Source organism: Nostoc sp. DedQUE04, from assembly GCF_034530995.1.
Lineage (GTDB): Bacteria > Cyanobacteriota > Cyanobacteriia > Cyanobacteriales > Nostocaceae > Nostoc.
Genome location: NZ_JAVRCA010000003.1, coordinates 82,670 through 129,385, shown reverse-complemented (window position 1 = coordinate 129,385; position 46,716 = coordinate 82,670). Strand labels below are relative to the sequence as shown.

33 protein-coding genes, 1 tRNA gene, 2 pseudogenes and 1 riboswitch are annotated in these 46,716 nt (G+C 42.1%); of the genes and pseudogenes, 23 read left to right on the top strand and 13 right to left on the bottom strand.

Features of this window, described 5'->3' with window-relative positions:
- Positions 1–86: 86 nt before the first annotated feature.
- The 5 genes and pseudogenes from RM049_RS03165 to RM049_RS39200 all read right to left on the bottom strand — a co-directional run.
- The gene (locus RM049_RS03165) at positions 87–965 is read right to left on the bottom strand and encodes an inositol monophosphatase family protein (RefSeq protein ID WP_322703129.1); all 879 of its coding nucleotides are present in this window, start codon (positions 963–965) and stop codon (positions 87–89) included.
- Positions 966–1,353: 388 nt separating this feature from the next.
- Positions 1,354–1,959: a PEP-CTERM sorting domain-containing protein gene (locus RM049_RS03160; protein WP_322703128.1), complete on the bottom strand. Its 606-nt coding sequence runs from the start codon at positions 1,957–1,959 to the stop codon at positions 1,354–1,356.
- Between the two features lie 89 nt (positions 1,960–2,048).
- Positions 2,049–2,786: a cobalt-precorrin-6A reductase gene (locus RM049_RS03155; RefSeq protein WP_322703200.1), complete on the bottom strand. Its 738-nt coding sequence runs from the start codon at positions 2,784–2,786 to the stop codon at positions 2,049–2,051.
- On the bottom strand, positions 2,786–3,205 hold the full coding sequence (locus tag RM049_RS03150; RefSeq protein WP_322703199.1) for a DUF1636 family protein: 420 nt from the start codon (positions 3,203–3,205) through the stop codon (positions 2,786–2,788). Before RM049_RS03150 ends, RM049_RS03155 begins: the two co-directional genes overlap by 1 nt.
- A gap of 21 nt (positions 3,206–3,226) precedes the next feature.
- Positions 3,227–3,389, bottom strand: a riboswitch (cobalamin riboswitch).
- A gap of 49 nt (positions 3,390–3,438) precedes the next feature.
- Positions 3,439–3,535: pseudogene (locus tag RM049_RS39200) on the bottom strand (uroporphyrin-III C-methyltransferase); the annotation flags it as partial.
- 46 nt (positions 3,536–3,581) lie between these two features.
- Here RM049_RS39200 and RM049_RS03145 point away from each other — a divergent pair.
- Positions 3,582–4,271 carry a SinI family restriction endonuclease gene (locus tag RM049_RS03145; RefSeq protein ID WP_322703127.1) on the top strand — a complete coding sequence of 230 codons (690 nt, stop codon included), beginning with the start codon at positions 3,582–3,584 and terminating at the stop codon, positions 4,269–4,271.
- A 3-nt stretch (positions 4,272–4,274) separates the two neighbouring features.
- Here RM049_RS03145 and RM049_RS03140 read toward each other — a convergent pair whose 3' ends face one another.
- The 4 genes from RM049_RS03140 to RM049_RS03125 form a co-directional block, all read right to left on the bottom strand.
- Positions 4,275–5,714, bottom strand: coding sequence for a DNA cytosine methyltransferase (locus tag RM049_RS03140; RefSeq protein WP_322703126.1), 1,440 nt, complete (start codon positions 5,712–5,714; stop codon positions 4,275–4,277).
- 150 nt (positions 5,715–5,864) lie between these two features.
- Complete coding sequence (gene cobA, locus RM049_RS03135; RefSeq protein ID WP_322703125.1) at positions 5,865–6,644, bottom strand: uroporphyrinogen-III C-methyltransferase; 780 nt, start codon at positions 6,642–6,644, stop codon at positions 5,865–5,867.
- Positions 6,641–7,387 carry a sirohydrochlorin chelatase gene (locus RM049_RS03130; protein WP_322703124.1) on the bottom strand — a complete coding sequence of 249 codons (747 nt, stop codon included), beginning with the start codon at positions 7,385–7,387 and terminating at the stop codon, positions 6,641–6,643. The genes cobA and RM049_RS03130 overlap by 4 nt, the downstream gene beginning before the upstream one ends.
- A 139-nt stretch (positions 7,388–7,526) precedes the next feature.
- A complete protein-coding gene (locus tag RM049_RS03125; protein WP_322674766.1) occupies positions 7,527–7,910 on the bottom strand; it encodes a DUF4359 domain-containing protein in 384 nt (127 codons plus the stop codon).
- 124 nt (positions 7,911–8,034) lie between these two features.
- Here RM049_RS03125 and RM049_RS03120 point away from each other — a divergent pair.
- From RM049_RS03120 to RM049_RS03110, 3 genes are all read left to right on the top strand, one after another.
- Positions 8,035–8,107, top strand: a tRNA-His gene (locus RM049_RS03120).
- Positions 8,108–8,565: 458 nt separating this feature from the next.
- A complete protein-coding gene (locus RM049_RS03115; RefSeq protein WP_322703123.1) occupies positions 8,566–13,224 on the top strand; it encodes an ATP-binding protein in 4,659 nt (1,552 codons plus the stop codon).
- 913 nt (positions 13,225–14,137) lie between these two features.
- The gene (locus RM049_RS03110) at positions 14,138–16,558 is read left to right on the top strand and encodes a sucrose synthase (RefSeq protein WP_322703122.1); all 2,421 of its coding nucleotides are present in this window, start codon (positions 14,138–14,140) and stop codon (positions 16,556–16,558) included.
- Positions 16,559–16,643: 85 nt separating this feature from the next.
- Here RM049_RS03110 and RM049_RS03105 read toward each other — a convergent pair whose 3' ends face one another.
- Complete coding sequence (locus RM049_RS03105) at positions 16,644–17,198, bottom strand: peptidoglycan-binding domain-containing protein (RefSeq protein WP_322703121.1); 555 nt, start codon at positions 17,196–17,198, stop codon at positions 16,644–16,646.
- A 955-nt stretch (positions 17,199–18,153) separates the two neighbouring features.
- Positions 18,154–18,870: an ROK family protein gene (locus tag RM049_RS03100; protein WP_322684401.1), complete on the bottom strand. Its 717-nt coding sequence runs from the start codon at positions 18,868–18,870 to the stop codon at positions 18,154–18,156.
- 530 nt (positions 18,871–19,400) lie between these two features.
- Between RM049_RS03100 and RM049_RS03095 the strand changes: the two genes are divergently transcribed.
- Entirely contained in the window at positions 19,401–19,904 is a 504-nt protein-coding gene (locus RM049_RS03095) for a 2TM domain-containing protein (protein WP_322674770.1), read from the top strand.
- A gap of 318 nt (positions 19,905–20,222) precedes the next feature.
- Here RM049_RS03095 and RM049_RS03090 read toward each other — a convergent pair whose 3' ends face one another.
- A complete protein-coding gene (locus tag RM049_RS03090) occupies positions 20,223–20,789 on the bottom strand; it encodes a phycobiliprotein lyase (RefSeq protein ID WP_322703120.1) in 567 nt (188 codons plus the stop codon).
- Between the two features lie 75 nt (positions 20,790–20,864).
- Positions 20,865–21,545, bottom strand: coding sequence for a HEAT repeat domain-containing protein (locus RM049_RS03085; protein WP_104905234.1), 681 nt, complete (start codon positions 21,543–21,545; stop codon positions 20,865–20,867).
- Between the two features lie 78 nt (positions 21,546–21,623).
- Between RM049_RS03085 and RM049_RS03080 the strand changes: the two genes are divergently transcribed.
- From RM049_RS03080 to RM049_RS02995, 18 genes and pseudogenes are all read left to right on the top strand, one after another.
- Complete coding sequence (locus RM049_RS03080) at positions 21,624–21,746, top strand: hypothetical protein (protein ID WP_322674773.1); 123 nt, start codon at positions 21,624–21,626, stop codon at positions 21,744–21,746.
- A gap of 547 nt (positions 21,747–22,293) precedes the next feature.
- The gene (locus RM049_RS03075; protein ID WP_322703119.1) at positions 22,294–22,596 is read left to right on the top strand and encodes a hypothetical protein; all 303 of its coding nucleotides are present in this window, start codon (positions 22,294–22,296) and stop codon (positions 22,594–22,596) included.
- Positions 22,597–22,869: 273 nt separating this feature from the next.
- A pseudogene (gene aroF / locus RM049_RS03070) lies at positions 22,870–23,739 on the top strand (3-deoxy-7-phosphoheptulonate synthase); the annotation flags it as partial.
- Positions 23,740–23,815: 76 nt separating this feature from the next.
- Positions 23,816–25,519 (top strand): aromatic amino acid ammonia-lyase, encoded by a 1,704-nt coding sequence (locus RM049_RS03065; RefSeq protein WP_322703118.1) that lies wholly within the window; start codon positions 23,816–23,818, stop codon positions 25,517–25,519.
- A gap of 18 nt (positions 25,520–25,537) precedes the next feature.
- Positions 25,538–26,962, top strand: coding sequence for a cytochrome P450 (locus RM049_RS03060; RefSeq protein ID WP_322703117.1), 1,425 nt, complete (start codon positions 25,538–25,540; stop codon positions 26,960–26,962).
- 184 nt (positions 26,963–27,146) lie between these two features.
- On the top strand, positions 27,147–28,670 hold the full coding sequence (locus tag RM049_RS03055) for a long-chain fatty acid--CoA ligase (RefSeq protein ID WP_322703116.1): 1,524 nt from the start codon (positions 27,147–27,149) through the stop codon (positions 28,668–28,670).
- 49 nt (positions 28,671–28,719) lie between these two features.
- Positions 28,720–30,522 carry a thiamine pyrophosphate-dependent enzyme gene (locus RM049_RS03050; protein ID WP_322703115.1) on the top strand — a complete coding sequence of 601 codons (1,803 nt, stop codon included), beginning with the start codon at positions 28,720–28,722 and terminating at the stop codon, positions 30,520–30,522.
- Positions 30,523–30,548: 26 nt separating this feature from the next.
- A complete protein-coding gene (locus RM049_RS03045) occupies positions 30,549–31,697 on the top strand; it encodes a 3-oxoacyl-ACP synthase III family protein (RefSeq protein ID WP_322703114.1) in 1,149 nt (382 codons plus the stop codon).
- A 193-nt stretch (positions 31,698–31,890) separates the two neighbouring features.
- Entirely contained in the window at positions 31,891–32,241 is a 351-nt protein-coding gene (locus tag RM049_RS03040) for a hypothetical protein (RefSeq protein ID WP_322703113.1), read from the top strand.
- 350 nt (positions 32,242–32,591) lie between these two features.
- Positions 32,592–34,340, top strand: a complete 1,749-nt coding sequence (locus tag RM049_RS03035) for a cupin domain-containing protein (RefSeq protein WP_322703112.1) — start codon at positions 32,592–32,594, stop codon at positions 34,338–34,340.
- A gap of 108 nt (positions 34,341–34,448) precedes the next feature.
- Positions 34,449–34,886: a chorismate mutase gene (aroH, locus tag RM049_RS03030; RefSeq protein WP_322703111.1), complete on the top strand. Its 438-nt coding sequence runs from the start codon at positions 34,449–34,451 to the stop codon at positions 34,884–34,886.
- A 97-nt stretch (positions 34,887–34,983) separates the two neighbouring features.
- On the top strand, positions 34,984–36,150 hold the full coding sequence (tyrA, locus tag RM049_RS03025; protein ID WP_322703110.1) for a bifunctional chorismate mutase/prephenate dehydrogenase: 1,167 nt from the start codon (positions 34,984–34,986) through the stop codon (positions 36,148–36,150).
- A 74-nt stretch (positions 36,151–36,224) separates the two neighbouring features.
- Complete coding sequence (locus RM049_RS03020) at positions 36,225–37,250, top strand: zinc-dependent alcohol dehydrogenase family protein (RefSeq protein WP_322684412.1); 1,026 nt, start codon at positions 36,225–36,227, stop codon at positions 37,248–37,250.
- Positions 37,243–39,474 carry a pentapeptide repeat-containing protein gene (locus RM049_RS03015; RefSeq protein ID WP_322703109.1) on the top strand — a complete coding sequence of 744 codons (2,232 nt, stop codon included), beginning with the start codon at positions 37,243–37,245 and terminating at the stop codon, positions 39,472–39,474. The genes RM049_RS03020 and RM049_RS03015 overlap by 8 nt, the downstream gene beginning before the upstream one ends.
- A 1,083-nt stretch (positions 39,475–40,557) precedes the next feature.
- Entirely contained in the window at positions 40,558–41,541 is a 984-nt protein-coding gene (locus RM049_RS03010) for a hypothetical protein (RefSeq protein ID WP_322703108.1), read from the top strand.
- Positions 41,542–41,904: 363 nt separating this feature from the next.
- Positions 41,905–43,269 carry a hypothetical protein gene (locus tag RM049_RS03005; protein ID WP_322703107.1) on the top strand — a complete coding sequence of 455 codons (1,365 nt, stop codon included), beginning with the start codon at positions 41,905–41,907 and terminating at the stop codon, positions 43,267–43,269.
- Between the two features lie 876 nt (positions 43,270–44,145).
- The gene (locus tag RM049_RS03000; RefSeq protein WP_322703106.1) at positions 44,146–45,492 is read left to right on the top strand and encodes a P-loop NTPase fold protein; all 1,347 of its coding nucleotides are present in this window, start codon (positions 44,146–44,148) and stop codon (positions 45,490–45,492) included.
- Positions 45,449–46,716 (top strand): tetratricopeptide repeat protein (locus RM049_RS02995; RefSeq protein ID WP_322703105.1); only part of this gene is annotated, 1,268 nt, incomplete at its 3' end. The genes RM049_RS03000 and RM049_RS02995, both read left to right, overlap by 44 nt.

The window sequence follows — 46,716 nt, the reverse complement described above, 5'->3', positions numbered from 1 at the left end:
ACTCATAACTCATAACTCATAACTCATAACTCATAACTCATAACTCATAACTCATTACTCATAACTCATTACTCATAACTCATAACTCATAACTCATTACTCCTAAAGCTTTGCATTGCTTCTAATAGGTCTTGATGAACAGATTTTGAGGCAGCTACGATCAATCCGGGCAGACTATAGTTTTTACAAGTATGCAATGGCGGTAAAGTCGAACCGTCCACAGTAGTTACAATCCAGCCAGCCTCTTTTGCAATAAAAGCAAGTGCAGCACTATCAAGAAATTTGCCCGACTTGATGATTGCTCCACTCAAGTCACCACTAAGAATACCATTAAGATTGGGAATTTGAATATCACTAGAGTAATCAGTCGCTATATCGATTACTTGATATCGATTTTTTAGTAAGGGTGCGATCGCATTCATACCCCATCCCAATAAAATAGCAGGTTTGGCGGATCTTATATCTAATGGGGCACAGGCTTCTAAGTTCATGTCTAGCGTGCCTTTAAAAGCACCTTCACCTCGAAGGGCGTAAAAATAAACGTTTTGGGCAGGAGAAATGGCAATTACTGCTTCAAAGTCATCCGCATTTAGAATACTGAGAATAATTTGGTAATTAGAATGTCCATCCATATAAAACTTCGTACCATCAATCGGGTCAAGTGTTACTAAGTAATCACCTTCTGAACCGAGTTCGATAGCGCGAAAATATTTGGTATTATTAGAACTTTCATATTCTTCACCATAAAAGCGAATATCTGGAAAAGTTCCTAGTAATACTACTTCTACTAGATTTTGAATAGCCACATCTGCATCAGTAAGTGCAGCACTAAAAAAGTTATTTGCTTCTTCTTTAGCGGGAAGTGCAGCAATTTTTGGTTGTAGAAAATGGGCATAGGCTGCTGCTACTTTGAGATGGGGGAGTAAAGTCTCTAAAATTAATCTAGTAGTTGGTGTTGTGGACATTGCAGCAAACTCCTTTTAGAAATAATCTATCGTCAACAGGGCGATAGAATTCTATATCTAGACAAAATTACGGTATCATTTGGATGCAATGATACCACCCTTGCTATATTACTTTAATCTGTATGTCTCCAAGAGCCTATAGAGCGATCGCAAGTTTTATTGCAAAATAAAGGGTTTAAAACCGAACGTCAACACTTTAGTACAGTATTTCATTAATTCATCGCGAATTAAATTTGACCATACCTTGCATTGTTAATACATCGGCTTGTATTGTTAAGGGAACTCCAAGAAAAAATTATCCAATATTGTGGGGTGGGCATCTTGCCCGCCATCTAAACGCGTAGCAAGATCCCTGTAAGGGTACAATTTTGAATTGTTATTGATGGTTTTAGGAAACTTTTTCGAGCTTCTTCTGAGTAATTTTGGATAGATTGTGGCCTTTGAGTAATGAAGGTGCGCCAACAAGAGTACCTAGAATGAGCAGGCTAAGGATAGAAGTGGGTTCAGAAACAGTGACTATAGTTGCAGAAAAACTAATAGGTAACTCACTATCTTCTAATCCTAAATTTTCAAAACCTGGTATGAGTGGCGGCGCAGAAAATACCTCTAAATAACCTGGTGTCGGCAAAAAACTCGCAAAAAATGGACTAGAATAGTTTCCTCCAGAAGTGGAATATCCAAAACCATCACCTGTTAACTGCTGAGTATTAAGACTAATTAAATTATCAACATTAAAAGGTTCGTTTCCTGGGATTGGAGTTCCAGCGGGTTGCAGACTAGTAATTGTTTCACCATTTCGCGTACCAGTAATTCCAGTAATTAAGTAAAAACCCAAATCGTTAGGGGTGTCATTAGTAGTGAAAGTACCATTCGCCTCTATGCCAGTACCAGAATAATTCCAACTCCAACTTAAAGCAGAAGCAGCTGGCATTGTCCCGAAAACTAATCCAGATGTGGTGACGAGGGCTATGGCAGATAAAGCTAGATTTTTCATGGAAGTCGTTACTGCGATCGCGGATCTTGTAGAAGGTTCCCGTGTATTATACGGAAGGAAAGATAGTATTATCAATCTTGCCTATTTACTTAGCAGCGATCTAATAACCACGCCAAAGCGGTATCAACATTATTAACCTGCTCCCCTGGCGGTATCGCTGGACGATTTACCATCACAACCTTTACGCCCAGTTCTCGCGCGGCAATAATCTTGGGCTTTGTGGCATCGCCACCGCTATTTTTGCTGACGATGGTATCAATGTTATTTTCAATCAGAATTTTTCTTTCATTATTGAGGGTAAAAGGCCCGCGATCGCACAATACCATCCCCGGCGGTACTAAAGCATCTTCGCCAGGAGGGTCAATCATCCGCATCAAAAACCAAATTTTCTCCAAATGAGCAAAAGCGGCGAGTTCTTGCCTGCCAACTGTCAAAAACACTCGCTGTGACTGATTTTGCAGGGCTATTGCTGCGGCTGCAACACTATCAACTTCAATCCAGCGATCGCCACTTTCTTTTTCCCAAGGCGGACGGATTAACATCAAACGGGGTACTCCAACTTCCGTTGCCGCATCTGCCGCATTGAAGGAAATCTGACTAGCGAAAGGATGGGTTGCATCAATTAATAAGTCGATTTGCATGACTCGCAGATAGCTAGCCAATCCAGCCACACCACCGAAGCCTCCAACCCGTAAATCGCCCAGCGGTACTGACGGTTCGCGGGTGCGGCCAGCTAGAGAGGTGATTACTTCTAACCCTTGGATAGTCGTAACTTTGGCAGCTAATTCTGCTGCATCGCCCGTCCCACCCAGAATCAAAACGCGCATCATTTAGATAAAGGTGGAATCTTTGCTAAAATGCCCTTTTTCATTGCTTCTGGACGCTCTGACCAAGGCAGCAAACCATCTGCTTTAGCATAGTATTGACTAGCACATTCCAGCACCGCAGAGGCACTCCCATCAACGGCTAAATCACCAAATAAATATGTTAATTTGCCTTTAGCACTAAAGGCGACCACGCAAGAACGATTACAAGCACTCATACATTCAACTTCTTGAATTGGGAATCGATCTCGTAACTCCCAATCTTGTGCCAGCTGCTGAAGTTGGTGTAGAAGTTTTTCACCACCACTTTCACCTAAGCGTTTTCCATTTTGCCAAACACTGGCACAGGTTTTGCAAACAAATAAAGTATGTTCAGCAACATCCAAAGGATTAGTTGGGGAAATATTTACAGTAGTAGTCATCTGTACCTCGCAGATATGTGAAACTAATAAATCGATTTCGGCGGGCATCCTGACTCACTCAACTTGAGATTTTCTTTAATCTCAAATTGGTTCACAGTTGCGGGACAGTGCCGGATTTGCACCGAACTTTCCCCGTTACCTCTGGTAGCTGACTCCCACCAGAACCGAACAACCTTATCGATCGTACACTAAAGTTATCGGAGAATACGAAACAATAAGCTTTGCGCCAACTATCAAACTGGACGACAGCCAGATAAAATACTGTGCATATTTACTACTTGTCCAATAACTGCGATCGCAGGCGCACTATAATCCAGTTTGCTCTACCTCAACTGTATTGAAATTGACCGATAGCCTTTAATAATTTCAGGAACCTATGTCGGAATTTATATTAAATTCAGCAGAAATTGCAAAGAAGGCAATGGATAGTGTTGATCCATCACTTAGCGATAAATTTACAATGGTCATACGATTTCTTTCGGATAACCCTGCTGCGGCTTCACCGCGAAAAGGTAAAAATCAGCCTATCGTCGGGACAGAAGAATATATTATTGCCAGTGCTACAAATTTCAAAACAGGTCGTGACCCAAGAACACCCTTGCCATCTAGTACAATACCAGATGAAATGGTAAGTATCATCCTGAATAAGTATTTTGAAGTTCCGTATGAGGAATTGGGAAAAGCTGAAGAATTGCACCGCCTATCAATGGGGGCAGAGAACATTGTAGGGGATTTGCTAGAAAGGTACGTTGCGACAGTTATTGAACCGCATGGATGGATATGGTGTTCTGGTTCTATAGTTAAAGCAGTTGATTTTATATATTTTGATAACAAAAATGTCTGGCAATCGCTACAAGTAAAAAATAGAGATAATACTGAAAACTCTTCTTCTGCCGCTATCCGTAAGGGAACCCCAATTAAAAAATGGTTCCGAACTTTTTCTAAAAAAAAGGGGGACAACTGGGCTAAATTCCCCTCATTGGAAGGAAAAGAAGAGCTTTCAGAAGAAGGCTTCAGATCGTATGTTGAAAAATACCTTGCTGCTTTAAGAGAGATAAAGTCCTAACTCTTATACAGTATATGCTGTTGCTGTAAAAAGCGAACTTTGGATCGGTTTTATCTCTTCTAACGACTCACTAATTTTAGCTTCCCATAAAACATCATCGTTACCTTTATAACGTGAAAATGGGAAGTTCAAAGGGGGATGTTTTATCTTGCCACTCATGTGTGCCAGGATCGCTTTGCCTATTGCTTCTCCAAACCCGACAGGTACGGCATTGCCTATCTGCCGATATTGCTCAATGAGGGAACCACATACAACCCAACTATCTGGAAATTGCTGAATACGTTTATATTCCTGAATACTTAACGGGCGCAGATGTTCTGGGTGACAGATATCCGTTGCTGGCATGGCTGGAGATGTCACTAAAGTACAGCTTGGTCTATCCCATGACAAGCGTCTAAAGAAACCAGTTTTCCCTCCACCCGAGTAATAGGATTTTCCTAATGCTTCTTTCTGCAATTCTTCAGGTAGATGTTTCCAGTATTGACCCTCTTTTAATATTCTGTAATACTTTAGCCTCCCTTCTGGGAACTCGATATACTCTGCCTCACTTTGGCTTAAATCTGCAATAGATTCACGTAGGGTTATCCACCGATCAAGACCAAAATCACCACTTTCTGAATGTGTAGGGTATAAATAAGGAACCTTTTTCTTTCCACGATGGCAGATCATGACCACTCTTTCCCTAATTTGGGGGACACCATAATTTGCCGTGTTGTATAAGTTAAAGCTGATACTGTAACCACCTTTACGAAGTTCATTCACAATATATTTCAAAGCACCACCTGGCATTTCTTCTCTGGATAAGGGAACACAGCCGCTTCCTCTTTCTGAGTGAGGGCGGTGCAGTAATGGTGCTGAAAGAAAACCTCTTACATTCTCGATGACGGCGTATTTTGGGCTTATTTCTAAGATAAGTTCAATGTATTTTAAGAATATATTGCCCCTCTCATCTTTGAAACCACGCCTTGCCCCTGCTGTGGAAAAAGCTTGGCAGGGTGGCCCGCCTAACATAATATCTACATCTTCTTTGGCTAGTTTGGCACGATCCAGGATATCCTGAGCAGTGTAAGACGCTATATTCCCCAAAAGTGCAATATCTGGCTTGTTTGCAACTATGGTCTGTCGGCAGTGCTTATCCACCTCACACGCAAGGGAAATTTCGATACCTGCTTTCTCAAAACCAAGATCCAGTCCCATAGCGCCTGAGAAAAAAGAAATGGCTTTAACTGCTTGGTGATGGTTTTCCTTGCTCGTCCTATCTACAGGATAATTTCCCTTGATCCGGTTAATGTAATCTTCAACTGCCTCCGGCTCCATAACCCACACTTTCCCTACCTGCTGTCCCTTGATATCCCCACTACGCAATAGAGTACGAACCCTTTGCTCAGAAATACCTATTTTTGAAGCTGCTTCCTTTGTGGACAAATAGGGAGAGTTTTTCATTTCGCACTCGAAACTTTTTTTATACCACTATGATCATTATCAAGCGGTTATGTCAACCGCTATTAAGTATAGAGATAAGTATTCGCACCGACCGTTTGCGAGAATGATTTTATGTGCAGGTCAAATGTTGGACAACCTTCAAACCAACCATCAAACTGGACGACAATTAGACAAAATACTGTGCATATTTACTACTTGTCCAATGACTGCGATCGCAGGCGCACCAAATCCAGTTTCCTCTACCTGTGTGACTATTGTTTCTAATGTCCCAATTAATTCTTCTTGTTCTGGGCGCGTACCCCAGCGCACCAAAGCAATCGGCGTTTCTAAATTCAACCCAGCTGTAATTAATTCTTCCACAATATAAGGCAGATTGTGAATTCCCATATAAATTACAATGGTTTCAGAACCGTGAGCGATCGCACTCCAATTTACTTGCGGTCTATACTTACCGGCGGCTTCATGACCAGTTACAAATGTCACCGATGAACTATATAGCCGATGCGTCAAAGGAATACCTGCATAAGCTGCTGCTGCAATTCCCGAAGTGATACCTGGCACAACTTCCGTTGATATTCCAGCTTTGACTAATTCTTCCATCTCTTCGCCACCGCGACCAAAGATAAAGGGATCGCCACCCTTGAGCCGCACTACAATTGCACTATCTTGCGCTTTATCAATCAGCAATTGAGTTGTTTCTGACTGCAACAACGAATGTCTCCCAGCACGTTTACCAGCATTAATTTGCTCGGCTTGGGGATTAATCATTGCCAAAATTGCCGGACTCACCAAGGCATCGTAGATGACTACATCTGCACATTCCAACAAACCTTTCGCCTTCAAGGTAATTAGTCCTGGATCTCCTGGCCCTGCACCGACTAAATAAACCTTTCCTAAATACTTGTTTCTTTGTGTCATTGTGCGGTTCATCTATCTATTAAATCCCAAATTAGCTCGGCTAATTCTGCACTTGCTCCCAGTGGCTCTGCCAATTGGAAATTCACCGCAGAAAATTGTAATTTTAGTTCCTCTATTGAGGTGGCGATCGCATCGGTTATTCCACCAGGGAATAAAAAGTATGGCAGAATTGCAATTTCCCGATAACCAGCATCCACCAATTCTTTCACCCGTGATTCTAAACTAGGAGGCCCAGCCCAATAAGCAGCCACGGCTGGCAAACTCGCCGCTATTGCTTCCACAGTTTCTTTAGAACCTGGGCGACGGCTACCATGAGCTAAGAGAATCCATGCTTCTGCTTTCATAGCAGCTATTTGTTTTGCCAGCAATTTCTCTAAATTAGGGTGAGAGCCTAAATATGGTTGCAATTCAATGATGATATCTTGACCAGCAGCCTGTTGGGCGAGTGCTACTTCGGCAGGAATATCTGTCATCACATGGACTCCCGGCAGTAGAAATAGCGGTACAATTTTGAGACGATTTTCATTTGGAGACAGTGGGCAATCGCCAAAAGCGCTTTTAGCAAATTGTTGAATCTGCTCGTGCAAAGGCTGAGGATTCATTTCTAAAGCAGCGATGCCAACTAAATGTTCGCTATTTACTGAGTTATGGTTTTTTGACAATTTGTGACACACCAGCCTAGCTAGTTGTTGCATAGCAATTTCTGGGCGCGGGTCGCGGCTTCCGTGAGATAGTAGTAGATAGGCAGATGACATCGGTAATTGAATTCTTAGTTACTATTTTTATTTAAGATTAAGCCGGGGATAATAAGTACTCTGGTAATTATTGAAACTATTATTAATTACTAAATAGAAGTATTCTTAATCACTTTTATATTCTCCCTTACTCCTTATCTTATTGTTCTTCGGCAGTGTAAGTATAAAATTGATCGAAAGCTCCTACCGTTTCAAATTTGTACGAAGGTATCCAAGAGTTTATTTTTAAATCTGTACGGTAAATGCTAAAAATCACGAAATCTTGCCTTTCTGTGGTCTTGGCAATAATTTCTTGGATTTGTGGGTTAGCCGAGTCAACTAACTTATCACAATTAAAACGAATTAAATTTTCCAGAATATTCGTAGTTTTATTACATACATCGGTTTTTAAGTATTTTGTCAGCCGTTGAACTGCATATTCTTCATATTCAACTTGACTGGGATTGGTTTTCGCCATTGTCACACCCAAGGCGGCAAGTCCTACTGCTGCTCCAGTATACGCGATGATGGTCAATGGTTTCATATTTGCCAAGTAAAATTCATTGTAATTGTTAGATTCTGGAGACTCTAAATCAACTAAGTCCGTTCCTTGAAGAAAAACTCTTGATCGCTTGCCAAATTGTTGCTATAATTCAAATTGTTGAATGGCGAGCGTAGCCAAGTGGTTAAGGCAGTGGTTTGTGGTACCACCATTCGTGGGTTCGAGTCCCATCGTTCGCCCTACATAATTTCATATTTATAGCTATACTCCTATTAAAGGTGTGTTGTATGGTGCGAACAATCATAAGCATCACTTTACCAACAATCTGTCATCTCATAAGTTTATAGACTTGCAAGGATTGCAAGTCTATCATGATTCATTAGATTATCTTATTAAAGAAGTTTATGTATATAAGCAAAATTACTTGCTAAATTAAAATTAGGTATGCAATGCCTTATATCCTTTTGGGCTGATGCGATCGAGGCAAGTAATATCACTTTTAATTATTTTATTCTTTTACTATATAGTGAGTGCCTCGATTTCATTGTAATTCTGCTTCTGCAAACCTCTGTTCTCTTAAACCCAAGCTCTGGACTGTTGAAGCTATAAATTTAGGCTTTGCAGCACCCTTTAATTGGACTGCTGTTTGTTTTAATAGCTTTTTAAGCCAAGAAGTTAATACCGCTCAAAAGAAGGGATGCTGAATTTTCAAACCTTGTTTGAATCAATACCAGGATTGTATATTGTCTACTCACTCGACTTAGTGATTGTCGCCGGAAGTGATGCTTACTTTCGGGCGACCAAGACCAAACGAGAAGAGGTCGTTGGTCGCCATTTATTCGAGGTTTTTCCCGATAATCCTGACGATCCAAATGCTACTGGAGTTCGGAATTTACGTGCCTCTTTAGAAAACGTACTCAAGTATCGCCAGCCTCAGACAATGGCAGTGCAGAAGTATGACATTCGCCGCCCGGAATCAGAAGGCGGTGGCTTTGAGGAGCGGTACTGGACACCAACCAACTCGCCAGTCTTTGATGAAAACGGTGAAATGACGCACATTATTCATCGAGCCGAAGATGTCACCGAATTTATGCGGGTGCAGCAGCAGCGAAACGAACAGCGTCAGTTGAATAAATCACTCCAGACTCGCACCGACCAAATGGAGATGGAAATTTATACTAGAGTGCAGGAGTTACGAGAGGTCAACGAACAACTGCAAGCGGCGAATGAGGCATTGTCAGAACTCGATCGCGCCAAAACCGTTTTTTTCAGCAATATCTCCCACGAGTTTCGCACGCCTTTAACACTGATGTTGAGTCCCCTCGAAGACTTGTTACTCGACACTCAAACCCCATTAGTGCCCCAACAGCGCGATCGCCTTGAACTCGTGCAGCGAAGCGGACTCCGGTTGCTGAAATTAGTCAACACGCTGCTTGATTTTTCGCGGCTGGAAGCGGGGCGAATGCAAGCATCATATCAACCGATTGACTTAGCCGCATTCACAACAGAGCTAGCTAGTATGTTTTGCTCGCTCATGAAACAGGCTGGTCTGGAGTTCGCGATCGACTGTCCGACCTTGCCAGAGGCAATCTATATCGATCGCCAAATGTGGGAGAAAATTGTATTTAATTTATTATCGAATGCCTTTAAGTTTACGTTGACGGGAACCATTACCGTTCGATTGCAGCGCGATCGCAATACTGTTAATTTAATCGTTGAAGATACTGGAAGTGGCATTCCAGAAGCTGAAATTTCGCGCCTGTTTGAACGGTTTTATCAAGTCAAAGGGTTACAGGGACGAAGTTTTGAAGGCTCTGGAATTGGCTTATCGCTCGTGCAAGAACTGGTGAAGTTGCATGGCGGTTCTATCAGCGTTACCAGCGTTGTAGGACAGGGTAGCCGATTTACAGTTTCGATTCCAACTGGGTGCGCGCATTTACCACAAGAACGGTTAAATGCTCCTGGGACTGTGGCATCAAACACACTCAGCGCCACGCCATACCTTGAAGAAGCTTCGCGCTGGCTTTTGGAAGCAGCAGGGGGGCAGAGGAGCAGGGGGGCAGGGGGGCAGGGGGGCAGAGGAGATACAGAGAAAGAAGGTAGTTTTAATAGAGTGTTTTTCCCCTCTACTGCTTCTGCCCGTATCCTCTTAGCAGATGACAACGCCGATATGCGCGATTATATGCGGCGATTGTTGAGTCAATGGTATGAGGTTGAGACAGTCGCTAATGGAATGGCGGCTTTGGCTGCAATCCAGGCACAGCACCCGGATTTGATTCTCAGTGATGTAATGATGCCGGGGCTGGATGGGTATGAGTTGCTACATCAACTGCGGGCTGACCCCCAAACCAGAGAATTGCCCGTGATTTTGCTGTCAGCGCGGGCGGGTGAAGAGGCTCGTGTAGAAGGGCTGGCAGCGGGAGCCGATGATTATTTAATCAAACCGTTTTCGGCTCGCGAACTACTGGCTCGTGTTGAGTCAACTTTAAAACTGATAGATATCCGCAAACAAGCAGCTCAGACGCTGCAAGCCAGCGAACAGCAGCTTAAACTTGCTCTGGAGACGAGCAAACTCGGCTCTTGGCAACTTGATATTAAGACCAATGTTCTGTCTACTTCTGACCAGTGCAAAGTCAACTATGGTCTGCCGATTAATGCTGATTTCTCGCACAAAGTTCTAATGGAGCGGATTCATCCAGAAGATCGGACTTGGGTGCAGGCGGCAATTCTAGATTCGATTACCAACAGCAGCAATTATGAGGTGGAGTATCGCACTGTTTGGGATGATGGCAGCACGCACTGGGTGCTGGTTCGGGGGCATATAATTGACGACGAGGCGGGAAATCCGGAACACATGATCGGGATTTCCATCGATATTAGCGATCGCAAACAAGCCGAAGCTGACTTACGGGAAACCCACGTGCAATTGGAGTCCGCTTTAGCAGCAGGAGCCATTTACACATGGCGGTGGAAGATTTCTGAGAATCTAGTAATCGTGAATGCAGCCTTTGCTCGCTTGTTTGGCGTTGACCCTGTGGAAGCAACAACAGGTTTGCCGATTGAACTGTTTGTCCAAGCAATGCACGAAGAAGACCGCCCACAAACGGTCGCTGCAATTAATCAGGCGATTGTAACCGGGGAAGAATATTTTAGTGAGTATCGCGTTTATACGGCAAGAGGCGAGGAGCGCTGGCTTGCCGCACGCGGCCGAGTTGAATATGCTGCTGATGGCAGACCGATTGCTTTTCCTGGAGCATTAGCAGACATCACCGAACGCAAACAAACCGAAGACGCTTTGCGCCAATCTGAGGAACGCTATCGAACTTTGTTTGAATCCATTGACGAAGGCTTTTGTGTAATTGAAGTGCTATTTGATCCAAACAGTAAGCCCATCGATTATCGCTTTTTGGAAATAAATCCGGCGTTTGAGAAACAAACGGGACTCAACAATGCACAAGGCAAAAGGATGCGCGAGTTAACTCCAAATCATGAAGAGTATTGGTTTGAAATTTACGGTAAAATTGCCCTAACAGGGCAACCCCATCGCTTTGAGAATCGCGCCGAAGCGCTGCACCGTTGGTTTGACGTGTATGCGTTTCCCATTGGCCAGCCACAGAGCCGAAAAGTAGCGATATTGTTTAACGATATTACCGATCGCAAACAAATCGAAGCGACTGTGAAAGCAAGCAACGAACGGCTGAAGCTGCTTTCAGAAGTTGCTAACGATCTGTTGCTCAACGAAGATCCCAAGGTATTTTTAGCCAGTTTGTTTGAAAAGGTTTCGACTTATTTGGGACTGGAAGTTTATTTTAATTACTTGTTTCAAGAAGACCAGCAACGCCTTGAACTTAATACCTATGGGGGTATCTCAAAAGACATTGCTTTATCCGCTAAATTTTTGGAGTTAGGGCAGGGTGTATGTGGTTATGCGGTGCAACATCGCCAGCCAGCTATCGTTGAAAATGCCCTCTCAACCACCGATCGACTTCCTATTCCAGTTCAGTCAAACGGCATCAGAGCTTATGCTAGTCATCCGTTAATCGTGGGCAATCGCGTCTTAGGCACCCTGGGACTGGGAACTCGTCAACGCGATCGCTTTACGCCAGACGAACTCGACCTCATGCAAACAGTAGCCAATCAACTAGCTGTTGCCTTAGAGCGATCGCGTCTAATTGCAGAGCTACAGGCACGAGCCGAAGCGTTAGATCGAAGTAATCGCATTAAAGATGAGTTCTTGGCAGTTCTTTCCCATGAACTGAGAACGCCGATGAATCCAATTCTGGGATGGTCAAAACTGTTGCAGCAAGGAAAGCTAGATGCCCAAAAAACGAATGCTGCGATCGCCACGATTGAGCGCAACGCCCAGCTTCAAGTGCAACTCATTGATGACTTGCTGGACATTTCCCGGATTTTGCGCGGCAAAATGAGCTTATCAACCTCACCCATTGACCTCAATACAGTGATTTGGGCCGCGCTGGAAACAGTTCGGTTAGCCGCTGAAGCCAAGTCAATCCAAATTCAGACTATCGTCTCGCCCGTTCTGGGCGTGGTAGTCGGGGATGCAGGGCGATTGCAACAAGTCGTATGGAATCTGCTGTCGAATGCCGTTAAGTTTACACATAATGGGGGACAAGTCACGATTGCCCTATCTCAAGCTGAAAATCGCGCCCAAATTCAAATCACCGATACTGGAAAAGGAATTAGTGGCGACTTTTTGCCCTACGTGTTTGAGCATTTCCGGCAAGAAGATAGTGCAACCACCCGCAAATTCGGCGGACTAGGGTTGGGATTGGCTATTGTGCGCCAAATTGTGGAAATGCATGGTGGAACCGTAACAGCAGAAAGTCCAGGTGTTGGGCTAGGAGCGACATTTACGGTTAAAATTCCACTTGCACCTCAGTTAACTCAAGCACCAACCTTAGAGCGATCGCCCGTTCAGGAGGGTGATTTGAACGGCATTCAGATTTTAGTCGTCGATGATGAAACGGACTCGCGAGACTTCATCGCTTTTGTTTTAGAACAAGATGGGGCGATCGTCACTGCTGCTGCATCTGGGACTGAGGCGCTGCAAGCGATCGCTCAATCCATTCCCAACATCATCATCAGTGACATTGGGATGCCAGAGATGGATGGCTATATGCTGATCCGACAAATTCGTACCCTTGGGCTTGAGCAAGGGGGACAAATTCCCGCTATTGCTTTAACAGCTTATGCCGGAGAACTCGATCGGCAGCAAGCGATCGCCGCCGGATTTCAACGTCATATCCCCAAACCCATCGATCCAGAAGCTTTGGTGGCGATCGTCGTCGAAATGCGGACTTACAATAGAATTCAGAGTTCAGAATTCAAAATTTAAAATAGTTAAAAAATCAGAAGAACATTTGATGAATAAATATACTAATTATTCTAAATTATTCTAGATTTTTTTGACAAAGAGATAATAGCGGCACAATTACTTATGCTCAAAATTAGCACAATATCGCTAATACTGAAAGTTGCAGAATAAATTATTTATACGCACTATAAAAATGAATATTAGCACTCTGAAATAATTAAAAAATATTGATTTAAAATAGGACTTACGCACTATACAAATCAACCAAAACGTGTACTACGGTATTTAGTCTTTTCAGAGGCTTCAGATAACCCTGATTTATTCCGACATTTGCGATCGCTGGATGCCAAAACATGGCTAAAATACCCAAATTGTGTTTAGTACTTATGTACGATGCGTAAGTCCTATAAAAGTCTTATAGAGCTTGATAACTAGGTCGGCGTAAATAATTATCGTTGGGATAAAGCAGAGGGCAGGGAGCAAGGAGCAAGAAGAAAAAGGGTTTGAGCCTTATTTATTTTTCTTCACACAGTTTGGTTTTATTGTGCCAACTTACTTAGTTAAATCTTTTCCTTCTAGATGTGCTGATAATCAAAATATACGCAAATAAATGATATAGTAAAGATTACATTAAGCAATTGAGGGTGCGATAATTTGTGCCCCAAATATTATTATGCAGTTATTTAGTAACCTCTATCAAAAGAAATAAAAATTGTATTCCTTTAGTGAGATCCAAAAATACTGAGTCATAGATACTTTAGGTAAAGAAGAACACGCTTTAAGTGTCTGCTAAAAAGTTGATACTTGTATGTACACAGGTAAATATAATTTATCTGTGTTGTTTAGTGTTTATATATGTCTAACAAAAGGTGGAGGCTTATTTGTCTTGCCTAGAAAGTTAACAATGCAAACATCGTCATTTAGTGGAGTTGCTATGTCTGAATTGCTTCAAGCAGTCTTAGATAGTGAAGAAAAAAGTGATTTACGTTCTTTTCTTAGTGAATTACGCCAAAAAGAAAAGAAGTACTTGCTACGGAACGACATACTGAATGTATATAGTGAGTATTGCTCCAAGTCTCAGAAACCTGAGACTTTTTACACTTCTTCTGAGTTGGGAAAACTCATTTACTATACTCAGGAAATAATTCAAGAGGACTCAAACTTCTGTTTCATCATCCGTTCTAAGATTGCCAGCCAAGAAGTTTACTGGCTGACATCAGACTTAAGCATTCAGCCGATGACGGTGCAGGATTTGTTGGATCTGCGCGATCGCTTGGTAAACAAATATCATCCCAACGAAGGCGACCTGCTAGAATTGGACTTCGGCCCGTTTTATGACTACACCCCAGTCATCCGCGACCCCAAAAATATTGGTAAAGGGGTACAATTTCTCAACCGCTATCTATCCAGCAAAATATTTCAAGACTCCAAACAATTGCTCGACAGCTTATTGAATTTCTTGCGCCTGCACCACTACAACGGTGTGCAACTGCTACTCAACGATCGCATTCAATCACAGCAGCAACTTTCCGAGCAAGTTAAGAAAGCGATCGGTTTTGTTGATAACCGCCCCGAAGATGAACCCTACGAACAATTCCGCTTCCAATTGCAGTCAATGGGTTTTGAGCCAGGTTGGGGTAACACCGCAGCGCGAGTGCGGGAAACTTTAAGTATTCTCGATGAATTGATTGATTCTGCCGATCCTCAGACTTTAGAAGCATTCATTTCTCGTGTCCCGATGATTTTTAGAATCGTCTTGGTATCAGCTCACGGTTGGTTTGGGCAAGAGGGAGTTTTAGGGCGTCCCGATACCGGCGGTCAGGTAGTTTACGTCCTTGACCAGGCAAAAAGCCTAGAGAAGCAGTTACAAGAAGATGTCCTGCTTGCGGGTTTAGAGAAATTGAATGTCGAGCCAAAGGTAATTATTCTCACCCGCTTGATTCCCAATAGTGATGGCACCCTTTGTAATCAACGGCTAGAAAAAGTTCACGGTAGCGAAAATGCCTGGATTTTGCGAGTGCCTTTACGGGAATTTAATCCTAACATGACTCAAAATTGGATTTCCCGGTTTGAGTTTTGGCCTTATCTAGAAACTTTCGCCATTGATTCCGAAAGAGAACTACGGGCAGAATTTCACGGCACACCTGACTTAATAGTTGGAAACTATACTGATGGAAATTTAGTAGCATTCTTGCTGGCGCGACGGCTGAAAGTTACTCAATGCAATGTTGCCCACGCTTTAGAAAAATCTAAATACTTGTTCAGTAACCTCTACTGGCAAGAATTAGAAGATAAATATCATTTTTCTTTGCAATTTACAGCTGACTTGATTGCCATGAATGCTGCCAATTTTGTGATTAGCAGCACCTACCAGGAAATTGTCGGAACACCGGATAGTGTGGGACAATACGAGTCTTACAAATGCTTCACTATGCCGGAGTTGTATCATGTTACCAATGGCATTGAATTATTTAGTCCCAAATTTAATGTTGTACCACCTGGAGTAAATGAAAATAATTACTTCCCTTACACGCGGATTAAAGACCGAGTAGAGAGCGATCGCCAACGCCTTGCAGAAATGCTCTTTACTCTGGAAGATTCCACGCAAATCTTTGGTAAACTAGACGATCCTAACAAGCGCCCTCTCTTCTCAATGGCGCGTCTTGACCACATCAAAAACCTCACAGGTTTGGCTGAATGTTATGGTCAAAGTCAAGAATTACAAGAGCATTGCAACTTAATTTTAGTAGCGGGTAAGTTACGCGTCGAAGAATCAGATGACAACGAAGAACGCAGCGAAATTATCAAACTCTACCAAATAATTGACCAGTATAATCTGCACGGTAAAATTCGTTGGTTGGGTGTACGCCTCTCCAAAACTGATTCCGGTGAAATTTACCGAGTCATTGCCGATCGTCAGGGAATTTTTGTTCAACCGGCTTTATTTGAAGCTTTTGGTTTAACAATTTTAGAGGCGATGGTTTCAGGATTGCCAACTCTTGCCACACAGTTTGGCGGGCCATTAGAGATTATTCAAGATAAGGTGAATGGCTTTTTGATTAACCCAACGAATTTAGAAGAGACAGCCACCAAAATTGTGGACTTCATCACTAAATGCGAACAAAATCCTAACTATTGGAGTGAAATTTCTCAGCGAGGAATTGACCGAGTTTACAGCACCTATACTTGGAAAATTCACACTAGCAAGCTGTTATCATTAGCACGGATTTATGGCTTCTGGAACTTTACCTCTATGGAAAATCGGGAAGATTTATTGCGCTATATTGAGGCTTTGTTCTATTTAATTTACAAGCCAAGAGCGCAACAGCTATTAGAACAGCATCAGTACCGATAATAAGTGAGGAGTGAAGAGTGAAGAGTGAGTAATTATGAAAATCTAAAATTCTCCTAACTCCTAACTCCTAACTCCTAATTTTTAACTAAATTGTCAACGCACTCCAAGTTCGTTGGCCAACTACTCCATCCACACCTAAATTTTGCTGGTTTTGAAAGGCTTTGACAGCAGTCTCTGTTAGTGCGCCAAAAATCCCATCTACTCTCACAGCATAACCGTTAGACACTAATAACTGTTGTAAGGCTCTGACAGCAATACCAGAACTACCGAAATAAAGAGTCGGTAGAGGCTGGCTACTAAACTTCTGAAACCGTCCTGTAGCCTTTGTACGGACTTTACCTCCAGACTGAAAAGACTTCTTAGGCTTACCTAAATTAGAAGAAATTAGTCCCAGATTCTTTTTGCTAATTTTCTGAAGTATGTGTTCTTTTTCTAGTTTTAGCGCTGAGAGAGAAGCCTGGGAAATCTCATCTGTCTGCATAAATTCAGGTGGCGTAACTTTAGCAGCTATCTCTAACTGACTCTGTTTTGACTGGTTTACATCATTTTCCATCTGAAATAATTGCTGCTGTGGCAAATTGATCCCAGATCCTTGTCTTATTGTTAACACGCCCGTCATCATCAGGCCAATTTCATTCATTTTAGTTTATTTTACTTCAACCAATATTTCTTTTAACCAACATTTGCTGTCCGGGATAGTACATACTGACCAAATAAAAAGTCATGTACTAATTTTTCCAGGTAATATTTTCATGTTCATATTTGCTCACCCCCGATCCCATTTAATCAGATTAATATCATTAATCAAGCCATCAAGTTATCAGACATACTATCTAAATCAATGGTTTAGACAATAACATACTAAGTAAGTCGCTGTGAATATTTATCATCAGGTTCAGACAGGAGGCAGGTGGTCACTGAGCGTAGTCGAAGTGAGGCAGAAGGCAGAAGGAAAGAGGGTTTTAGTCCACTTTACTTTTATTAACATAGTTTGATTTTTCCCGCCTGTTCTACTTATACGATCGCCAGGGAATCGCATCAAACAAATTTATCTAGTTATATTTAGCTCATGCTTGATATGCTGATGTTACTTTTATCATGTTTATACTGCCAGTAAAAATACTACTTAATTCATTGAGGCAGTTTTTTAACTATTGATTAAAAGCTCTTAATTTCAAATACTTTTTATCAATCACAATTTCTGTAAATACGGTTTACTTAAGGATTATTGGTCTTTGAAGACGCGATTTATCGCGTCTCTACAATAAGGGTTTTGTTGCTCATTCTGAACTGTATTGCAACTTATGTCGCTCCTTCAAGCTATTCTCGAAAAGCTCACACTTTCACCTCAAAAGAATGAAACCGCACAACCTTGTTGCACGGTATGGAATTTGAGTTAAAGTTTAGATACTACATGAAAAAATTACACAGAGGCACTGAACATAATGTTTGTGCAATTCTCTTTTCTAATCTGTGTTAATTTTTATATCATTTTGAAACTTTGAGAAAGAATGCACCTTAATCAAAAAGTGTGTAGGTGTAGGTAGCCCTTAGATATCGCTTAGTACTCTAAGTTGTGGATATTGAAAAACTTTTTACCTTTTATCATCTCGCCACAAAGCAATACCGCCTAATAAACCAGTGATATTGGGGATGAGTTTGACATTTAACGGGAGCTGTAAATTCACTCTCACCGCTTCACCACCGCCAATGTAAAGGTAGTCATAATTAAACAGATGTTGCAAGGATGCGATCGCTTTTTCTAAACGCCTATTCCATCTTTTCTCACCAATTTTTTCTAACTCTGCACGCCCCAACTGTTGCTCAAAAGTCTCTCCTTTGCGAAACGGATGATGCCCCATTTCCATATTTGGTACCAGCTTACCATCTACAAATAAAGCCGAACCAAACCCCGTACCCAGAGTAATCACCAATTCGACACCTTTACCAGCGATCGCACCAAATCCCTGCATGTCTGCATCATTAATCACCCGTACAGGCTTGTTTAAGTGTTTTAATAATGCTTTTTCCAAATCAAATCCGATCCAATCTGGATGTAAGTTTACCGCTGTTTCTGTGACTCCACAGCGCACCACACCAGGAAAACCGACCGAAACGCGATGAAATTCACCTTGAGCCGCTGCTAACACCACAATTGCATTAATTACAACCTCCGGTGTCGCAGGTTGAGGTGTATCTAAACGCGCTCTTTCTGTTACAGGATGCCCCGTAATATCCAAAACCATAGCCTTAACACCACTACCGCCAATATCAACCGATAGGGTACGAATCGATCCATTTTCTTCAACCATTGAGTTACATCCTTGTTAATGCTTGTTATTTCGTTATTAATTATGCTCTGCTGCATTTGATAATATCTTGGATGTTTGGAGAGTCTCTATATTGGTGGAGAGAAGGCAGATGCAGTAAATTTTTCCCCCCTGCCCCCTGCCCCCTGCCCCTCTGCCCCTCTGCCTCTTTACCCTATGCCCGAATGGCACGCTTGTTAAGCACAAACCCCTGATCTAACCGGATGAGAGGGTGTGGGGGGTAGGGTGTAGGGTGTAGGGAATCAAGAAAATGTTGAACTCCTTGACGCAACTAAAGGTTAATTGTCTTAAACACTACACCCAACACCCTACCCCCAACACCCTGCCAAACACGAGGTTTCACGTTTTCTTAGTGACATTCACCCTATGCCCAAAGTTAAAAATCCCATACATTCAATGCCGGACAGCATCTAGATTTGTTAATCTAAGAATAATGGAAATAGTACTAGCGTAGCTGCTTAAAATCTATCGGGCAGCAAATTTCTATTAAAAGTAATATAAGAGAAAAAATTATGACGGCGTTTGAACCTCAAAGCATCCGCTCGTATAGCCAAGAAGATGTCCAACAAATTCTGCACTTAGCGATCGCTCGTCAAGCAGATGATAAAGACACAGAATTTTCTTATGAGCATATATTAGAAATTGCTGCTGAGTTAGAAATTTCACCTGAGTCTTTAAAATTAGCAGAGCGCGATTGGGTATTACAACAGGGCCAAGTTCAACAGCGAAAAGCTTTTGACGCTTACCGCATCAGAAGATTTCAGAAGCGTTTAAGCAAATATGCAATTTCCAATGGTTTTTTTATACTGCTTGATTTAATTACTGGTGGCGGAATTTCTTGGTCGCTGTACATTTTACTATTCTGCGGATTGCCTGTAGCGCTTGATGTCTGGAATACCTTTCAAATCAAAGGTGATGAGTATGAAATGGCATTCCAAAAATGGAGCCGCAACCATCAGATTAAGAAAACCATCAGCACAGTTTTGAATAAGTGGTTTAAGGTATTACAGGCTTAATCAAAACTTTCTCTAACCCTAACCCATCTCTACTTAATTCCCCCCAGAAATCTACGGTGTACACACAAGTCTGAAATAAGCTGATTAACTAGGGTTTTACCCCACCCTAACCCTCCCCTTGGCAAGGGGAGGGAACTGGATTTCTTTTTTCCCCCCGTCGTAAATCCAATAAAATTGGCACGCAAGCTACAAAACCAACTTGCAAAGGGGAGGGAACTGGATTTCTTTTTTCCCCCTTTATAAGGGGGGATTAAGGGGGGTAATTTGACTTGTGTGTACACTGTAGCCAGAAAGGGGGAGAATATTTTGCGATCGAACTTAACTAGATACTGAATTAGCCGCCTCGGAAACCTTCTCAGGGGGTGGAAAGCCACCCATGCGAATCTCTGAAGTGAAGGAAGTGATGCTAAATCCACCAAAACTCTTGAGGACATTTACCCGCATTCGCAAATTGGGGCTAGCAAACCACAGCCGTTCCTCTGAGAATATGTTTTCATCCTCTGTAGTTAGGATTAAAGCACCATCACTGTCAAATTTATAGCGTCCGGCAACTGGAGTTTTATTGGCATCAACTATTTCTCTGAGTAACCTGCCTTGGGTCGGATTATCTGCATCAGGTACCGAAACTAACACAGTTGAACCACTATGTTTTGCTCGATCCTTGTCCATTGTGCCGTTCCAGATAATTTTGGTAGCACAGGAAGCAGAACTAGGATTAATGTTGTAACTTTCACACAGCTTAACTGCTTCTGGATGATCTAATGGCAGCGTCTCAATGATGATATCTGACTTGCTATGTTCTGATTGGTTAAAAGCCAAATGTTGACTAGTGCGATGAGAAAACCATTTACCAGCACTTAACTGAAAAAACTCTTCAATATTCATGAATGAAATTACCCTGCATCAAAATGCTAAAATTCCCACTTAATTATTATTAAAAGCTAGCAGGAGGTTTTAATATTAAGCTTGATTGCCTATTTCCTCAAGCTTCTTGAGGCCAATTCTGGCTGCCTCAGCAACATTGAAATGATTGTCTTTTTCTAAGTATTTTAAAGCTGAGACACTCTTGGGAGTGGGAAGATTTCCCAAGGCTTCTGCCAAACGCTGCCTCACTAACCAATCATCTGATTGGGCGAAGCGCAGGATCTTATCTACAGACTCGATGTCTTGAATTTCTCCCAGTGCAGAGATTGCAGCTTGTTGCAACACGACTTCTTTGCTATCCAATGCCTGAATCAGAATTTGATGGGCACGAGGGTCTTTAATATTACCTAGAGAAACAGCTGCACTAAAACGTACTAGCCAATCAGTATCTTCATAAAATGCCCGTGAAAGCACCTCAAAAGCTCTGGCATCACCCAAATATCCTAAAGCACCAGCGGCATCAGCGCGTATACCATAATCAGGGTCATTTTCGAGAATTTTTACCAAAATAGAATAACATTCTGGTGTTGGCTTGATTCCCAGAGCAAATATTGCCATCGATCGCAGTTGCAAAGATTCATCGTCTAGTACCTTTTTAATTAAAGGCACTGCATCCTCAGCCGCAACATGACGCAGATTAGCAAGGGCTACCATGCGATCGCGTAAATTCGGACTTTCTAGCTGAGTAGAAATTTCTTGTAAGCTTAGAGCTGCCATTTAGTTCAAAGCGTTTTCTTTACTTATCTTAATTTACCTGATTTGTTCATCACGCTGTCGCCCTACTGAAGTAGGAGTTTGGCGACTTTACAAAATGGCTCAATTATGAATAAAAAAGCGATCGCGCTTACACCAGTGAAGGAAATCGGTGTAAAGCCTCTGCCAATTGGGAAAATCACTCGCATTCATCGCCCTCTCTAAGAAAAGGCGTACTTGCCAATTCATTTAAGAAATATTAAGTACATCTTCATCGTGAATTGGTACGAGTAGTTCTGCGTAGGCGTAACTCGTCGTAGACATCGCCAAAAAGCCACAAAACTGGCGAATAACAACACATTAGCATTTTTAAAATAGTATTTGGGATAGCAATTGATTATGTACTTTTGTAAAGATATAACAAGAAGTTGCGTAAAGTTATTAGCTTGACCTGAGTAACTTAATAAGCTAAAACACATCTAATTTGCAGATCAAAATTTTCTCAATATCTTGTGGGGTGGGCCGAAAAGCCCGCCCTGATTATGCAACTTGAATGCTGATTAGCTTACAAGTTCCCTTAAACATAAAATCACAAGCCTAAAAAACTGCTTTGCAAAAATATCTCTAAGAAAAATACAAATGCTAGCAGGAATAGATTGTATGAAAATTAGTAAGCATGAGTCCACAGCTTTTCCTATAGAAATCAAAGTAATACCTACCCAATCAGAGAAAATTATTGACCAGCCTTTAGTAGCTAAGAGCAAGTCAGACTTTGAGAGTAAAGGAACAGCAACAAAAATTTTCTTCAGTTAGTCAGCAGATAGATACAAATCAAGTAGAAACATTAGTCTTACCCAAGACTGAGGTTTCTAGCATTGAACAAACAACCACTAATCATCTGCCACTTTCTTCTCCACTTCCACAAAATGAACTGCGAAAATTGGTAGCGGAGCGCGATACTTATAAAGCACAACTAGAAGCACTACAAATAAAAAATCAGAAGCTTAAGCAAGATATTGCAAAACTTCGTTCAGAACTAACTTTATTACAAACTAGTAAAAGTAGCAGTAGTTAGAGGAATCTCTGATATTTGTCTAAATACTAATTCTTGAGCTAACTTTCATCTAGTAGAATGAATAGATATCTTCAAAAATTAAATATGCATTATCCATAAACCTTATAGAGACATAGTATTGCTACATCTCTACATTCATTTATATTCATATTTTTAACGTGAGTTCGACGAGTGCTATTTTGACCTCTCCCCCAGCCCCTCTCCTACCAGGAGAGGGGAGCAAAAACTCTCCTTACTCGTTACTCCTCTCTCGCCTTTTAAAAGAGGGAGGCTGGGAAGGATATATCTGTGGTTGTACCTACACCTAATGGAGCTGTTACCTTTGGACAAACCCATCCTTTAGTTGTAGTTGCTGGGCCATGTTCTGTTGAAAACGAGCAAATGATTGTTGAAACAGCACAGATAGTAAAAGCAGCAGGGGCACAGTTTCTCCGAGGTGGAGCGTACAAACCTCGGACTTCACCTTATGCATTCCAAGGACATGGCGAAAGCGCATTAGATTTGTTAGCAAAAGCTCGCGAAGCTACTGGTTTAGGTATTATCACAGAAGTTATGGATGCAGCTGATTTAGACAAGATTGTTGAAGTAGCAGACGTAATCCAAATTGGTGCCCGCAATATGCAGAATTTCTCCCTACTGAAGAAAGTAGGCGCTACTGGTAAAGCAGTGTTATTGAAGCGGGGACTATCAGCCACAATTGAAGATTGGTTGATGTCAGCTGAATATATTTTGGCAGCAGGTAATCCCAATGTAATTTTGTGTGAGCGAGGAATTCGCACCTTTGACCGACAGTATACACGGAATACCCTTGATATATCTGCAATCCCTGTCTTGCGGACTTTGACTCACTTACCAATTATGATTGACCCTAGCCACGCCACCGGCAAATCAGAGTTTGTCCAACCGATGACCTTGGCTGCCTTGGCAGCTGGTGCAGATTCCTTGATGATTGAAGTTCACCCTAACCCAGCTAAGGCTCTTTCAGATGGGCCTCAATCTTTAACACCAGAAGCATTTGAAGAATTAATGCTAGAAATGGCTTCTTTAGCTAAGTTCTTTGGTCGTTGGTCTAAACAACATAGCCCCACCATTACCCCCAAGTTTGCTGCACGAGTTTCTACCACCGCCATTAGGGCTTTATAAGCGTGCCATTACCCTACCAACAAGGACATCCAATCAGTCCATCATCTGTGCAATCTAAATAATAATTGGAAGTTCAATGAATACAACATCACTCAACAAAAACAAGACTTTTCAATCCTCTGCAACCTCCCTAGTAAATTCCAGTAAAACTGTAGTTGTAGGCAACCAAGACCTAACAATAGACGAAGTAGCTAGTGTGTCCCGTCAGGGTGTTCAAGTACGCCTAACTGATAATCGAGATGTTGTGCAAGGCGTTCAAGCATCGTGCGATTACATTAGTAATGCTGTGGAATCTGGTCAACCAATTTATGGTGTGACAAGTGGTTTTGGTGGCATGGCCAATGTTGTCATTTCCCCTGAATCTGCGGCACTACTCCAGAACAACCTGATTTGGTATCACAAAACCGGAGCCGGACAAAAATTACCGCTAGCTGATGTCCGCGCCGCCATGCTTTTGCGTGCTAACTCCCACTTGCATGGTGCATCTGGTATTCGTCTAGAACTTATCCAGCGTATGGAAACTTTCTTAAATGCTGGTGTCACACCCCATGTATATGAATTTGGATCTATTGGTGCAAGCGGTGATTTAGTGCCTTTATCCTACATTACTGGAGCATTGGTTGGTTTAGACCGTTGTTATACTGTTGACTTTAACGGTGAAGAAATCGACGCGCCGACAGCGTTGAGCCATCTGGGTTTAGAGCCATTGCAATTACTTCCTAAAGAAGGCTTGGCAATGATGAATGGCACCTCAGTCATGACAGGTATTGCTGCCAATTGTGTCTATGACACCAGAGTTTTATTAGCTCTCTCAATGGGGGCACATGCCCTAGCAATTCAAGGTTTGAATGGTACCAATCAATCATTCCACCCATTTATTCATCAGCTCAAACCGCATTCAGGGCAAAAATGGGCTGCGAACCAAATGCTGAACTTACTAGCAGGTTCACGCTTAGTCCGCGAAGAACTAGATGGTTCTCACAACTATCGGGGTGGAGATCCAATTCAAGACCGTTATTCACTGCGCTGTTTACCACAATACATGGGGCCGATTGTAGATGGGATCGAGCAGATTAAAAAACAAATCGAAGTAGAAATTAATTCTGTCACCGACAACCCACTGATCGATGTTGAGAACCAAGTTAGCTATCATGGCGGTAATTTCTTAGGGCAGTATATCGGTGTAGGAATGGATCGGTTGCGCTACTACATCGGGTTGTTGGCTAAACATTTGGATGTGCAAATAGCCTATCTGGTAGCGCCAGAATTTAACAATGGCCTGCCAGCATCTTTGGTAGGGAACCGAGAGCGCAGTGTCAACATGGGGCTAAAAGGTCTGCAAATATCTGGGAACTCGATCATGCCATTGTTAACCTTCTATGGAAACTCGATCGCAGACAGATTTCCTACCCATGCCGAACAATTTAACCAAAATATCAACAGTCAAGGTTTTGCTTCGGCAAACTTAGCGCGTCGCTCAGTAGATACCTTCCAACAGTATATGGCGATCGCTTTGATATTTGGGGTACAAGCAGTTGATTTACGCACCTATTTAGTTGCAGACCATTATGATGCTCGTGCTTGTTTATCTCCTGCTACCAGAGATTTATATATGGCAGTGCGCGATGTCATCGGACAACCAGCTTCACCTGACCGTCCTTATATCTGGAACGACCACGAACAACCTCTTGACGAACATATTGCCCGAATTAGTGCAGATATCGCATCTGGTGGGCAGATTGTGCAAGCAGTTCAAGATATTTTGTCAAGTCTCAATTAAATCTTGAGGACAGTTAAGATGCACAAACAGAGCATTTCACCAAGTATCAGCAAAGCTCCTCCCGGCCCTATCGGCTACCCGATTATAGGTAACCTCCCGCAAATGTTGCGGAATCCACTACAGTTTCTCACGAATGCCGTACAGGAGTATGGCGAAGTAGTCCATCTGGGGGCAATGGGGCCTCAACAACTTTATTTAGTCTCTCATCCAGATCATCTGAAGTATATCCTGCAAGAAAATAGCCGCAACTACATTAAAGGCGAAAACTTTAAATCAATTAAGCAGGTAATCGGTAATGGTCTAGCAGTTGCCGAGGGTGACTCCTGGCGGCGCGAACGCCGCTTAATGCAACCAACCTTTCATCGCCATCGGGTTGGAGCATTAGTCACCTTCATGACCAAAACCATTAGCCAAATGCTAGATACCTGGAGCAGCATCGGCTCAGACAAACCCCTAGATGTCTTTGCACAGATGATGCAACTAGCCCAGAATATCCTCCTCAAGAGTTTGTTAAGCATTGATTCTGAAGACGAAATTTCCGAGATGAATCAAGCATGGGATACTGCTTACGAGTATCTTAGTAGTCAACTATGGGCAGTCTTCAAACTACCTCTATGGGTACCCACACCGAAAAACCGCGCCTTTGTGCAAGCGATGGGAACACTAGATAGAATCGTCTATCGGATTATTCGCTCCCGCCGGGAAAATAGTAATAGTCCTGACGACCTGCTCTCTATGCTGATGGATACTTACGATGAAGAGTCTGGTCAGGGAATGAATGATAAACAACTGCGCGATGAGATTATGACCATCTTTACCGGTGGATTTGAAACCTCAGCAGCTGTACTTGCATGGACTTGGTACTTGCTCTCTCTTCATCCTCACGTCGAAAGTCGGCTTCAAGATGAACTCAAGAGGGTTTTAAATGGGCGTACCCCGACTCTTGAAGATTTACCAAACCTGAAATATACCAGGATGGTACTGGAAGAATCGATGCGGCTTTATCCTGGTGCGTGGGTCTATACTCGTACTAACTTACAGGCTGACGAGGTTGGAGGCTATCACATACCAGCTAACTCTGTAATCATGATTAGCCCTTATGTCACCCATCGCCTACCGGCTTTTTGGGAGAATCCCGAAGACTTTGACCCTGAGCGCTTTACAAAAGAACAAGCGGCTGCGCGTCCCCGCTATGCTTACTACCCCTTCGGCGGCGGCCCACGCCAATGCATAGGTGAGATATTTGCGATGACTGAAATGCAGTTGATAGTTGCAATGGTAGCTCAAAAATATCGGCTGCACTTAGTATCTGGACATCCAGTTGAGGAGGAGCCAATGTTTACATTACGTCCCCGTCACGGCATCCTCATGACATTGGAACCACAAATCAGTTTTGGTGATGTTTACACACCAAATATTCAGAAAGGAATCACACTAAGATAAACGCAAACCTGAATGTAACTGGCTTTTGGGTGTAGGGAAAAACATCACAATAGTTGACGCGGTAATTCTTTCACTTACACCCAGCCCTAGCAATGATTTTAGCTTTGATTCGTGCCATTCTATTCCGAAAGTTTTGTTAACTTAATTTGTTGCCATACTCAGATGAAAGAGAGACTTTTAAGTTATGAATATTGCCAATCATATCGAGCGCGGTCATTTATTATTTCCTGAGAAAATCGCCCTGATTTTTGAAGATAAATCTTTTACTTACAGCCATCTAGATCGGTTAGTAAATCGAGTAGCTAATAGTTTACAAGGATTGGGAATAAGAAGAGGCGATCGCGTGGCCTTGTTTTTGCCAAATATTCCAGAGTTCATTACTTCTTATCTTGGCATTCTCAAAATTGGTGCGATCGCTGTTTCTGTAAATGTGATGTTGAAAAGTTCTGAAGTCAGCTATATCCTTCACGATTGTGCTGCTAAAGCCATCATCACCACAGAGTTAGGTAGTTTGGAGGTATTAGAGGCAGATTTACCCGAATTACAACACATTTTGATTGCAGAAGGTAGCGCCAAAAAGGGGATAAGTTTAGCTCAACTAATAGAAACCTCTTCCCCAAATGCCCGCGCTGTGAAAATGGATCGCCATGCTCCTGCTAGCATAGTCTACACATCAGGAACTACAGGTTTTCCTAAAGGAGCTACTCTTTCTCACGGCAATATCATCTCTAATATGTATTCCCAAAATCGTTGTTGTGGAATGCAAGCTAATGACCAATTATTACTTTTTCTACCATTATTTCATTGCTTTGGTCAAAATGCAATTCTCAATGCTGCACTCAATACTTGTTCCACCCTCGTCCTGCAACGGCGGTTCGATCTGACACAAGTCTTGAATGCGATCGCTACTCATAAAATCACCATGTTCTTTGGTGTGCCGACAGTATTCATCAAAATCTTAAATAGCGACATACCTCAGCAAACCTTTGAGAGCATACGTTATTACTTTTCTGCTGCGGCACCTATGCCAATTGAAATAGCTCAAATTTGGCAGAAAAAGTATGGAAAAGTGATTCATGAAGGCTATGGTTTAACTGAAACATCACCATGTGCATGTTATAACCACGACTTGAAATACAAACTCGGTTCCATTGGCGCTCCCATTGAAAATGTAGAAATGAAAATTGTTGATGCTGACGATCATCAGGTACAGCCTGGTGAATTGGGTGAGATTGTCATCCGCGGCCCCAACGTCATGCTTGGTTATTGGAATCGCCCATTTGAAACTGCTGAAGTCATTAAAAATGGTTGGTTATATACTGGCGATATTGGTCGAATGGATGAAGATGGTTTTTTCTATATCGTCGATCGCTTAAAAGACATGATTAATGTCTCTGGATTTAAAGTATATCCAACTGAAGTTGAAAATGTCATTTATCAGCATCCAGCAGTTGCCGAAGTAGCTATTTATGGCATCCCTGATAGTTTCAAAGGTGAGATAATCCAGGCGAATATCGTAGCTAAATCTGGTAAAGAAGTTACAGAAAAGCAAATTATTGAATTCTGTCGGCAAAGGATGGCAGTCTACAAAATCCCCCATGTAATTAACTTCGTGGATTCAATTCCTAAAAATCCTACAGGTAAAGTACTCAAGCGAGTTCTACGTAAGCAATCAAATCTCAATTCGCCACTATTACCTATTAATTGACAATCCAAACAAACTACCAAAATAAAAAAGATAAATAGAGGTTTCATCGATGCGTCATACTAATATTAGAACTAATCATAAGTCAGTTGAACATACAATAGCTGAACCTGCTATTGGATCGCAATCCACAAGCTCTTCTTTGCTATCCCCTCATGGAAAGCCCAGCTACTCAGAATCAACTGAAATAACAGTTGCAGCAGCTATAGTCAAAATGCTCGAAGATTTGAGAGTACGCCAAGCTTTTGGTCTATTTGGAGGTGGAATTACACCACTGGTAGCTATGCTAGAGCAAAGCTCAATCCAGGTGCTACAATTTCGTCACGAAACCGGAGCAGCCTTTGCAGCTATTGAGTCGTACTTTGCCAATGGTCGTCCTGTGGTAGTATTCACCACAACCGGGCCAGGAATTACCAACGCCCTAACTGGAATGTTTGCTGCACGCTGGGAAGGTGCAAAGGTAATTTTTCTCTCTCCTTCTACCTCAACACAGCAACGTGGACGCTGGGCTTTTCAAGAAACTAGTGCCTACACAATGTCCAATACAAGTATTTTTACTTCAGGAAAGCTGTTCCATTATGCAACGACTATTGAATGCAGCGATGAACTTCCAGTAACTGCTCGCAGACTTGCCTTGGGTTTAGCACAACCTGGTAGCTTTGTTGCACATTTAAGTGTCCCCCCGGTGATTCAGACAAGTTTTCTCAAGGCATCAATACCTCGTATAACTAGCTCACCAATTCTGCCATCTGCGGGAGAAGATACTGTTTGGAAATCTGTACAATTGTTATCTGAAGGGCCATTTGCTATTTGGGTGGGCTTTGGTGCTAAGGATGCCGGAGAAGAAATCCGCCAACTTGCCGAGAGAACCGGATCTGCCGTAATGTGTTCGCCTCGTGCTAAGGGTATATTTCCTGAAGATCATCCTCAGTTTGTGGGTGTCACAGGCTTCGGTGGACATTCCTCAGTTCTGACATATATGCAATCACAAAGTCCTCTGCGCGTACTGGTTTTGGGAACAAAATTGAGTGAATTTACCTCATTCTGGAATCTGGAAATGATTCCCTCACGCGGTTTTATACATGTCGATATTGACCCAGAAGTACCTGGAGTTGCTTATCCATCTGTTGAGACAGTGCCTATTCAGTCTGATGTCGGAGAATTTGTTAAGGCATTATTGAAGCATTTTCCCAAGCGTTCCGATCGATTACCAGTCTTGTCGCTGCCCCGACCCAAATTCGATCCGATTGATTCTCAGAATGATGGTTTAATTAGGCCAGAAATACTGATGGATCGGATTCAACGTGTAATTGTCGAAAATAGTGATGCAATAGTGATTACCGAGGCGGGTAACTCCTTTGCTTGGGGAACCCACTGGCTAAGGTTTAACACCCCTAGACGATATCGAGTCAGTACTGGTTTTGGCTCAATGGGTCATGCTGCTACAGGTGTTGTCGGTGCTGCACTGGCACGCAATAGTAAAGCTGTTGCTATTCTTGGGGACGGAGCTATGCTCATGAACAGCGAGATTAGCACTGCTGTCAAATACAAAATTCCTGCCGTTTGGATTGTACTCAACGATGGCCATTACAATATGTGCGACCAGGGGATGAACTTGTTGGGATTTAACGGTGTAGACGCAGAGATACCCAGTACAGATTTCGTCATGATTGCTCGTGGGATGGGAGCTGATGGCATCCGGGTGGAGCGGGAAGCCGATGTCGAAGCCGCTTTAGAAAAAGGGCTGATTTCAAATGTTCCCTTTGTGATTGATGTCGTAATCGATCCGACCAGACCTGCCCCAATTGGCGCTCGGATTCAAAGTTTGATTTCACAAGTTGCAAAAGAATCTTAATTTTCTTAATTTTAAGGAGTAATATCATGACACATCAACCAGTAGGTATTCGTTCAGTTGCCCTTAACTTCCCTAGCATTGTGCGTACCAACGATTATTGGCAACAGAATTACCCAGAATTGGTAACTGAGGCAGAGAGCAGAACCCTCGCGAAGCTGTTTAAACCTGCCGAACCTGCCGTTAACCAAAAAGAGCAAGACCTCCTCTGGTCTGAAGCTATAAGACCTTATCTGTCCGATCCCTTCCGAGGTACTGTTGAGCGGCGGGTGGTGGCTCCTGGTGAAACATCGTTAGCCTTAGAGTACGGGGCAGCTATAAGTGCCCTGGAAGCAGCAGAACTTTCCACAGATGAAATCGATCTGATGATTGTAACTACTTTGTTTCCTGAGCAAATCGCTCCTGGTAATGCTTCTTATCTCGCCCGTAAATTAGGACTGAACTGCCCCGCCTGGAATCTAGAGTCAACTTGTTCGAGTGCTTTAGTGGCAATGCAGAACGCCTCGGCGTTAGTGCAAACCGGAGAGTACCGCAATGTCCTAGTGGTGATTTCGTGCATCTATTCGCACTTTGTTGATGAAGATGATACCCTTTCGTGGTTTATGGCCGATGGTGCTGGTGCATTTTTAGTTAGTACCCTCAAACCGAACCAAGGAGTCTTGGGTACGAAAATTGTTCACACTCAAGCAACTTGTGGTGCTTTCTTTAATGAACTGGTTACAGACGCGAATGGCTTGCCAAGGATGCGGATACAGACTGGTGAAAGCGCCAGTAAGCAACTAGGTGGCACATCTGTTCATCTTGTCCGTACTTGCTGTGAAGGTGCGATCGCCTCTGCTGGTGTTAGTCTCAATGATATTAAGTTCTTTGCTTTCAATACACCAACTGCCTGGTACGCTAATCTGTGTGCCCGCTCACTAGGTATCGATCCAGACCGTACAATCAATCTCTACCCGTATTATGCAAACATTGGGTCTGTCCTCCCCATTGCCAATCTGTACTACGGCGCTCAATCAAAGAAAATTCGCGAAAACGATTTGGTACTTGTTTATACTATCGGTTCAGCATCTACTGCTGCTGCCACCGTCATGCGCTGGGGTGAAGTCAAACTGGGAACCCTCCCTGCTTCCGCAGTCAATCTGAATAAGTCAGTTAGCAACATCCTGACTACTGTATAGCAATTAATCTCAAAATCATCCCACAGGAGTTTCTCAAAGAAACTCCTGTGAATGAACCAACAATTCCACAGTTTCTATTGGTGGAAAACTGAAAATATTTGCCTACATAATTTGCCATCATAATCAGGAGAACAAAAATGTCTGTAATCCATTTATCCGCATACCTGGACTGGACGGTATTGAAAGAGATGAGATGCTCGGTGGTTCAGGGCACGATACTTTTGTACTTGGGGATGTTGCTGAATCCTACTATGATAATAAAGGTGGCTCTGACGTTTCTGACGCTGGTTTAATTGTTGACTTCAACCCTGATGAGGATTTCATTCAACTGAAAAAGTTGACAGATGGTAGCACTTATGTAGTAGCTCCTGGGCCTAATTCGACTGCGGGAAATGAATACACCACAGACATACTCATCAGTCGGCCAAATCAGCCGCTAGAACTGATTGCTAGCGTGCAAAGCGTGAAAAATCTGAATTTAAACGATAGTTACTTCGTTACTAGTTTGGATGGGAACAAAAAGAGTGGAATCTACATCTATTGAGGTTTTTATGGGCGATCGCAACCCTAAAAAATATAGGGTGAAACTTAATTGCGATCGCAATTACTACAATATTGCTGCGATCCAAATTCTAAAGTGTTTTCTCAGACTTTTTGCGTAAATATCAAAGAAAGACGCGATAAATAAGTATCATCCGTAACTATTTCCTACCAAACTTGAATCTTGTAAGTCAAGTTCCAGATTAATAAATCCATATTTATTCGCAGATGCAGACATAGATGCTCAAAACTTGACTAAACAAGAAAATATTCAAGCAATAAAGCCGATGTCTGCGCTTACAACATCAAACCAAAACTAGCTCACCATCAATTCAGATCGAAAGGAGAACAAGAATGACAGAATATAATCGCTTTCAACAGACACCAGCCAACAAATCTAGTAAGTCATTGTGGGTGGTTGGAGACTTGGTTAAATTTATCTCAACAGGTGAAGATACTGGTGGTAAATACGATCTATTTGATGCCTACGTTCCATCAAATGTCGGGACTACACCGCATATCCACCTTCAGCAAGATGAAGGATTTTACATTGTCGAGGGAACTGTAAAATTTCAGTTGAACGATCGAGTTATTACCGCAACTCCTGGAACTTTTGTGAATGTGCCTAAAGGGCAAACCCACGCCTATCGCAATCTTGAAGATAAGCCAGCGAGAATGATTATCCAAGGTATTCCCTCCGGGCTTGACAAATTGATTGAGGATACAAGTCGTCCAGGGACAGATATATCTGCGGCTTTTCCGCTATTTACAGATGAAGGACTTGATAAAATCGTGCAAGCCTTTAAGGATAACGCATCAGTACCCCTAGACTCAATAATTTTTGCTGGCACTGAATACAGCGTCAATGAAGATGGTTCTCCCATAGCAGCAGTAACTTTGATCCGCCCGTTAGATGATACAGGGGCAGTTGGTGCTACTATCACTTTGAAAGATGGTACTGCTAAATATCTCGAAGATTATAACGGTTCTCAGCAGATAAAGGTTAACTTTGCTGACGGAGAGAGAGTTAAAGTTGTAAACATTGCGATCGTTGATGATAATTCAATCGAGGCTAATAAAACTATCAACCTCACCTTGAGCGATGCTACTGGCGGTGCAATCATTGGGCTATTACAGAATACAGCTAGTTTGACAATTGTAGACAATGACGCTCGACCCAAAGGAAAAGACGGTGTTCTTCTGGTTGGAGATGATAGTGATAACATCCTTATCGGTGGGAAAAGCAGTGAAAACATTATTGGTGGAAAAGGAAACGACCTTCTTACGGGTGGTGGAAATATAGACTTGTTTACAGTTCAACTTGGTAACGGCATCGACACCATTACTGACTTTGGTGGTGTAGGGTCGGGATCTCGGCCATCTACATACGTATCTGCTGAAATTGATACTCTAAAATTTGAGGGTAATGGGCTGACTGCTAGAAATCTGCTCTTAACTCAGAATCAAGATGATCTGCTCATAACCTTTGAGGGAGTTGAGAATACTGGGGTCGTCTTGCAAAAATTTGCCTTACAAAACCTAGATAACCTTCGCCAAGCCACAGGTGCATCGGTGGATATTGGCAATATTTTGTTTAACGGGCAGACGGGGTTTCAAGACAGCTTTGATGTCTTGAATGCGAATGAACAAAGAAGTAGTGTTTACAATCGTAACTCGGTAACATTCCTGAACGATCTTAATAATAATACTAGTGGCTTTGACAAATCTAATGATGTTATTAACGGTCAGGGTGGCAATGACTATCTGTTGGGGTTGAGCGGTGATGACTTGCTTCGGGGCGGTGCTGGCAATGATACCCTTGTAGGCGGCTTTGGTTGGGATACTCTGATTGGTGGTAGTGGCAAAGACACATTCTCCTTTACATCTGGATCGGGGATTGATACCATTGTTGACTTTACTGATGGGGAAGATTCTATTGGGCTTTTTGGTGGTCTGACATTTGCCGATTTAACAATCTATCAAGGTACTGGTGGTAGTGTAAATGATACTTTGATTAATATTACCAGCAGCAATGAGCCTTTAACGATCTTGAGTGGGGTACAAGTCAGTACTATAACAAGTGCTGATTTCTTGATTGTCTAGCTCTCTTTAACTAATCTGAGATTGCCAAATAAAACTATCAACAATTGAGATTTACAATTGGCAATTGCTGTGTACAGAAAAACTTAAATACGCAACCTTCAAATTAATATGGATAAGCTCACTTTTTCAACGCAAATAGATCAACATTCCAGCGTGTCAAAGGTATCGGGAGAATGGCGAGTCCGAGGACTTCGAGGCGCAACGACAGTCAGCTACAACTCTATAAAAGCAATTACTGAGGCTGTAGATGAATTATTAAACGCCTTAGAAACAAACAATGTTTTAGATCCTGATGAAATCGTCAGTGTTACCTTTTCTGCAACTTCAGATTTGGATGCAATGTTTCCGGCTGCGGTAGCACGTCGTCGTCCTGGTTGGGATCGAGTTCCTTTGCTAGATGTGCAACAGATGCAGGTTGCCAATAGCCTCGATCGCTGCATTCGGGTGCTAATCCACTTAAACACTCCTCTACCCCAGAATGCATTACGCCCAGTCTATCTACACCGTGCCGCTCAGTTACGTCCAGATATAGCATTGTTACGTTAGGCGTAGGCGTAGTCCGCACTTCGACTTGGCTCAGTGACCATCGCAGACATCGCTCTGCAAGACTTTAGTTAAATTATCGATACATTTATAATGTCTCATGTTGCAAGAAAAACTGAAACAGATTGACCAAAAATTGATCGATCTATTAGGAAAAAGAATTGCAGTATTGGCTGAATCAGAACACATTTCCTTAGAGGAACAAACTACTAATTTCACATTTTCCTTAATAGAAAGTGGTGTTCCAGAGTCACTTTGGAAAAATCTTGTTATGGGCTGTATCTCTGCCGTTGCAACTGCAAATTTTCCTGTTGCTAAGGTAAAACCGCGACGAGTTACTTTAGTTGGCGGATGCGGTCTAATGGGGCACTTCTTCCAGCAAAAGTTATCTGCCGCAGGTCATCACGTTAGTATTCTCGATCGCAGTGACTGGGAACAAGCAAAATTGCTATTAGCTGGAGCAGATTTAGTTTTAGTCTGTGTTCCAATTGAATACACAATAGAGGTAATCCGTAAACTTGCTCAATACCTAACGCCAACTACTGCTTTAGCTGACATTGCTAGTATTAAAACTCCTATCTTACAAGCTATGCTTGAGCATCATAGTGGGCCTGTCATGGGCTTTCATCCAATGTTTGGCCCAGGGATAAAATCTTTCTTGTCTCAAAAAGTTGTGGTCTGTCCAGGTCGAGAAGATGCTGCCTTTCAATGGTTTATAGATTTGATTGCCAATGATGGCGGCAAACTGATTACATCTACACCAGAAGAACACGACCAAATGATGATGGTTGTTCAGGCAATTCGTAACTTTAAAACCTTTAGCCTTGGTGTTTTATTGGCAGAAGAAAAAATTGACATTCGTCGTAGCTTAGACTTCTCTAGCCCAGTTTACCGTCTGGAAATTGATATGGCTAGTCGCATGTTCACCCAGTCTGCATCTATGGTAGTAGACATTATGCTAGCTACACCAGAGCGCCGTGCAGCCATAAGTAGACTAGCATCTACTTATGATCGATTAGCACAATTAATTATTCAAAACGATCGCGAAACTCTGATCCAGGAATTCAAACTAGCACACAGCTTTTTAGGAGAAGATATTAATAGTGCTGCTGAGGAAAGCACTTATGTGATTAATGCCCTAAGTGTATTACTAGCAGCGAAGGAAGAGGCAGGGGGCAGGGGGCAGGGGGCAAGGGGAAAGGGTTTAAATCCCTTACCCTTTTCCCTTTCCCCTTTCCCCAGTCCTCACAAGCGCATTTTTGGCTGATAAATATCTCTGGATCTACCCTCTTGCGGTAAAGTTGCATAAGAATGTGCATCTAAAGCCAGGAGGAAAGAGTTGTGAAAGCAGTCTTGATGACAGCAGCTGGCAATCCCGAAGTTCTACAAGTGCAGGATGTGCCAAACCCTGCTGTTCCTGTCGGGAATACTGAACTTTTAGTGCGTTTGGTGGCGGCTGGCATTAACCCCATTGACACTAAACTTCGGAGTCGAGGCAGTTTCTACCCCGATCGCACGCCAACAATTTTAGGATGTGATGGTGCAGGGATCGTGGAAGCAGTGGGTGCTGGCGTTCAGCGTTTTCGCGCAGGTGATGAAGTATATTTTTGCTATGGAGGCTTGGGCGCACACCAAGGAAATTACGCTGAATATACCGTTGTCGATGAGCGGTTTGTGGCACGTAAACCCGCCTCTATCTCTTTTGCCGAAGCCGCAGCAGCACCTTTAGTATTAATCACCGCCTGGGAAGCTTTATATGAACGGGGACGATTAGAACCTGGGGAACGGGTTTTGATTCATGCGGGTGCTGGTGGTGTCGGCCATGTAGCAATTCAATTGGCGAAACTCAAAGGTGCTACTGTTTCCACCACAGTGGGTTCTGAAGAAAAAGCTAATTTTGTCAAAGAACTCGGTGCCGATAATGTAATTTTTTACAAACAAACAGACTTTGTGCAAGCGGTATTAGATTGGACTGGTGGCGAAGGCGTAGACTTGGCTTTTGATACCGTAGGTGGCGAAACTTTTCACAAAACCTTCCCCGCAGTGCGAGTCTATGGCGATATTGTCACAATTCTCGAACCAAATGCCAATACTGTTTGGAAAACTGCTAGAACTCGCAACCTCCGCATTGGTTTAGAATTCATGTTGGCACCAGCTTTGCTAGGATTACAAGATAGTCTCCACCATCATGCAGAAATTCTCGAACAATCTGCCACCTGGATCGATGAAGGCAAATTAAAAATCCATGTGAGTCACAAATTTCCCTTAAAAGAAGCAGCTAAAGCCCACCAATTAATTGAAAGTGGGTCTGTGACAGGTAAAATTGTTCTGCTGATTAGTGACGAACGATCGAAACAATTTGCATAATTTATCTTTTAAACGCAAAGGCACGCAGAGGTTAAACGCAAAGGTACACAGAGGAGTTTCTTGGCGTACCTCTGCGCTTCCCTTAGCCTTCCTTTGCGTTTTACTCTTCCTCCCCCTACCAGCTTCGGCAGCACAAACACAACCAGAACGCACACCCTTAACCCTAGAATTATTGCAAGAACGACTACGCACACCGATACTCCGCGAAGGAAATTTAACCGTAGATTTGCAAAAAATGGCGATCGATTTACGCCCAGAAAACGCCAGCTTTCGTGATGCTTTTTACCAACTACTGCGAAAAGAACTCGGTACAAAACCTCTGGGTTTAGACCTCAGCTATGCTTTGATTCTGGGGGATTTTGTCGGCAGCGATTTGGGTTTAAGAACACCATTGTATGCAAAAGCCATTGCACCCATTTTCACCGCTACCGAACAAGAAAAACTAGAACGTTTGCGCTTTGTTTGTCTAGAGTCACTCGCCATCGCTTTACCCAACTCTAAAGATTGTCGATCGCTTCTGGGAACAGAGTCAACCCCAGCCAGTGAAATCGCCGTCTTTCGTGGTGTCTTAACACTGGTGCAAACTCGCTTCAATGGCGAAGTGAAGTTTTCCAATACTTTTTTTCTTCAGTCTGTTGATGCCCAAGGTGCAACTTTTCTCCAACCTACTGACTGGACTCAAACCAGATTTGCTCGTCCTGTTAGTTTTACCAGTGTTAACTTCCAACAACCAAGCAATTTTCAGGGCAGTATATTTTTTGAAAAAGCTAACTTTAAAAAAATTAAATTTCGGGAACTGGCTGATTTTCAAGGTAGTATCTTTGAGACAACTGCCAACTTTAACCAAGCAATTTTTAAACAGTTGGCTAAATTTAGTAGTGTCCAATGGCAAGGAAATGCTGATTTGTCGGAAGTAGATTTTGCCAGTCAAGCCCAGTTTACTAAAGCTGATTTTAATCAGTTTCTTCTTTTAACAGAAGCGATTTTTGAGCAAGGTGTAAGCTTCCGAGAAGCGGAGTTTAACCTATTGATAAATCTGCAAGGTGCAAATATTCTTAACCTTGCAGATTTTAGTGATGCCAGGTTTGCTAAAGAGGCTTGTTTAAGCGTACCTGGTTTAAGTTTTAACTCTAACCAAGCGAAAATTTTAGGTAATCCCGGTCAGATTGGTCAGATGTTCTGCATCCCAACATTGCAAGGTAATCAAAACGTCTTGCGGAATTTGGGGCAAAATTTTCGTCAGCAACAGCAAGTTGCCGATGCTAATAAACTGGAATACACAAAACAACGATTGCGATTAATCGAGTTTGGGCATCGGTTGACGGCTACAAATATTAATAGTGCAACTGTTGCAAGTTTGATGAATTTGGGTTTTTCTGCAACTCAAGCCCAAGCGATCGCCCAGCGTCGTCTGCTAAAATCCTTTCGCAACAGTAGTGAGTTACTCACCATTGCAGACATCGATTTAGAAAAATATACCCAACTAAGCGATCGCTTAATTGTTGGCGAAACCCTTTCTATTGTTGGGTGGTTGCTGCAAGCTTGGAGTTGGTTGGCGTTGAGTGTATTGTTATTGTTGAGTGGCTATGGGACAAATTTTTGGTTAGTTTTTGGCGTGGGAGGATTAGCGATCGCTTATTTCGGGCTACTATTTTGGCTAGTGGATCGCTATCGTCGGCTGCATCCCTTACCAATTATTCCCACATCTTACGAAACCATTTCGATATTAGTCAGTTTTAGCGTTTTAGAATTCTTCAGCTTAGTAGCGATCTTTCGCAATGCCGAACAACCTTGGCTGACATTGGGATGTCTGGTAATAATTCTTGTCCCCGTCCCAATGGCTTTATCGATCCGACTTTACCAACAAGGTCGTTATCATGACTTAATGGACGTTTCTTATTTCACAGAAGACGGCACATTTCGCCAGTTGCGATTATTGATTGGACGTTTGCCAGTGATACCAAGGAATGAGACATTTCGGGAACGATATATGCCTCTGTTGGGCGATCGCCGTTGGAACTGGCTCAACTACTATGATTTTAGTCTCAACAATCTAGTGAAATTAGGATTTAACGACATTCGCTTGCGAGACGAACACCTACCAGGTATTATCTCTGCACTTGCTTGGTATCAATGGAGTTTGGGTTTAATTTACATCACCCTAGTTTTATGGACACTTTCCCGCACAATTCCGGGATTGAATTTGCTGATTTATCTGAAGTAATTCCTGCACTTTTTATTAGCGCTAATATGATACAACGTAGTGTATAATGCCAGCAATTATACTATTTACTGCTATCAGTCTCGTAGTATATAGCGGTTATCGTTTATATGAAGTAAATTTTTCAACCTCACCCCCAACGCCTCCTCTTACAAAGGAAAGAAGAGTGTTTACACGTTTCAAATACGGGATGAGGATATGACTGTGTTGCACCCAAGTGAGAACCACTATAACGTCAGATCAACCCAGATTAAATATAGCCGTAGTCACACATGTTAGGATATTTTGAAAGCATGAAAGTTAGGAATAGTAATACTTTTACCTCTTGCTTCTGGTCACTAAGCGTCTTGCCCTGAGCGCAGTCGTTGGCGCAACCTCTCGTAGAGAAGGGAGTCGAAGTGCTGCCTTCTGCCTCCTGCTATATCTAAAAATTTGGTAAATTTATCAAAAGATTGTTCATTGTAAATAAATAAGTCGGCATAATAAAACCAAACTATATAAATAAATATAAACTAGGCTAAAACCCTTTCCCCTCCTGCCTTTTGACTTCTGTCTATTACCTTATCCCAACGACAAATTTTTACACCAACCTACTTAATATTTAAACAAAATTAAATTTTATTATACAAATAAATCATTTATTTTTTATAAATTATTATCTAAAAATATCTACAACTTTGATATTTTTATCAAAACATTTTTCATTGTTTTTGAAAATTAAATCATATACATTGTAAGTGTAAGTAGCAAGTGATGAAAAATTGATTATCTAATAAAGATAACAAAATAATCTAACAGCTACTAACTAGTTTTGCTAACAAAAAGATAACAAATAAGTCACAAAAAAGACTTAATGTTTGTCTATTTTAACGTGAATTCGATCGACGGATCTCAAAAACCCCGTTTCCATTCCTTTCTCCCACAGCGAGAGAGGCTTTGAAACCATAATTTTCTCGTTGTCAACGAAGAATATTTCTGCCCATCTTTGCGTCGCAGAGGGGTTGGGGAGAGGTTTATCGAACTGACGTTATTTTATGTTGCGATGTTAGCAAGATTTTTATCCAAACAATAGGAGGATTAATCCTAATGGCAGAAGATTTGAGTAACGGTGGTAGCAGTAACTCCTCTACTAGTGGGAACAATCCGATTGAACAATCACCCTTCGGTCGCTTGGAAGAAGTTGTCGGTAAGGAAGGGGTCAAAAATCTATTCAGTGGTGTTGGTAAGGGAGAAGATGGCAGTAGCCCATTTGGTGGTAGTGCTGGTGGCGGTGGCAGTCAGCCTGATTTAGCCTACGGTGGTAATCCTTTCGCTGGCGACAACTTCTGGAATATCTTTGCAGGCGGTGTAAACCCATCTAAAGTTAGCGGTAGCCCATCCACAGGCGGTGGTAGCCCATTCGGAGGCGGCAGTAGCGCATCCACAGGCGGTGGCAACCCATTCGGAGGCGGCAGTAGCCCATCCACAGGCGGCGGTAGCCCATCCACAGGCGGCGGTAGCCCATCCACAGGTGGCGGCAACCCATTCGGAGGCGGCAGTAGCACATCCACAGGTGGTGGCAACCCATTCGGAGGCGGCAGTAGCGCATCCACAGGTGGTGGCAACCCATTCGGAGGCGGCGGTAGCGCATCCACAGGCGGTGGTAGCCCATCCACAGGTGGTGGCAACCCATTCGGAGGCGGCAGCGATCCTTTGACTGGCGGCGGTAGCCCATCCACAGGCAGTGGTAGCGACCCTTTGACTGGTGGTAGCAGCCAAACCTATGGTATTAGCACAACTGAAATACCGGACGGGTTTACTTTGAGGGCTACTATTGACAAGCTAGTTAACTCAGGGCTTGACAAGGAAGTGGGTGGTGGACAAATCCCTTCATCTGGTGGTGGACAAATCCCTTCATTTGGTGGTGGACAAATCCCGTCATTTGGTGGACAAACCTCTTCATCTGGTGGTGGACAAATCCCTTCATTTGGTGGACAAACCTCTTCATCTGAAGGTGGACAAATCCCATCATTTGGTGGTGGACAAATTCCATCATTTGGTGGTGGACAAATTCCGTCATTTGGTAGTTGACAAAGCTCGTTTACTTAATACAATAGTTCCGAAAATCAGCAGATAAATAGAGCAGAACAATAATGAGTTCTTCAGTACATAGTATGCTAGTACAGCTTGGCGCAAATAAACATATCATTCGATAAACCTCAAAAGCATGTATTATCAGTTATGTGCCTTCTGCCTCACTGTACTAGTTTGCTATTTTACGCCCTGAAACTCTTTAGAGATAAAAGTTTAAGCAATACTTTCTATTAATTTGATGGAAAGATTATTAAAGCCTTTATTCTTAAAGAGATTTTGGGTTGAGCAAATTCATAATTTGTATAACAGGTACTGAAGACTCCATAAATTTTTAAATAATAAATAGGAGAATTAGTGCCAATGGAAGCGTCTGCTGTCAATCCCATTAATGGTGGAGTTAATCCCTTAAGTTCAGGTGGCGCTAGCAATCTGTATAGTGCTAATTCCTTTGCTGCCAATAGCAGTTTTTCTGCTGAAGGCAGCCTGTTAACGGGTAGTAGCAATCTGTTATTAGGTAACGGTAACAATCCCATTCCAGGTGGCGGTATTAACCCGTTTGCAGGTGATGGTGGCAGTGGGCTTCAGAAATTAATCTTTGAACGATTAAAGTTAGTTTTGGGTGATAACTATTTCAAGAATATTGACAAGACATTGGCAGGAGGTAGTAACCCGTTTGCAGCCAGTGGTTATCCCATTCCAGGTGGGGCTAACAACCCTTTTGCAGGTAACAGTAATCCGATCGCAGGTGGGGCTACCAACCCTTTTGCAGGTAGCAGCAATCCGATCGCAGGTGGCGCTGACAACCCATTTACAGGCGGTGGTAATCCGATCGCAGGTGCTGGAGGTCTGCTTCAACAATCGCCTTTCGATCCGTTGAAAGAAGTCCTTGGTAACAATATACCTTTTAGTAACACTGGGAATATATCTAATTCAGGTAGCCAAACCTTTAATCAGAGCAACGCACCGGTTGGCAATGGTAACAAGGACTCTGGTAGTAATAACGCAACTATTGGTAATTTTAACTCGGATTCTGGCAGTAACAGTGCAACCATTGGTAATGGTAACTGGAACTTTAATAATGACAACACAACTATCGGAAATGGCAACTGGCTATTTGGAAAGGATAACACAACCCTTGGTAACGGCAACTGGTATTGGGACAAGGGAAGTAATAATGCAACACTAGGTAATGGTAATTGGCATTTCGGCAGCGACAACGCAACCATTGGAAACGGCAATTGGGATTTTGGTAAAGATAATACAATTATTGGTAATGGTAACTGGGTTTTTACCAATGGAAATGAAATTATTGGTAATGGCAATTGGTTAACAAAGACTGACAATACAACGATTGGAAACGTCAATAATCTCAGCAGTTTAAAGTTATCCCCACTTGGGATAAAAACTGATGTTAACAATCTGATTGACTCTCTGATAGGTAAAGTAGGTCAAAATTTTCTTGGCTTCACAGGAAATTTTGATGCATCAAGTAGCCAAACCTTTAACCGCCTCATCTCTTCTAAAAGTGTTGGTAATGACACTAATATATCTAAGGATATTGAGCAACTTTTGGCATCACTCAGCCCAATTCAAGGAAATTTCATCAATTATCAGCCTGTGCAAAACCCTCAGCCTGTCCCAGAACCTGCTGCTTCAGTGCCATTGTTAGTAATGGGACTGGTGTGTTTGCTGTTGTCACTGTTCAAAAAACAACAACACTGTTAACGTAAATTCAACCTTTCTCAACTAATTGCGATCGCACTTCCTGTTTTATGTTTCTCTACCAGGTTAACTTACAGCAGTAATTAGCGAGAATTGATGCTGTCCGCGCCAAGCAGGCAACAGGCAATAGGCAATAGGAAAGAAAGTTTCTTAGTTGTACTGAGTTTTTTCAGAAATCAAATACTAGTCCTATAGCTACGCTTCGGGCGCAGCCTCTCGTAGAGAAGGGCGCAGCCGAAGTGACGCACTATAGAGCAACTCATAATATTATGTCCACTTGATTGCTTATTAAATCCGAAGAACCCCACCCTCGCCAAAGCTACGCTTTATCTCCCCTCCCTGCAAGCGGGGAGGGGTTGGGGGTGGGGTGTAATGACTGTGGTTTGCATAACTAATTATGCGGACATGATATAAGTTCATTACAACAATTGTTGCAATGATTTAAACCTTTCTTATACATGAATAAGTAATTGTTGCAAAGCATGAAACCTTTGCAGCAACTGCTTATACCTTTCTTGGAAATACTTAAACCTTTCTTATACATGAACAAGTAATTGTTGCAAAGTATGAAGTCTTTGCAGCAACTGCTTATACCTTTCTTGGAAATACTTAAACCTTTCTTATACATGAAAGAGCAATTGTTGCAAACGCTTCAATTTTGGCAACTAGTGTTCAAGGTTAAGCGAGTTACGAGTGTTGATACCAAGAAAAGGGGAGACAAAGCATAGCTTTGGCTCTTTGGGGTGCAATGATTGTAGGAATCATAACTAATTTCCGAACTTCCGCGCGGAGTTTTATGAGTCCTATAGCTGTATTTGCTAAATTTGATGGGCGATCGCTTAAAATTTAAAAGTTGGTGATTGTTATCTGCTCAGAAGAATGCCTCACTCAAGTTTTCAGCGTGCAAATACTCTTAAAGCGGCTTTTTTGGCTTGTAATGTTGAGCCGCTTGAACCAGCAGAAATGGAACGGTATTATGTCGATCTGTCGCTGGTGCGGAAAACTTCGGCTATTGATAATGTCAGTACAATTTTGGATTTTCAAGAAGCAGGTGATTTTACAACAATTTTATTTACCGGACATCGCGGTTGTGGAAAAAGTACGGAGTTAAAAAAAATTCAGAGTCTTTGGGAAAATAATTATCGAGTTATTTATTTGGAAGCGAATGAAGAGACAGATATTAATGATACTCGGTATACAGATTTATATTTGATTGTAATTAAACAAGTTGAATTTGAATTACGAAAATTAGGTTTAACTTTTAATCAAGATTTATTAAAAAGTTTTGAGTCATGGTTTAAAGACATTACTCAAGAAAACGAGCAAAGTGTCGAAAAATCAGTCAACGTCGAGGCAGAAGCAACTCTCAGCCCTACTGCGCCATTTCTTGCCAAACTAATGGTTAAATTGCTGGCACAAATTAAAGGCTCAGACAAGCAAAAAACAACTATTCGGCAAACTCTAGAAAAAGATTTATCTCGCCTCAAATCTGATACTAATCTGTTATTAAGCGACGCTTACGCAAAATTGCGGCAAACATTTCCTGAGTGTAAAGGTTTATTAATTATCTTCGATAATTTGGATCGGGTTCCTCCTGTCGTAGCAGAACATTTATTCTTTGATTATGCGGCTCAGATGCAGGAATTAAATTGTACAATTATTTATACAGTACCGATTTCAATTCTTTGTTCGCCGAAAAATCCCCTAAATCAATTTGATGGTAATCCTCATATTGTGCCGATGATTAATATCTATGAATTTGAACGGCATAAATGCGATCTAAATTACGATCAGACGGGCTTAGATGCGATGGCAAGTGTAATTGAAAAGCGGGTTGATATTGATGCAATTTTCGAGAGCCGTAATCAATTATTAGAACTAGCAAAAGCAAGTGGTGGCCATGTGCGTCAGTTAATGCAAATGATGCGCTCTGCATGTCAAACAGCGAGTACCCGAAAACATGCAAAAATTATCTCCGAAGATATAGAGTATGCAGTTAAACAGCAACAATTTAGTTTTGAGCGGTTTATTCCTGAAGAACATTACGCTCATTTGGCTCAGGTTTGTTTAACTAAAAATGTCAGTAAAGATGAAATTGGACAATTAATGTTATTTAATACTTCCGTGTTGGAATATAACGGCGATAAACGATGGAATTATCCAAATCCGGTGGTGAAGCGAAATGAGTTCTTCCAACAAGCTCTCCAATCAGCACAACAACAGTGAACTTCAAGCCGAAATAGGTAAATTTATTGCCTATAATCAAGATGAATTTGCTGAATTGGTGACATTTGTCGATTTTGCAGAAAAATTTACGTTAGGTTTTATTGAAATTAACTTTACACCCGATATAGACTTATTAATTGCTGGATTGCAACAGAATCCTCAATGTGAAGAAATCCAATTTGTGGTTTTAGATTTTCCTGAGAAGAATTTGCGATTTCTGCGGGATGAATTGGTGGAGCAATTAGCCAAAATTACTAAAGAAAAAAATAAAAAACTTGTTTTATTAATTCGGAATTTAGAAAAATCAATTGGTGTTTTTGGAGATTATCCACCAGTTTTACAGGATTTAAACTTCGTCCGCGATTCCTATCGTCAAACCGTACCTCATCCGCTTTTATTTATCTTGCCAGATTATGCGATTTCGCGGTTAGCAAAATTTGCACCTGATTTTTGGGCTTGGAAATCAGGTTTATTTCGCTTTAAAACTACAGAATTGACTAGAGATAGGGCAATTGCCAATACTCTGAATGCAGACACGAATATAGAACGCTTACCAACACCAGAACAACAAGAACGTATCGATTTATTACATAGCTTATTGATGGAATATAACCCAACTGGAGAAATACCCAGCCCAGAACATCTCCGCAATTGCTGTAATATTTTAAATGAATTGGGCAAAGCATATTTAAGTCAGCGCAAACCAATCCAAGCTAGAGAGTATTTAGAAAAAGCTTGCGAAATTATCAAGAAATTTCCTGATTATTCCTTAGAAATCGAAGTTATCAATCAGTTAGGTAAAAGCTATCAGCAGCAACGACAGTTTGAAAGTGCAAACAGGTATCATCAACAAGCTTTAGATATTGCCAAAAAGCAGAAAAATCGTTCTGCTGTCGCCAATTCCTTGTTTTATTTAGGTAATGTATCTCTGGATATGCGACAGTTCCACCAAGCACGGGATTATTATCAACAAGTCCTGGAAATAGATATCGAATTTGGCGATCGCTATTCGAGTGCTAGCACTTACCACAACTTGGGAAGCGTTGCCAAAGAGTTGCGCCAATACGACCAGGCACGGGATTATTATCAACAAGCCCTGGAAATCAAAATCGAATTTAGCGATCGCTATAACTGTGCTAGCACTTACCACAACTTGGGAATGGTTGCCCAAGAGTTGCGCCAATACGACCAGGCACGGGATTATTATCAACAAGCCCTGGAAAT

Coding starts and splice junctions, on each gene's coding strand:
- RM049_RS03165 (WP_322703129.1), bottom strand. CDS start 965: ATGTCCACAACACCAACTACTAGATTAATTTTAGAGACTTTACTCCCC.
- RM049_RS03160 (WP_322703128.1), bottom strand. CDS start 1,959: ATGAAAAATCTAGCTTTATCTGCCATAGCCCTCGTCACCACATCTGGA.
- RM049_RS03155 (WP_322703200.1), bottom strand. CDS start 2,786: ATGCGCGTTTTGATTCTGGGTGGGACGGGCGATGCAGCAGAATTAGCT.
- RM049_RS03150 (WP_322703199.1), bottom strand. CDS start 3,205: ATGACTACTACTGTAAATATTTCCCCAACTAATCCTTTGGATGTTGCT.
- RM049_RS03145 (WP_322703127.1), top strand. CDS start 3,582: ATGTCGGAATTTATATTAAATTCAGCAGAAATTGCAAAGAAGGCAATG.
- RM049_RS03140 (WP_322703126.1), bottom strand. CDS start 5,714: ATGAAAAACTCTCCCTATTTGTCCACAAAGGAAGCAGCTTCAAAAATA.
- cobA (WP_322703125.1), bottom strand. CDS start 6,644: ATGAACCGCACAATGACACAAAGAAACAAGTATTTAGGAAAGGTTTAT.
- RM049_RS03130 (WP_322703124.1), bottom strand. CDS start 7,387: ATGTCATCTGCCTATCTACTACTATCTCACGGAAGCCGCGACCCGCGC.
- RM049_RS03125 (WP_322674766.1), bottom strand. CDS start 7,910: ATGAAACCATTGACCATCATCGCGTATACTGGAGCAGCAGTAGGACTT.
- RM049_RS03115 (WP_322703123.1), top strand. CDS start 8,566: ATGCTGAATTTTCAAACCTTGTTTGAATCAATACCAGGATTGTATATT.
- RM049_RS03110 (WP_322703122.1), top strand. CDS start 14,138: ATGTCTGAATTGCTTCAAGCAGTCTTAGATAGTGAAGAAAAAAGTGAT.
- RM049_RS03105 (WP_322703121.1), bottom strand. CDS start 17,198: ATGAATGAAATTGGCCTGATGATGACGGGCGTGTTAACAATAAGACAA.
- RM049_RS03100 (WP_322684401.1), bottom strand. CDS start 18,870: ATGGTTGAAGAAAATGGATCGATTCGTACCCTATCGGTTGATATTGGC.
- RM049_RS03095 (WP_322674770.1), top strand. CDS start 19,401: ATGACGGCGTTTGAACCTCAAAGCATCCGCTCGTATAGCCAAGAAGAT.
- RM049_RS03090 (WP_322703120.1), bottom strand. CDS start 20,789: ATGAATATTGAAGAGTTTTTTCAGTTAAGTGCTGGTAAATGGTTTTCT.
- RM049_RS03085 (WP_104905234.1), bottom strand. CDS start 21,545: ATGGCAGCTCTAAGCTTACAAGAAATTTCTACTCAGCTAGAAAGTCCG.
- RM049_RS03065 (WP_322703118.1), top strand. CDS start 23,816: ATGAATACAACATCACTCAACAAAAACAAGACTTTTCAATCCTCTGCA.
- RM049_RS03060 (WP_322703117.1), top strand. CDS start 25,538: ATGCACAAACAGAGCATTTCACCAAGTATCAGCAAAGCTCCTCCCGGC.
- RM049_RS03055 (WP_322703116.1), top strand. CDS start 27,147: ATGAATATTGCCAATCATATCGAGCGCGGTCATTTATTATTTCCTGAG.
- RM049_RS03050 (WP_322703115.1), top strand. CDS start 28,720: ATGCGTCATACTAATATTAGAACTAATCATAAGTCAGTTGAACATACA.
- RM049_RS03045 (WP_322703114.1), top strand. CDS start 30,549: ATGACACATCAACCAGTAGGTATTCGTTCAGTTGCCCTTAACTTCCCT.
- RM049_RS03040 (WP_322703113.1), top strand. CDS start 31,891: ATGCTCGGTGGTTCAGGGCACGATACTTTTGTACTTGGGGATGTTGCT.
- RM049_RS03035 (WP_322703112.1), top strand. CDS start 32,592: ATGACAGAATATAATCGCTTTCAACAGACACCAGCCAACAAATCTAGT.
- aroH (WP_322703111.1), top strand. CDS start 34,449: ATGGATAAGCTCACTTTTTCAACGCAAATAGATCAACATTCCAGCGTG.
- tyrA (WP_322703110.1), top strand. CDS start 34,984: ATGTTGCAAGAAAAACTGAAACAGATTGACCAAAAATTGATCGATCTA.
- RM049_RS03010 (WP_322703108.1), top strand. CDS start 40,558: ATGGCAGAAGATTTGAGTAACGGTGGTAGCAGTAACTCCTCTACTAGT.
- RM049_RS03005 (WP_322703107.1), top strand. CDS start 41,905: ATGGAAGCGTCTGCTGTCAATCCCATTAATGGTGGAGTTAATCCCTTA.
- RM049_RS03000 (WP_322703106.1), top strand. CDS start 44,146: ATGCCTCACTCAAGTTTTCAGCGTGCAAATACTCTTAAAGCGGCTTTT.